At 39.7% G+C, this 57,671-nt stretch carries 55 protein-coding genes, 1 tRNA gene and 1 pseudogene (1 of these 57 running past the window's edge); 49 read left to right on the forward strand and 8 right to left on the reverse strand.

The window, feature by feature from the left end; all coding sequences use genetic code 11:
* The first annotated feature begins 196 nt into the window (after positions 1-196).
* Positions 197-267, forward strand: a tRNA-Trp gene (locus GT641_RS09455).
* Positions 268-737: 470 nt separating this feature from the next.
* On the opposite strand, the gene GT641_RS09460 is transcribed toward GT641_RS09455, so the two are convergent.
* Positions 738-1,322: a hypothetical protein gene (locus GT641_RS09460; protein ID WP_161117387.1), complete on the reverse strand. Its 585-nt coding sequence runs from the start codon at positions 1,320-1,322 to the stop codon at positions 738-740.
* Between the two features lie 259 nt (positions 1,323-1,581).
* Between GT641_RS09460 and GT641_RS09465 the strand changes: the two genes are divergently transcribed.
* From GT641_RS09465 to GT641_RS09475, 3 genes are all read left to right on the forward strand, one after another.
* Positions 1,582-1,800, forward strand: coding sequence for a hypothetical protein (locus tag GT641_RS09465; protein WP_133302403.1), 219 nt, complete (start codon positions 1,582-1,584; stop codon positions 1,798-1,800).
* Positions 1,801-2,067: 267 nt separating this feature from the next.
* A complete protein-coding gene (locus tag GT641_RS09470) occupies positions 2,068-2,328 on the forward strand; it encodes a type II toxin-antitoxin system Phd/YefM family antitoxin (RefSeq protein WP_117807451.1) in 261 nt (86 codons plus the stop codon).
* Positions 2,318-2,629: a type II toxin-antitoxin system RelE/ParE family toxin gene (locus tag GT641_RS09475; RefSeq protein WP_161117388.1), complete on the forward strand. Its 312-nt coding sequence runs from the start codon at positions 2,318-2,320 to the stop codon at positions 2,627-2,629. The genes GT641_RS09470 and GT641_RS09475 overlap by 11 nt, the downstream gene beginning before the upstream one ends.
* A 545-nt stretch (positions 2,630-3,174) precedes the next feature.
* Here the strand turns inward: GT641_RS09475 and GT641_RS09480 are convergent.
* Positions 3,175-3,342, reverse strand: a complete 168-nt coding sequence (locus tag GT641_RS09480) for a helix-turn-helix transcriptional regulator (protein ID WP_279282158.1) — start codon at positions 3,340-3,342, stop codon at positions 3,175-3,177.
* A 177-nt stretch (positions 3,343-3,519) separates the two neighbouring features.
* On the opposite strand from GT641_RS09480, the gene GT641_RS09485 reads away from it, so the two are divergent.
* From GT641_RS09485 to GT641_RS09500, 4 genes and pseudogenes are all read left to right on the forward strand, one after another.
* A complete protein-coding gene (locus tag GT641_RS09485; protein ID WP_161117390.1) occupies positions 3,520-4,428 on the forward strand; it encodes an Ig-like domain-containing protein in 909 nt (302 codons plus the stop codon).
* 209 nt (positions 4,429-4,637) lie between these two features.
* Positions 4,638-4,802: pseudogene (locus tag GT641_RS09490) on the forward strand (type II toxin-antitoxin system Phd/YefM family antitoxin); the annotation flags it as partial.
* A 258-nt stretch (positions 4,803-5,060) separates the two neighbouring features.
* Complete coding sequence (locus GT641_RS09495) at positions 5,061-5,282, forward strand: FeoA domain-containing protein (RefSeq protein ID WP_243143735.1); 222 nt, start codon at positions 5,061-5,063, stop codon at positions 5,280-5,282.
* Between the two features lie 165 nt (positions 5,283-5,447).
* Positions 5,448-6,104 carry a hypothetical protein gene (locus tag GT641_RS09500; RefSeq protein WP_161117393.1) on the forward strand — a complete coding sequence of 219 codons (657 nt, stop codon included), beginning with the start codon at positions 5,448-5,450 and terminating at the stop codon, positions 6,102-6,104.
* Between the two features lie 147 nt (positions 6,105-6,251).
* Here the strand turns inward: GT641_RS09500 and GT641_RS09505 are convergent, their stop codons facing one another.
* A complete protein-coding gene (locus GT641_RS09505) occupies positions 6,252-7,568 on the reverse strand; it encodes an aspartate kinase (protein ID WP_044944857.1) in 1,317 nt (438 codons plus the stop codon).
* 370 nt (positions 7,569-7,938) lie between these two features.
* Here GT641_RS09505 and GT641_RS09510 point away from each other — a divergent pair, with 370 nt between their 5' ends.
* The 22 genes from GT641_RS09510 to yihA all read left to right on the forward strand — a co-directional run bounded on the left by GT641_RS09510 (position 7,939) and on the right by yihA (position 30,315).
* Positions 7,939-8,379 carry a 6-carboxytetrahydropterin synthase gene (locus tag GT641_RS09510; RefSeq protein WP_119963010.1) on the forward strand — a complete coding sequence of 147 codons (441 nt, stop codon included), beginning with the start codon at positions 7,939-7,941 and terminating at the stop codon, positions 8,377-8,379.
* Between the two features lie 75 nt (positions 8,380-8,454).
* The gene (locus GT641_RS09515) at positions 8,455-9,804 is read left to right on the forward strand and encodes a Firmicu-CTERM sorting domain-containing protein (RefSeq protein WP_161117394.1); all 1,350 of its coding nucleotides are present in this window, start codon (positions 8,455-8,457) and stop codon (positions 9,802-9,804) included.
* A gap of 3 nt (positions 9,805-9,807) precedes the next feature.
* Positions 9,808-10,398 (forward strand): exosortase family protein XrtG, encoded by a 591-nt coding sequence (xrtG, locus tag GT641_RS09520; protein ID WP_161117395.1) that lies wholly within the window; start codon positions 9,808-9,810, stop codon positions 10,396-10,398.
* Complete coding sequence (locus GT641_RS09525; RefSeq protein WP_161117396.1) at positions 10,385-11,758, forward strand: TIGR03111 family XrtG-associated glycosyltransferase; 1,374 nt, start codon at positions 10,385-10,387, stop codon at positions 11,756-11,758. The genes xrtG and GT641_RS09525 overlap by 14 nt, the downstream gene beginning before the upstream one ends.
* Positions 11,751-12,884, forward strand: coding sequence for a hypothetical protein (locus GT641_RS09530; protein WP_161117397.1), 1,134 nt, complete (start codon positions 11,751-11,753; stop codon positions 12,882-12,884). The genes GT641_RS09525 and GT641_RS09530 overlap by 8 nt, the downstream gene beginning before the upstream one ends.
* A gap of 4 nt (positions 12,885-12,888) precedes the next feature.
* Positions 12,889-13,332 (forward strand): 6-carboxytetrahydropterin synthase, encoded by a 444-nt coding sequence (locus GT641_RS09535; protein ID WP_161117398.1) that lies wholly within the window; start codon positions 12,889-12,891, stop codon positions 13,330-13,332.
* Positions 13,333-13,337: 5 nt separating this feature from the next.
* Positions 13,338-15,812 (forward strand): 6-pyruvoyl-tetrahydropterin synthase-related protein, encoded by a 2,475-nt coding sequence (locus GT641_RS09540; protein WP_161117399.1) that lies wholly within the window; start codon positions 13,338-13,340, stop codon positions 15,810-15,812.
* 143 nt (positions 15,813-15,955) lie between these two features.
* The gene (locus GT641_RS09545) at positions 15,956-16,432 is read left to right on the forward strand and encodes an acyl-CoA thioesterase (RefSeq protein WP_008400583.1); all 477 of its coding nucleotides are present in this window, start codon (positions 15,956-15,958) and stop codon (positions 16,430-16,432) included.
* 20 nt (positions 16,433-16,452) lie between these two features.
* Positions 16,453-17,541: a DUF2974 domain-containing protein gene (locus GT641_RS09550; protein WP_008400585.1), complete on the forward strand. Its 1,089-nt coding sequence runs from the start codon at positions 16,453-16,455 to the stop codon at positions 17,539-17,541.
* Positions 17,542-17,648: 107 nt separating this feature from the next.
* Positions 17,649-18,302, forward strand: coding sequence for a fructose-6-phosphate aldolase (fsa, locus tag GT641_RS09555; protein ID WP_008400586.1), 654 nt, complete (start codon positions 17,649-17,651; stop codon positions 18,300-18,302).
* Between the two features lie 118 nt (positions 18,303-18,420).
* A complete protein-coding gene (locus GT641_RS09560) occupies positions 18,421-19,557 on the forward strand; it encodes a hypothetical protein (protein ID WP_161117400.1) in 1,137 nt (378 codons plus the stop codon).
* Positions 19,532-20,041, forward strand: coding sequence for an isochorismatase family cysteine hydrolase (locus GT641_RS09565; RefSeq protein WP_044944863.1), 510 nt, complete (start codon positions 19,532-19,534; stop codon positions 20,039-20,041). Before GT641_RS09560 ends, GT641_RS09565 begins: the two co-directional genes overlap by 26 nt.
* 42 nt (positions 20,042-20,083) lie before the next feature.
* The gene (locus GT641_RS09570; protein WP_119963019.1) at positions 20,084-20,782 is read left to right on the forward strand and encodes a 5'-methylthioadenosine/adenosylhomocysteine nucleosidase; all 699 of its coding nucleotides are present in this window, start codon (positions 20,084-20,086) and stop codon (positions 20,780-20,782) included.
* 78 nt (positions 20,783-20,860) lie between these two features.
* Positions 20,861-21,343, forward strand: coding sequence for an S-ribosylhomocysteine lyase (locus tag GT641_RS09575; protein WP_044944886.1), 483 nt, complete (start codon positions 20,861-20,863; stop codon positions 21,341-21,343).
* 116 nt (positions 21,344-21,459) lie between these two features.
* A complete protein-coding gene (ptb, locus tag GT641_RS09580) occupies positions 21,460-22,380 on the forward strand; it encodes a phosphate butyryltransferase (protein ID WP_161117401.1) in 921 nt (306 codons plus the stop codon).
* 51 nt (positions 22,381-22,431) lie between these two features.
* Positions 22,432-23,499, forward strand: coding sequence for a butyrate kinase (buk, locus tag GT641_RS09585; RefSeq protein WP_008400594.1), 1,068 nt, complete (start codon positions 22,432-22,434; stop codon positions 23,497-23,499).
* A 131-nt stretch (positions 23,500-23,630) separates the two neighbouring features.
* Positions 23,631-23,846 (forward strand): alpha/beta-type small acid-soluble spore protein, encoded by a 216-nt coding sequence (locus tag GT641_RS09590; protein WP_021944153.1) that lies wholly within the window; start codon positions 23,631-23,633, stop codon positions 23,844-23,846.
* A 264-nt stretch (positions 23,847-24,110) separates the two neighbouring features.
* Positions 24,111-25,397, forward strand: coding sequence for a trigger factor (gene tig / locus GT641_RS09595; RefSeq protein WP_008400597.1), 1,287 nt, complete (start codon positions 24,111-24,113; stop codon positions 25,395-25,397).
* 38 nt (positions 25,398-25,435) lie between these two features.
* Complete coding sequence (clpP, locus tag GT641_RS09600) at positions 25,436-26,017, forward strand: ATP-dependent Clp endopeptidase proteolytic subunit ClpP (protein ID WP_008400599.1); 582 nt, start codon at positions 25,436-25,438, stop codon at positions 26,015-26,017.
* A 17-nt stretch (positions 26,018-26,034) separates the two neighbouring features.
* On the forward strand, positions 26,035-27,327 hold the full coding sequence (gene clpX, locus GT641_RS09605; RefSeq protein ID WP_008400600.1) for an ATP-dependent Clp protease ATP-binding subunit ClpX: 1,293 nt from the start codon (positions 26,035-26,037) through the stop codon (positions 27,325-27,327).
* A gap of 55 nt (positions 27,328-27,382) precedes the next feature.
* On the forward strand, positions 27,383-29,713 hold the full coding sequence (gene lon, locus GT641_RS09610; RefSeq protein WP_161117402.1) for an endopeptidase La: 2,331 nt from the start codon (positions 27,383-27,385) through the stop codon (positions 29,711-29,713).
* Entirely contained in the window at positions 29,710-30,315 is a 606-nt protein-coding gene (yihA, locus tag GT641_RS09615; protein ID WP_008400603.1) for a ribosome biogenesis GTP-binding protein YihA/YsxC, read from the forward strand. Before lon ends, yihA begins: the two co-directional genes overlap by 4 nt.
* A 58-nt stretch (positions 30,316-30,373) precedes the next feature.
* Here yihA and GT641_RS09620 read toward each other — a convergent pair whose 3' ends face one another.
* Positions 30,374-30,922, reverse strand: a complete 549-nt coding sequence (locus GT641_RS09620) for a DUF4364 family protein (protein WP_044944871.1) — start codon at positions 30,920-30,922, stop codon at positions 30,374-30,376.
* 329 nt (positions 30,923-31,251) lie between these two features.
* On the opposite strand from GT641_RS09620, the gene rho reads away from it, so the two are divergent.
* From rho to GT641_RS09680, 12 genes are all read left to right on the forward strand, one after another.
* Positions 31,252-33,168, forward strand: a complete 1,917-nt coding sequence (rho, locus tag GT641_RS09625; protein ID WP_119963020.1) for a transcription termination factor Rho — start codon at positions 31,252-31,254, stop codon at positions 33,166-33,168.
* A gap of 118 nt (positions 33,169-33,286) precedes the next feature.
* Positions 33,287-33,496 carry a 50S ribosomal protein L31 gene (rpmE, locus tag GT641_RS09630; protein ID WP_008400609.1) on the forward strand — a complete coding sequence of 70 codons (210 nt, stop codon included), beginning with the start codon at positions 33,287-33,289 and terminating at the stop codon, positions 33,494-33,496.
* An 82-nt stretch (positions 33,497-33,578) separates the two neighbouring features.
* Positions 33,579-34,583, forward strand: coding sequence for a DUF1385 domain-containing protein (locus GT641_RS09635; RefSeq protein ID WP_192919831.1), 1,005 nt, complete (start codon positions 33,579-33,581; stop codon positions 34,581-34,583).
* Positions 34,584-34,592: 9 nt separating this feature from the next.
* Positions 34,593-35,471 carry a peptide chain release factor N(5)-glutamine methyltransferase gene (gene prmC / locus GT641_RS09640; RefSeq protein ID WP_161117403.1) on the forward strand — a complete coding sequence of 293 codons (879 nt, stop codon included), beginning with the start codon at positions 34,593-34,595 and terminating at the stop codon, positions 35,469-35,471.
* Positions 35,472-35,539: 68 nt separating this feature from the next.
* Positions 35,540-36,616, forward strand: a complete 1,077-nt coding sequence (gene prfA, locus GT641_RS09645; RefSeq protein ID WP_008400612.1) for a peptide chain release factor 1 — start codon at positions 35,540-35,542, stop codon at positions 36,614-36,616.
* A 202-nt stretch (positions 36,617-36,818) separates the two neighbouring features.
* Positions 36,819-38,195, forward strand: coding sequence for a Mur ligase family protein (locus GT641_RS09650; RefSeq protein WP_161117404.1), 1,377 nt, complete (start codon positions 36,819-36,821; stop codon positions 38,193-38,195).
* Positions 38,196-38,199: 4 nt separating this feature from the next.
* Positions 38,200-38,922, forward strand: a complete 723-nt coding sequence (locus GT641_RS09655; RefSeq protein WP_008400614.1) for a hypothetical protein — start codon at positions 38,200-38,202, stop codon at positions 38,920-38,922.
* 31 nt (positions 38,923-38,953) lie between these two features.
* Positions 38,954-40,201: a diaminobutyrate--2-oxoglutarate transaminase gene (gene ectB, locus GT641_RS09660; RefSeq protein ID WP_008400615.1), complete on the forward strand. Its 1,248-nt coding sequence runs from the start codon at positions 38,954-38,956 to the stop codon at positions 40,199-40,201.
* Positions 40,202-40,494: 293 nt separating this feature from the next.
* Positions 40,495-42,321 carry a DUF4153 domain-containing protein gene (locus GT641_RS09665; protein WP_161117405.1) on the forward strand — a complete coding sequence of 609 codons (1,827 nt, stop codon included), beginning with the start codon at positions 40,495-40,497 and terminating at the stop codon, positions 42,319-42,321.
* 144 nt (positions 42,322-42,465) lie between these two features.
* Positions 42,466-43,137 carry a hypothetical protein gene (locus tag GT641_RS09670; protein ID WP_161117406.1) on the forward strand — a complete coding sequence of 224 codons (672 nt, stop codon included), beginning with the start codon at positions 42,466-42,468 and terminating at the stop codon, positions 43,135-43,137.
* Between the two features lie 178 nt (positions 43,138-43,315).
* On the forward strand, positions 43,316-44,179 hold the full coding sequence (locus tag GT641_RS09675; protein ID WP_161117407.1) for a DegV family protein: 864 nt from the start codon (positions 43,316-43,318) through the stop codon (positions 44,177-44,179).
* Between the two features lie 173 nt (positions 44,180-44,352).
* Positions 44,353-44,895, forward strand: coding sequence for an NADH peroxidase (locus tag GT641_RS09680; RefSeq protein ID WP_008400622.1), 543 nt, complete (start codon positions 44,353-44,355; stop codon positions 44,893-44,895).
* A 212-nt stretch (positions 44,896-45,107) separates the two neighbouring features.
* On the opposite strand, the gene GT641_RS09685 is transcribed toward GT641_RS09680, so the two are convergent.
* Positions 45,108-46,106, reverse strand: a complete 999-nt coding sequence (locus GT641_RS09685; protein WP_161117408.1) for a DUF6709 family protein — start codon at positions 46,104-46,106, stop codon at positions 45,108-45,110.
* Positions 46,107-46,408: 302 nt separating this feature from the next.
* Between GT641_RS09685 and GT641_RS09690 the strand changes: the two genes are divergently transcribed.
* The 6 genes from GT641_RS09690 to GT641_RS09715 all read left to right on the forward strand — a co-directional run bounded on the left by GT641_RS09690 (position 46,409) and on the right by GT641_RS09715 (position 54,657).
* On the forward strand, positions 46,409-47,101 hold the full coding sequence (locus tag GT641_RS09690) for a VanZ family protein (RefSeq protein ID WP_161117409.1): 693 nt from the start codon (positions 46,409-46,411) through the stop codon (positions 47,099-47,101).
* A 104-nt stretch (positions 47,102-47,205) separates the two neighbouring features.
* Entirely contained in the window at positions 47,206-48,060 is an 855-nt protein-coding gene (locus GT641_RS09695) for a chorismate mutase (RefSeq protein ID WP_161117410.1), read from the forward strand.
* 26 nt (positions 48,061-48,086) lie between these two features.
* Positions 48,087-49,007: an orotidine-5'-phosphate decarboxylase gene (gene pyrF, locus GT641_RS09700; protein WP_008400628.1), complete on the forward strand. Its 921-nt coding sequence runs from the start codon at positions 48,087-48,089 to the stop codon at positions 49,005-49,007.
* A gap of 98 nt (positions 49,008-49,105) precedes the next feature.
* Positions 49,106-49,870, forward strand: a complete 765-nt coding sequence (locus tag GT641_RS09705) for a dihydroorotate dehydrogenase electron transfer subunit (protein WP_161117411.1) — start codon at positions 49,106-49,108, stop codon at positions 49,868-49,870.
* Positions 49,870-50,781, forward strand: coding sequence for a dihydroorotate dehydrogenase (locus GT641_RS09710; RefSeq protein ID WP_008400631.1), 912 nt, complete (start codon positions 49,870-49,872; stop codon positions 50,779-50,781). Before GT641_RS09705 ends, GT641_RS09710 begins: the two co-directional genes overlap by 1 nt.
* A gap of 54 nt (positions 50,782-50,835) precedes the next feature.
* On the forward strand, positions 50,836-54,657 hold the full coding sequence (locus tag GT641_RS09715; RefSeq protein WP_161117412.1) for an EAL domain-containing protein: 3,822 nt from the start codon (positions 50,836-50,838) through the stop codon (positions 54,655-54,657).
* Between the two features lie 219 nt (positions 54,658-54,876).
* On the opposite strand, the gene GT641_RS09720 is transcribed toward GT641_RS09715, so the two are convergent.
* From GT641_RS09720 to GT641_RS09730, 3 genes are read right to left on the reverse strand one after another with little or no spacing between them, the layout of a single operon-like run.
* Positions 54,877-55,080 (reverse strand): hypothetical protein, encoded by a 204-nt coding sequence (locus GT641_RS09720; protein ID WP_008400634.1) that lies wholly within the window; start codon positions 55,078-55,080, stop codon positions 54,877-54,879.
* A gap of 15 nt (positions 55,081-55,095) precedes the next feature.
* Positions 55,096-56,283, reverse strand: a complete 1,188-nt coding sequence (gltS, locus tag GT641_RS09725) for a sodium/glutamate symporter (protein ID WP_008400636.1) — start codon at positions 56,281-56,283, stop codon at positions 55,096-55,098.
* Between the two features lie 25 nt (positions 56,284-56,308).
* Positions 56,309-57,274: a TAXI family TRAP transporter solute-binding subunit gene (locus tag GT641_RS09730; protein ID WP_008400637.1), complete on the reverse strand. Its 966-nt coding sequence runs from the start codon at positions 57,272-57,274 to the stop codon at positions 56,309-56,311.
* Positions 57,275-57,514: 240 nt separating this feature from the next.
* On the opposite strand from GT641_RS09730, the gene pyrE reads away from it, so the two are divergent.
* Positions 57,515-57,671 carry the 5' end (the start) of an orotate phosphoribosyltransferase gene (gene pyrE / locus GT641_RS09735; protein WP_044944879.1) on the forward strand. Its footprint extends 518 nt past the window's final position, so the window shows 157 of its 675 coding nt (coding positions 1-157); it begins with the start codon at positions 57,515-57,517; its stop codon lies off the right edge, out of view.

Raw genomic sequence — 57,671 nt, forward strand, 5'->3', positions numbered from 1 at the left:
TGTAAGTGCGGTAACGCATTCAGCTGACAGATACTAATAGGTCGAAGACTTATCCTGAGAGGTTCGAAAGATAAGCGAGAAAGAGATTGGAAAAGATGAAGTCGCAAGACTTTCTGTATGAAATTCTGAAGGTACATGAAAAGTAAATATTTCATCTACCTGTTAAGTGTCCCAATTTAGGACACTTAAGCAGTATAGGGGATTGGTCAAATGGTATGATAGGGGTCTCCAAAACCTTTGGTGGGAGTTCGATTCTCTCATCCCCTGCTATTAGGAATAGCCTTAGAAGTCGCATAAATGCTGGCTTTTAGGCTATTTTTTTGTTTTGTGAAAAAAGTTGTTTCACAGTGTTTCAAAGGACTTGAAATCAAAAAAAAGTGTGGCAAAAGTCTGGTAAATATGTGGCAATTATTGGCATAGATTAAAATAGAGAATAAAGCGTATTGTAAATAAGACTTCCACACGTCACATATTATATAGATCACTTAATAGAGCAGTAGGACAATTACTCAACACCATAGAAACTGCTAATACAAAAGAAAGTATCTTACTACAATTCTTTTTCATTCTCTTGTTCCTCCTTCTTCTTCAAAAATCACCTTAAAATTTAAAAATTATTTCTTTTTCACATGACTTTTGATTCCTCCTTTGCTTAGTTTCCCTTATATACAATGAAAAGAGCCAGTTACTTTTACATAACTGACTCTCATAAAGGTTTATACTATTTAGTTGTTAACTTACTTTGTAGCACCGCATGAACATTTATATGTGTAATAACCTGGAGAAATTGTCTCTTCTGGATGATCTATATACTTTACTATATCTACATCTTTAGTAGCATAAGATGAATGACATACAGAATCGACATGATAATTATAATAATCATAGTCCCCTGCATGACCAGTTAAATAGAAGTCTTCTCCACAACCATTGCATACAACATGTTTTTCTGTTGTATGAACTTCTTCTCTCCATGCTGGCTTCACTTTAGCTTCATGCCATGTACCTACCCAATTATGCTGATGCTCTTTTTTTGTTGCTCCACATAATGAACACTTATAGCCGGTTACTTCCCAATAACCTTCTTTATCTGTTACTGTTACTTCCTGATCTTTGTATGTTGCGTCATGATGTACTGTTTTGGTTACTGGAACATCGTCAAAATAATATGAACAACCACCTTGACAAGATCTAGTGTGTACACTAATAAAATCACCCTCTTGAGTGTAACCTGCTGCGGTAAAGTCCATACCACATCCTGCACAAAACAAATGATATTCTGTATCGGTTACCTTCTCATCCCAAGCATCCTTAACAAGCACTTTCTTAGTCTCTTTATGGGTTACCGGTTTATGCCACTTCTTAACTTCTTTCCACTTATGACTGCATGTTACCTTTATATTACAAACAAATGGAAAATCATATGTATGTAATGTGAAAATAAAATGTGCTAAACATACATGGAAAAAGGTTACGAAACATCATGATGCGGTAACACATAAGGAAAGTGTTAAGATTAAGGATGCTTGGGATGAGAAGGTAACCACTGAAGTAAAGCATTGGTTTTGTGGAGGGTGCGACATGGATTTTACTGCAGCAGGTTATTCCCCATCCGATGATTATATTTCCACACATACTCTTAGTTGTCAAGGAGGGGGTTCTTCATATTATTTTCAATATGTCCCAGTAACAGAAACAGTACATCATGACGCCGTTTATGAGGATCAAACAATAATCGATAAAGAAGCATGGGATGAGTATTTATACACAGAATGTACTACATGCGGTGCAAGACAGTAAATAGGCAACAACTAAATAATATAAACCTTTATGAGAGTCAGTTATGTAAAAGTAACTGGCTCTTTTCATTGTATATAAGGGAAACTAAGCAAAGGAGGAATCAAAAGTCATGTGAAAAGAAAAACAATTTTAATTTTAAAGTGATTTTTGAAGAAGAAGGAGGAACAAGAGAATGAAAAGGAATTCAGTTTATTTTACGGTTAATTACTTTTATAAAGAATACAATTATGGTATAATAATGCCATTATAAAGCAGGAGGTGGGTATTATGCCACAGATTATACCAATTAAGGAATTAAAGAATACAGCAGAGATATCGGATATGTGTCACAAGTCTGAAGAACCAATTTATGTTACAAAAAATGGATATGGTGATATGGTTATTATGAGTATGGAGAATTACGAAAATACCATGAATCGAATAGCGATGTATCATGATATAGAAATTTCAGAACAGCAGATAAGAAAAGGTCAAGTAAGGGATGCAAGAATCTCGCTTCAAGAAACGAGGGGAAAGTATGGCTTATAATTTGAGAATAACAAAACATGCAGAGGAACTGTTAGATAGACTTGTTTATTATTTGCTTTATCGACTTAAGAATGAACAGGCTGCCAGACACTTGTTGGATAGTATCAATGATATATATGAAAGATTGGAAGAAAACCCATTGCAGTTTCCACGATGCAGAGATAACTTCCTTGATCAAAAAGGATATCATGAGGTGGTTGTGCCACAGATGAATTATGTGGTTGTATTTAGTATTGATGGAAATGTTGTGAATGTTCTAGGTTTTTTCCATCAACTTGAGAACTATTCACACAAAATATAAATAGGAGAACTTGTGAACAAAAAGGAAAGGTTTGATTATTATAAAAGATTCCATACTGAATGAGTTCTCCTTCCTTAAAATGAATAGTTAATGTGTTCAAAATATGTTCAAATGTATTCAAGCTTGAATGTAGAAAAAGTTTATTTTATGCGGGGGGTAAGAATTTCTGAGAGGGTTCGATTCTCTCATCCCCTGCTAGAAAGCCTTGAAAACATTGAGTTTTCAGGGCTTTATTTATTTGAGTGGGCAATAAAGTGGGCAAGCTATAGTCGGGTTCTTTTTCAATGGCAATGCATATAGGTCTGGAGAAACAAAATTTTCTGAGATAATTGTTGGATCATGTGAACAATTATTGGAACACAAGTCAGCATTGAATGCATTATTATCAGAAGAGTTATGTATGTTGATATCAGAAGATAATAGTCATAAATATGAATTCGCAGGAATGGAGAATAGTTGAGCCGTTAGGTTGACAGTGTCACTCATTTGACAGCGAGAGGAACTTGAATTCTAAAAAAACATATACCAATGGGGTATATGTGGGTTTATTCATCTTCATATCGAATTATTTCATTTATTTCGCAATGTAATAACTTGTATAGCTGATTTATGGTATTTGTTGATACACTATTACCTTTTCTGATTGAATAATAGGTTGCTCTTGAAAATCCCATTTTCTCTAGTCTATACGATGTTATTTCTTTTTCTTTCATGGTTTTAAAAAGTGGTTCATAACTAATCAATGTAACTAACCTCTTGATCTTATTTTCTAAATTTTATTAGAAAAAATTACATTGAATATGTATGAATATTCGAGTATATTATTAATGCAAACTACATTGTTGTAGTAGAATATAACTGAATATTATTTTTTGTAGGAGGGTAATCAAATGAACAAAAGAAAAAAGGGTTTGTGTCAGCTACTTGCCTGTGCTATGGTGCTTGTAATGCTGGTATCTTTATCACCTGTAAATGTACAGGCAGCGAGTAAGGTAAAGATTAATAAGACAAAGACAACTATGTATGTGGGTACTCCAAAGACATTAAAGATCACAGGTACAACCAAGAAAGTAACATGGAAATCCAGCAATAAGAAGATTGCTACAGTATCGGCAAAGGGAAAAGTAACACCTAAGAAAGCCGGAACAGTAGTTATCACAGCAAAGGTATCTGGTAAAAAATATAAATGCAAAGTAACAGTTAAGAAACCATGCTTGTCTGCAACGAAAAAGACTGTAAAAGCAGGTTCAACATATAAATTGGTATTGCATGGAACAAATGTAAAGAAATGTTCTTCTACAAATAAAAGCATTGTAACTGTAAAAAAGAACGGCAAGAATGCTGTTACAGTAAAAGCAGTTAAGACCAGAAATGTAAAGATAAAAGTACAGGGAACAAATGGAAAATCATATGTATGTAATGTGAAAATAAAATGTGATAAACATACATGGAAAGAGGTTACGAAACATCATGATGCCATAACACACACTGAGACAAAGCATGTTAAGATTAAGGATGCTTGGGATGAGGAGGTAATCACTTCAGAACGTCATATTTTTTGTAATGGGTGCAATATGGACTTTACTGCAGCAGGTTACTCCCCATCTGATGACTTTATTATCATACATCTTGATACTTGTAAAGAGGGAGGATGTGGTTATCATGATTATCCTGTCCCAGTAACAGAAACAGTACACCACGATGCTGTTTATAAAGATCAGACAATAACAATAGTAGACAAAGAAGAATGGGATGAGTACTTATATACAGAATGTACTACATGTGGTGCAAGAAAGTAAATAGGCAACAACTAAATAATATAAACCTTTATGAGAGTCAGTTATGTAAAAGTAACTGGCTCTTTTCATTGTATATAAGGGAAACTAAGCAAAGGAGGAGTCAAAAGTATTTATTTTACAGGGAATTTAGTTTATTTTACGGTTATTTACTTTTGTAAAGGATACAATTATGGAATAATAATACCATTATAAAGCAGGAGGTGGGTATTATGCCGCAGATTATACCAATTAAGGAATTAAAGAATACAGCAGAGATATCGGATATGTGTCACAAGTCTGAAGAACCAATTTATGTTACAAAAAATGGATATGGTGATATGGTTATTATGAGTATGGAGAATTACGAAAATACCATGAATCGAATAGCGATGTATCATGATAATTGAAGTTTTTTTCCATCGACTTGAGAACTATTCACACAAAATATAAATAGCAGAACTTGTGAACAAAAAGATTTCTAAAGCATGGTTGACCAGATAGTTAGTTTCTGATAAGAAAGATTAGATTGTTGAACAATAATTAGCATTGACTTGCACAGGGAGTGCGGAAGTATAATTTATATAAGCGGGGATATACTGAGCATATATCAGTAGATGATTGACACATATTTGTTAGAAGAAAGGGTGGTTATTATGATGTCATTATCAAATGCAGCGGATGGATTTTGTTCAACGATCGCGTGGAACTGTGCAGATAAAGCATTATTTGGAGATTGTCCGTTAGATACGGGGGATGAGATTCAGGTGGTATCATCGTTTTTCGGAAATGTCATCGTTCGGGTACACGGGAGATGTCTTGCGATTAACAAGGATGCGGCAGAACGGATCAAGATGTGCCAACCGGATGTACAGTAAGAGATAAAATTTTTATAACTGTTATTGAAGTCATGGGCAAATGTTTTATTGTGTAAACGTTAAATGAAAATGAGTTGGTTGAAATAATAAATAATATATATTATTATTTATATCTAATATATATTATTATTTATATATCAATTATTTGGAGGGAGACATTTACAAATGGAAAAAAGAAAAAGAAGTATTTTATTATTATGTGCATTATTGATCGTTGCACTTATACTGCCATGTAGTGGAAGCGAGGCAGCATCTAAGCTTACTAAAAAGCAAAAGGCAACATACAAGAAGTGTTTGGATAAATATTTTTATAAGACAAATTGGCCATCTTGGTGGACTTCGTATGTAAATGATACAAAGGAACATACGGAGATAGCATTTGCGGATATTAATAATGATGGAAAAAAAGAACTTTTGGTTTACAGTGCAGCAGGAGCTTCCTGGCAGTGGAGGGCAGCATATAAGACAAATGGGAAACCTTTAAAGTTTAAATATTATTATAAAGGAAAGCTTAGAAGCAAAAGTACAAAGAGTGACCAACATGGTATATATACACGTATAACAAAAATGTCTGATAAAGCATTTGTAGATGAATTTGGTGGACATATGGGCTTATATGTAAAAACATATTTTAAAAAGACCAAATCGGGTGGAACAGAGGTCGCGAAATATAGCACACGGATGGATCCGGTAACGTATAAAACAATAAACGAGTATTATGTAAATGGTAAGAGAACAACAAAAAAAGCTTATCAGAAAAAAGTAAAATCATTAGGAAAGTTTAAAAAAATTACATATCAGAATTATAATGATGTCTGGTAAAGTGGGAATATATTTAATATGAATACAAACGCCTGTCATTGGATTGAATAAGAACCAATGACAGGCGTTTGTATTACCTGTGCGAGGACAATAAGCTAAAGTCTGTATTTATACAATGTGCTCTGATAATTGCCCACGATATAAATATTATTTTGTAATAAAAGTGCTGTAGATTGCTTTGATGGCTGTCTCGAAGTCACGGTTTTCAACACCGATGATGATGTTAAGCTCAGAAGAACCCTGATCGATCATCTTGATATTGATGCCCTTGTTTGCGAGAGCAGTGAAAAGCTTGCCTGCTGTACCGCTGGCTGACTTCATACCACGACCTACAACCGCGATCAGTGCAAGACCGGATTCAATCTCAACAGAATCCGGTTCTGCCAGACGATGGATAGCAGATACAACGCTCTGTTCCTTATCGATGAATTCGTCTGCATGAACAACGATGGTCATAGTATCAATACCGGATGGCATATGCTCAAAGGAGATGTTGTTTTCCTCAAATGCCTGAAGAACTTTACGACCGAAGCCGATCTCTGAATTCATCATTGCTTTTGTAATGAAGATTGTACAGAAATCTTTCTTTCCGGCAATACCGGTTACGACATAATCCTGCTTCTGGCAGGTACTTTCAACGATCCATGTTCCTGCATCTTCCGGTGCATTTGTATTCTTGATATTGATAGGAATACCACAGCTTCTTACAGGGAAGATTGCATCTTCGTGGAGAACGGAAGCACCCATGTAGGATAACTCACGAAGCTCGCGGTATGTGATATATTTTATCGGCTTTGGATCCGGAACGATTCTTGGGTCAGCTACAAGGAAACCGGATACATCTGTCCAGTTCTCATATACATCTGCGCGGCTGGCTCTTGCAACGATAGAACCTGTTACATCGGAACCACCACGAGAGAAGGTCTTAACATTTCCATCTTTACCCATTCCGTAGAAGCCGGGGATAACGGCGCGTTCATTTTGAGCGAGACGCTCGGTCAGACGCTTGTATGTCTTATAATCATTCAGATTTCCTTCTTCGTTGAAGAAGATGACTTCTGCCGAATCGATAAATGGAATACCAAGGTAAGCTGCCATGACTTTACCGTTTAAGTATTCACCTCTGGATGCAGCATAATCGCTCTGAGGATTTTCGGCGAGGTTCTTTTTGATCTCCGCAAAATCGTCATCCAGACTGAAATCCTTCAGCTCAAGACCTGTGATGATCTCATCGTATCTTGCTTTGATCGCCTTTAATTCTTCGTCAACATCATTGCCTTCGCTGGCGGTCTGATATGCATGAAGTAACATATCGGTTACCTTAGTATCTCCATCAAATCTTTTTCCCGGAGCAGAAGGAACAACATATACACGGCTATCATCTGCATGGATGATTTTACCGACTTTCTTGAACTGCTCTGCACTTGCAAGGGAACTTCCACCAAATTTAACAACTTTCTTCATAATAAACTCCTGCATTTTTATTTTTATTTACAAATTATCTCTATCTTAATATTATTGTGCCGATTAGACAAGGAAAAAATGTGATTTTTTTGAATTTTGAATGATCGAATAAAAACCTCTTGTATAATGGCTTTGTTTTAGGCAAAATGTTGAACCTTTTCAGAAATAATCAGAGATTTTTGATAGATGAAATATAAGAATATGGATTTTACATGTAAATTGTGCAAAATGACTGAAACAGATGAAAAAATTCGTTATTCCAAAATGTGAAAAAACGTTGTACTTCCTTGAATTTGCTTGTTTTCTATACTAAAATGGCAGTCGAAAAGGTAGCATAATGCCCAAACGGCTAGAAGATTGAGGTGATAATGTGATTGATTATTATAAGTGTCAGTATCATTTTAACGCCAGTCATAGCTTTGATGGAAATAAAGAACAGGTACACAGTCATACATTTACGATGATACTGTATATTCGTAATCATTCCGGTCGAGATATGGATTTTAAACGGCTTGACAGAATGATTGAGATTTTTCTCGGTAGATATGAGGGCATGTATCTGAATGAACTTCCCTGTTTTGCCGGGAATGCAAGTATAGAGGCAATCGGAGATTATTTTTACGAACAATTAAAGATAAAATTATCGGAATTGAATGCGGAGCTGATGCAGCTTGATATAGGGGATACACCGCTTGGGGTGTATCAGGTATGTGATCGCATTTTGTTACCGACGGTTAATGAGAAACGGAGCAGAGAAAATCTGGAGGCAATCTTGTTCTATAAGAAACAGATGCCTGACCAGAAAAAATAGATAGGGACTCATTCGGATAAGATGGGTCTTTTTTGTGTGGAATGTCATAAAACAGACAGAAAGAAGGCATGTATGATGAGACATAAGAAAATCTGTAAAAAACTAATAACTGTAGGGATAGTGGTATTATTGATCGCTGTTTCCTGTATGCCAATGACAGGAATGAGGAGTCAGGCAGCAACGTTTGAGGATAATGGAAATACAGTGGATATATATACGGATAATAATTATTTGTGTATCCGTTATAATGGAAGCTGGTCAGGATATCTGAATGAGCGCTTTGACCTGTCGGCAGACGGAGTGTCACTGGATCGATTGAATGCGATCATATTGAATAATGAAAATAATGGAGACGGAAGTTCATTTTCAGTAAAGGATGCATGGAGTTCGGAAATCAGTGGGGCTTCCGGAACAGTTACAAATACCGGGGAAAAACAATATTACGGATATGAATTTATGACATGGAAGATTCAGGTTCCACTTGATACTTATGAGGCTTTTAATCTTGATACGCTGAAGGTAACATATAAAGGGCAGAGCACGGAAGTTACGATTGGTACAAAGAATACTACGGAAGAAGCTTCTACAGAAAATACGGAAGAAATTACATCTGCTACAGAGAAGGACTCAACGGAAGAAATTCTGACGACCGAAGATACAACTGAAACTGAAAAAAATGATACAACAGAGATATCCGGTACGGAATCAGAAGACAGCAGTGCAACAATTCCTGAGACTACATCGGAGGATAACAATAATGCAAGCACTACCGGAGAAATGACGGACGAGGCAACAACAGAAACAACAGGCGGAATCCATGTAGGCGGCAATATCCAGATCGATGGATATTATGATGATTGGGAAGGAAGACCGAAGACGGAGATTACATATTCCAGTAATAACAAACAGTGTAATCATTATGGTCAGCTTGCATTAGACGGGGATACTTTATATGGCCATTTTAAGATGAATGAATTATATACCTCCGGTATGCAGCTTCAGATCTGGTATCTGACGATCAACGGCAAGACATTTGCCATGCAGATCCAGCCGGAAAAGAACGGAAATATCGACTGGAGTACGCAGGTTCCGAGATCAGAAGGAATCCATACCAACTTGAAAGCTTTTATCGGATATGGAAATAATAATGAATGTGACAGTAAAGTAGCATATACAGTGTATGATGCAGAACATAAGGATAATACGCCGGGAGATGAGGTGGAATTCTCGCTCAGTCTGAAACGTCTGGCAGAATTAACAGGTATTCCTGCGGATGAGATGGGAACTATCACGATCCAGAATCCGAATATCGGAGGTCAGGGTGTGTCGATTGCCGGATCTTCTACAGGACCGGTCGTAGGTGTGTTGATCGCTCTGTTACTGGCAGCAGGCTATGTTGCAAAGAAAAGAAAGGATAAAAGGTAGAGGATGAACTGGCTGGTATTTGGCTGTCTTCTTGGTTGGATCTATATATTAACAGTATTATATCGGGCAAAATTGAATTTCTGGTATTATATCTGCGGAAGTGTGGGATTGTTTATTTTCAGTTTGATACTGATAGAACCGTATGTCGTAGTTCCGCTTCAAAAGGCCGTCTCTGCTGTTGCTGGTGTGATCGGTGGGCTGACGCATCTCTATGATTCTTATTTTCAGCAGGGGATTCTGTTTATCCAGAATGGCGGGACCAGCCTGTCCTTATATATTGATTTTGAGTGTTCCGGTGTGATCGAGATGCTGGCGTTTCTTGCGCTGCTCTGGTTCTTCCCGGTCTATGACAAATATGAGAGAGTGGTTGTAAGTATGATCGGAGTGATGGCGATCTTCCTTGCAAATGTGCTTCGGATCTTTTTTATCTGCCTGCTAGTTCATATATGGGGCATCGATATGTATTTCTTTGCACATACGATATTTGCCAGAATCCTTTTCTATGGATGTACAGTATTCCTGTATTTCTATGTATTTACGAAACCACAGATTGTCAGACAGAAGGTAGGTGCATTCCGTTATGACAGCAATTAAAAATATGCTTATGTCTTCCGTGATCTTCTGGGTGGCATGGATCGTCATTCCGTTGATCATGGAAGTGATTCCGACGGTCGGGAATTTTATCATCCTGTTAAAACGCAGGATCATGAAGAAGAAATATAAGCCGTTATCTCATTATCCGGAGGTATCTCTGATCGTTCCGGTCTACAATTCGGCAGAAACCCTGTATGCCTGTGTGCAGTCGATCTATCAATCGAATTACCCGAAGGATAAGATATTTGTTCTGCTTGTCAATAATATGAGTCAGGATAACAGCTTTGAGATATACAGCAAATGTCAGAAGGATTTCCCGAATCTCTCGATCAATTGGATGAATTCGAAGCAGGGAAAATCCAAAGCCCTTAATCTGGCATTGTTTAACTGCCAGGGTAAATATATTATCCATATTGACAGTGATGGAATATTAGAACCGGATGCTATCAGAAATATTGTAACAATGTTTGAGAATGAACCGGAAGTTCACAGCCTGACCGGAACAGTACTGACGAATCCGGAGTTGATCGATCAGACGAATCGGTGCGCTTTACGGTTACTGCAGAAGATGGAGTTTGGAGAATATTGTCAGGCATTTCTATCCGGCCGTAATTTCCAGTCGGAGCTGAACAGTATCTTTACTCTGTCGGGTGCTTTTTCGGCGTTCCGTAAATCTGCGATCATGAAGACGCAGTTATATAATACGGATACCCTGTGCGAGGATACTCATGTAACTTTTCAGGTACGGTTTCAGATGAAGAAGCGTGTGGCACTTTGTCCGAATGCGATCTTTTTTGTAGATCCGATCGAGAGCTTAAATAAACTATATGTTCAAAGACAACGGTGGCAGAGCGGTGAACTGGAAGTGCTTCATATGTTCCGAAAGGACAAGATGAACATTGGCAGGAGTTTCTTTAAAGATTTCGTCATGCGGATCCTTGTGTATGATCATACGTTTGCGTTTCCTCGAATGATCTGGTATTTTGCGATTATCTGTCTGGCATTTATCAATTATCCGATGAAGCTTATTGTGACATCACTCGTATTCTTATTCTTTTTATACAGTATGGCCAACTTCCTGTTGTATATCTGTATTATTCTTTTTTTAAAGGATTTTCCATATTTGAGAAAATATTATGCAAGGAAATGGTATCTGATCTTTTTACTTCCGCTGTTTAATTTTATTGTATTCTGGTTCCGGTTTGCAGGAATTATTAATTCAACCAGAAAAACAAGAACATGGCGGACAAGAGACCTGCATGAAGAATGGAATGACTTTAAACAGGTCGTGATGCATGATTTTGCAGGAGCACACCGGGTGCTGGAGAAGATCAGAGATGAGGTAAATACCAGTGAATAAAGAGAAAAAACAATCATGGATAAAAAAATTATATACATCACCGAATCATAGGATTTTTTCAATATCCGCAACCGTGATCCTGTTTATTATGATATTTATGGGATGTATCTGTTATGAGTTATTACAGAATCGGGAAGCAGTGATACAGGCATATGAGGATGATCAGGAGGACTATCTACAGTTATTAGCCTACAACATTCAGTCAGTCCAGAAGTCAGGAAAAGATGCAGAGGTTCTTGCTTTTTTACAAGAGAAGACAGTTTCCGCAGGAGAACGGTTCTTTGTATATACAAGAGGTTCGGAAGTGCTGTGGGCCAAGAATGAGAATACAACGAATGCATTAGGTAAATATTCAGAGATCACAGAATTCTGGAAGATGATACAAGAACAGGATGTTGTAGTGAATACAGTCAGATGGACGGTCGGACAGGAAGAATGTACGATCAATGTGGTGTCTGATATGGATAGTATTCTGGAACGGACATCTACAATAAAGCATGGATATTATGTTGTAATTGCAACAGGACTGGTAAGTGTCGTTCTGCTCGGTCTGTTGATTGCATTGTTGGAATCATGGAACAAGGCAGAGAAAAATCTGAAGGGTACGAAAAAAGAACTGGACAAACGTAACAGGAAGCTTGAAAAGGTGACGAGTAATGCCGGAAATATGGGGTTTGAAAAGACTTCAGATGACGAGGTAGCAAAGAATATCTATGTGCAGAATCAATATAACAGTTCGCATGAATTCTATGATAATAATTTTCTTCGTATTATGCTTCAGAAATCGGATGATGAAGCGTTAAAACCGATCCATTATATGTTTATTCATCTGGATATGCTGGATCGTTATTACAGCAGACAGGAGATCTTTCATTTTATGAGAAAGATTCGTTCCGGACTTTATCAAAATGAGATCATGGGTGAGGTGAAGAAAGGCTTTTTTGTTATTCTGATTTACAGGCTGGATGAACAGCAGGCAAAAGACAGGGCGGATGAGATTTACCGGTACTGTATCAGAAAGTCCGAGAATGCATATCGCTCGATACGATATGACTTAATTGATGTTGGAGTGAAAAAGCCGTTGGATGTGTACGATGCTTATACCAGAAAGCAGGAGGAGGCGTAGCGGAATGAGATATCAACAGTATAAATTCAAATTCTATATGGATGCCAGACATGCTATCTATATCGGTGGAAAATTAGGCGAAGTACATCCGCATACCTGGGAGATCGTTCTGCATGTGGTAAAGGGAAAGGAGAACTTTGAACCATTTCATGTACTTGAAAGGGCAGTTGAGGAATTTCTGGAACCTTTTCAGAATAATTATCTGAATGATATAAAGCCGTTTGATATATTAAATCCAACGATCGAAAACGTATGCCTTTATTTTAAAGAAAAATTGCAGGAGATATTAAATGCAATGGGATGGATTTTCCTGATGATCGAGATGAGTGAGACACCGGGAAGAACATATGTGATCAGTATGCTGGATGAGCAGGAGATGGAGCAGAATCAGACGGTGCAGACGCTTACAGACCTGATTTTAGATGAGATAAAACATATTGGAGAGTAAGAGATATGACAGACAGTCACAAGAGAATCCGGAAAAACTGCATATGTATAAGCATCCTGTTACTTGCAGGTGCAGGGCTTGCACTGTATCTTGTGCTGTCAGGATATGAGCCGTCCGGTGGTGATATCTGGGGACATCTCTATAAGTCGCAGGAAATGTATGAGAGCCTGAAAAAAGGAAACGTCTTTCCGTTGTTCTCCCCATACTGGTATAACGGAATCCAGCTTTTCAGATATTGGGGACCGCTCTCTTATTATATTATGGCGGGACTGATGTTTCTTACAGGGGGCGATCTTCTTCTGGCTTACAGGCTGCTTGCCTTTGTTATATTCGTAGTCGGTGGACTTCCGTGGATTCTCTGGGGGATCCATGAGAACCGCAGAGTGATTGGAACCTTCTTCGGACTGCTCTGGTTCTTTATGCCGGAGCATATCAGGATTTATTTTACAGCGGGAAATCTGCCACAGATGGTGACGACGATGCTTGTACCATATGTGATCTGGTTCTTATGGCTCTATGTAAGAAAAAAGAACAATCGTGCAGCTGTCGGATTGTTTGTCTGTATGACATTGATGAGTTTTACGCATCTGATGGTTACTGCGATCATGGGTGTATCTGCATTTTTATATTTGCTGATCGATCAGATATGGAATAAGGATACTAGAAGAAAAATATTTGCTCTTATCTATATGATCTGTGGAATCCTGGCAGCGGGTATATGGGTGATTCCTTCTTTAAAAGGCGGGCTTGTGACGTCGGAGAGTGGAGACGGAAGTGTTATGTCAACCTTGATCTATCCCCTTGCGACTTCATTAAATCCATTTAAACGTCTGAGTGCAGGAAATGACAGCTTTTATTTCGGACTGGCAGCAGTACTGATCGCGATAGCCGGGATCCTGCTTGCAACAGGCGGAAAGAAAGCCGGTTTTGTATTTTTACTGGTTATGCTTGCCTGTACAACGCCTGCTGCATATAAGATATTGGTAAAGCTTCCGTTCAGCCAGTTGTTCTGGATGACCCGGTTTGCGCCGATGACCTATGGTTTTTTCTTCAGTGCATGTCTGGAATGGGTTCGTCTGAAGAAAAAATATTGTGTGCTTCTGGCTGCGCTTTTGTGTGTAGACAGCATATCATGTATGAATCTGGATTTTTACAGCGTTGCTACATCAGATGAAACGAAAATGGAGATGCAGCAGCTCGCGGAACTGACAGACCAGCGGACGGCTGTCATTGATAAGAGTTCTTACGGTTCTTATCCATCCTATGGAATCAGTGGCAGCAGTCATACGATGTACACGTATGGCTGGGCATGGCAGGGTGCTGAGACAGGAGATAATATTGTTCTGTTAAATGAAGCACTTGACCGAAAATACTATCGTTTTCTGTTTGATCGGGCAGTAGAGCTTGGAGCTGATACGGTTCTGATACGGAAGATTGATCTTGAGAAACAGGACATTACAATCTCTGATATTGAGCAGGATGCTGCAGCTAGCGGTTATTCTATGGTGCTGGAAACGACGACAGCGTATATTTATAAACGGGAGACACCGGAGAACTTTGGAACGGTCACCGGATACTATGGGCTTGCAATCGGAAAATATGCAAATGAAATGACCCTGCTTTATCCGGCCTTTGTGGCAGGAAACTCGGATGTGATCGAGGATTATTCAGTGGAAGAACTGAGCAGGTATGATACTTTGTTCTTAACCGGATTTGAATACAGGAATCAGAGTAAGGCAGAAGCGATACTTACGGACGTGGCGGCAGCAGGTACCAGAGTTGTGATCGACAGTACTCATGTTCCGGCTGATAAGAGCAATAAGCAGGAAATGTTTCTCGGAGTATTTGCACAGCAGATCCATTTTGATGAACGATATCCGGTCCTTTCTTATCAGAACAGCGAGATCCGAAGTGATGACTTTGCGGAGAAAGACAGGGATTTTAGTACAGCTTATATAACCGGAACCGATATCGATATCGGAACGTTTCAGATGGGTGAACAGAAGCTGACGTTTTTAGGTATGAAAGATGATCTGCCAAATGTATATTTCCTCGGACTGAATCTGATGTATGAAGCTGTTAATAGGAAGGATGCGGCACTGACCGATATCTTAAATGATGTGCTCGGGATATCAAATGAACAGCTTCCGGACAGAGAACTTGTACCGATCACGATATCATACACAGAAGATGGACTATCGATCGATGTTGATGCGGATTTTGATCAGGAAACAGGCGTCAATACGTCGATTGCGGCACAGGATATATTTACATCTGATCAGGAGATTTCCGAGCAGATGAATCTTCTTGTTGTGCATGAGAAGCACACAGAGATTTCCTTTGTATATCCTTTGTTTATACCGGGAATTATTATCACGATATCGGGATTTATATGCTTTATACTGTGTATAAGTATGGATGTACGCGACAGAAGAAAACCTGTTGTTAAACAGATCGGACAAGAGAGCATTGCAGGATAGACGGAATAAAAGAGTATTGTCGGACAGACTGACTGCTGATTGTGTATTTGCGTCTGTTATGGTAAAATGGGCGGAACAGGAATAATAACGGATGAATACTCCAATTATAAACAGGATGAAAATACAGAAAGGGAACGGTGTGTATGGAGCGAAATACGAAAAAAGTCAGTGATTCAATGGTAGAGCAGGTCTTTCAGGTACGGCCGGAACATTTAAATGGTGCCGGACGATTATTTGGCGGACAGTTAATGGCATGGATCGATGAGGTTGCAGGGCTTGTAGGGATCCGTCATTCAAATGGAGATGTGATCACAGCTTCGGTTGATAATCTGAAATTTATGCGAGGTGCTTATTTGAAGGATCTGATCGTATTAGTAGGCCGTATTACCTATGTCGGACATACCTCGATGGATGTCCGTGTGGATACTTATATCGAGGATCACAGAGGAATCCGGCGTTCGATCAATCGGGCGTATCTGACATTGGTGGCTGTCGATGAAAATGACAAACCAAGACCGGTTCCGGGGCTGACACTTGAGAACGAAAGTGAACAAGCAGAATGGCTGGCAGGAGAGAAACGGAGAGAACTCAGAGGACAGAGACGTAAAGAAGGTTTTTAGATAAAGCCGGGGGTGTGAATATGGCAAATATATTAGACTATCTGGAATGGCGGGGTGATCTGCCGTTTGAGGCATCGGCTTTTAATGAGGTGGATGCAGTTGTATTTTCAAGATTTTCATATATACCGTTTGAGGGGATCGTGCCGGATGATTTTAGTCATACGGTCACGGTAGCGGAGGCTGCAGAGCGTTTCTTAGGGGATACGGAACGCATGACACAGGTGATTTATGAAGATGATCTGAAGCTGCTTGCTGCAATGGGAGCGAGCAGACGATTTGGTGATCTGCTCTTATGCGGTTATGAGAATCAGTTGGATGAAGAGATACAGAAGCAGTTTTCAGCAGTCACAGTAAAATTATTTGACGATGTAAGCTGCGTGGTATATCGAGGAACCGATAAAACAGTTGTCGGTTGGCGGGAGGATTGTAATATGGCATTTCTTTCACCGGTTCCGTCTCAGCGGGCAGCAGTCGAGTATCTGCGGCAGGCAGCAGAACAGATACCCGGAACATTCCTGCTGTGCGGACATTCCAAAGGCGGAAATCTTGCGATCTATGCAGCAGCAACCTGTGAACGTACTCTGCAGGATAGGATTCTGAAGGTATGCAGTATGGATGGCCCGGGATTTGAACCAAATGTGTTAGAGCTTGCCGGTTACAACCGAATGCTATCACGGATGATCACATACATACCACAGAATTCCGTAGTGGGAATGCTGCTTGAGCACAGAGAGAAATATGTTGTGATCCGAAGTATGCAGGAGGGCTTGATGCAGCATGATGTATATAGTTGGGAGGTTCTTGGACCATCCCTGATCCATGAGGATGGAATCACAGATGAATGCCGTGTATTAAATGCTTCTTTAAAAGAATGGATCGACAATATGGACTACGACCAGCGCAGACAGTTTGTAAATTCTCTGTTCGACCTGTTAGATGAATGCGATGCGAAGACCACGGATGATCTGCAAAATAACTGGTATAAGGATATCGGAAGAATCCTGACTTCAATCAAGAAGATGGACGAAGCCAGCCGAAAAGTTGTCAGCCAGACAATCCTGTCGCTATTAAAGATAACCAAGAAAAATGTCACAAATAAAGAAAACTAGAAAAGGTTATATAAAACAGACAAAAACTGAGAGAGAATAAGCAGAGACGGTAATATCAGCAGAAAGATACAGTGGATGAAAAGGAAAACAAAGAGAGGTAAAGAAATATGAAATTTTTTATTGATACTGCAAATGTAGATGACATCAGAAAAGCAAACGACATGGGAGTTATCTGTGGTGTAACAACCAACCCATCCCTGATCGCAAAAGAAGGCAGAGATTTTAATGAAGTTATCAAAGAGATCACAACGATCGTAGATGGCCCTATCAGTGGAGAAGTTAAGGCAACAACTGTAGATGCAGAAGGCATGATCAAAGAAGGCAGAGAGATCGCAGCGATCCATCCAAACATGGTTGTTAAGATCCCTATGACAGTAGAAGGCTTAAAGGCAGTTAAAGTATTATCAGCAGAAGGAATCAAGACAAATGTAACTCTGATCTTTACAGCAAATCAGGCACTTCTTGCAGCAAGAGCAGGCGCATCTTATGTATCTCCATTCCTTGGAAGACTGGATGATATCAGCACAACAGGTATCAACCTGATCGAAGATATCGTAACAATATTTGATAATTATGATTTAGACACAGAGATTATTGCAGCTTCTGTAAGAAATCCAATCCACGTTACAGACTGTGCTCTGGCAGGCGCACATATCGCAACTGTACCATACAAAGTAATCGAGCAGATGACAAAGCACCCATTAACAGATCAGGGTATTGCAAAATTTCAGGCAGATTATAAGGCAGTATTTGGCGAATAAGAGTTTTTTAGATTTATTGTAGATGTTTGAATAAAATGTTACAATAAGCTCGATTTTTACTTTACGGTACATTTGTCCTATAAAGTAAAAACGATAGGGAAGGTGGTGAGAGAGAAACTTGGCAGAGTATAGGAATAATTACCGCCAGAGAGAGAACAAATCTGTATATGGGGAACGAAATACTTATGAAAAAAAGAAAAATTACCGAAATGGAAATAACAGACAACAGAACTTGAGGCAGAAAATGTATTATGATAAGAGACAGCAGGGAAATTCCGGCAGACAGATGAATGATTCGAAGCTCAGACGTAAGATTATGGCGGATGATAATGTGAAGTTTATCTGTTCCAGAAATGAAGATGTGATCCATGATAAAAGCTGTATTCTTACAAGGAATATTAAAGACAATGATCTGAAGTATCTGGTAAATTATCCGAAGTGGATGAAACAGTGCCCAAAGTGTGCGATAGAAGCGTATCTCAGATATGGGGCAGAGGATTATGACAAATTGGCAGAATATGATGCGTTATTCCGACTTATGATGATGCCTGTAGAGATGATCCGGCATATGTATATTGATTGTGATATGAAGACAAGGATAAATGGGGATACGCTTACAATCCATCACAAAGAAGATACATGGAAGATCGTATATTTAGACAGTCCGGGAAATGTCAGACTTCTGCATAATAATTATCACATAGTGGATGAACACAGGGAATTTGAAAAAGGTTTTCATATCCAGAGCGAATTTACTTCTAATACAAAGATTAAATATGCTATCGAAAATATTGAAACATATTCGTGGAGCATGCATCGGGTGCATGAACGGGAAGCGATGTTGGAACAGAAAAAGAATGAAACAGGGAAAATGGGATTCTGGTCACGGGTAGCACGAGCATTTCGTTATGTGTTTCATAAGCAGGAAGATGATGAATCTAAAAATCAGACAGATGATAACAGAAAAGATGATCCAATCGATTTTCAGTTGGATTTTTCGGATTTTAATTTTGTAAATAAGTTCGGTTACCCGGATAATGGTACCAGATGCATCTATATCTGGAAAACAAAAAACGGGATATATCAATGGCAGATCGGAGAATATATATCAAAGAAACGACAGTTTGTGATCAAATTTTCAGATCAGACTTTTATAACGGACTGGCGAAAAGTAATCGCATGGAAATATGTATGGAAAGGTGACCTGAACTGGTCATATGGTGAAAAGAATGAGACGAACCCTGATCGTAATTGATATGCAGAATGATTTTATTGATGGTTCACTTGGGACAAAAGAAGCAAAAGTAATCGTAGAACCGGTCAAGAAGTTGATACAGGAATATAAAAACAGGGGAGATGAGGTGCTTTATACCAGAGATACCCATGGGGCAGATTATCTGCAGACGAATGAGGGGAAACATCTGCCGGTGGAACACTGTATAAAAGGAACAAACGGATGGGAGATCGCAGATGGAATATATGCAGCCGGCTGCGAGATCATAGATAAGCCATCCTTTGGATATACAGGTTGGGATCGGTATGAATTTGAAGATGTCTGTCTGATCGGGCTTTGTACCGATATCTGTGTAGTTTCAAATGCTCTTATCATAAAGGCGTTATATCCGGAGATTCGCGTGGCAGTCGATGTCAGATGTACGGCAGGAGTTACGCCTGAATCAAAGGCGGCGGCATTCGAAACGATGAAGATGTGTCAGATCGAGCTGATCGGTGAAGAATAAGCAGGATAAAAAGATCAAAAGCAGTAAGAAAGGAATTAAGACATGCTTGGAATTATAGGGGCAATGGATGAAGAAGTTGCAAAGTTAAAAGAAAAAATGGAACAGGTGCATATTGTTGAGAAAGCCGGTATGCAGTTTTACAGAGGATCCTTGTGTGATCGCGAAGTAGTTATAGTAAAATGTGGTGTCGGTAAGGTTCATGCGGCGATGTGTACACAGGCAATGATCGATCTGTTTCCGGTAGATGGAATTGTAAATACCGGAATCGCAGGTTCATTAAATGCAGAGATCAATATCGGCGATATTGTATTAGCAAAGGATGCGTTAGAGCATGATATGGATGTCTCGGCACTGGGATATGGACCGGGAATCAATCCGGATTTAAAAGAAGATGAGAATATCTTCAAGACAGATGTCAAAATGCTGGAGATTGCTCTTGCCGCAGCAAAGCAGGCAGAGCTTTCCGTCAATATCTTTACCGGACGAGTAGTCAGTGGAGATCAGTTTATATCGAGTAAGGACAAGAAGAAATGGCTGGTTGATACATTTGACGGAACCTGTACGGAGATGGAGGGAGCATCAATCGGACATGTCGCAACCATGAATAAGGTTCCATATCTGGTTATTCGTGCGATCTCAGATAAAGCAGACGACAGTGCGGAAATGGATTATCCGTCTTTTGCGGCTATGGCAATCAATAATAGCGTAGCGCTTATGACCGAATTTATAAAATTATGCTAAAACCGACAGCAGAAAGCTTGAAGTAAAAATAAATAAGTGATGAATTATCATATAAAACAGGAGGAGACTGAAGAAACCATGGAAAAGATTAAAAGTTTTCAGATTAATCATTTATTATTAAATCCCGGAATTTATGTATCCAGAAAGGATAAGGCAGGGGATTCTGTTATTACCACATTTGACATCCGAATGACAAAGCCAAACTTTGAACCGGTCATGAATACGGCGGAGATTCATACGATCGAGCATCTCGCAGCTACTTATCTCAGAAATCATGAGGATTATAAGGATAAAGTAATTTATTTTGGGCCGATGGGATGCAGAACCGGATTCTATCTGATTCTTGCAGGTGATTATAAGTCAGAGGATATCGTAGATTTGATGATTTCAATGTTTGAATTTATACGTCATTATCATGATCCGATTCCGGGTGCAAATCCGAGAGAATGTGGAAATTATCAGGACATGAATCTGAACATGGCAAATTACCTTGCAGAGAAGTTCTTAAAAGAGGTTCTTTATAATATAGGCGAAGATCGCCTGAACTATCCGGAGGGTTGACCTTTTTTTTTCAAAGTGATACGATAACAGATAAAGATTGCCGGAAGAGAGCGGCAACCCATAATAAGTTCATGCGTTATGGGAAAAAGAATAAAAATCGCGAGAGGTGTAAACGAATGAGTAAGAGTTTTGAAGATTTATTAGCCAAGGTTGCAAAATGCAGCAAGAAGACAGTTTCAGTAGCATGTGCTCAGGACAAGCCTGTTCTGGAAGCCGTTAAGGCAGCAAAGGAAAAGGGTATTGCAGATGCGATCCTCGTCGGTGATGAAGCTGAGATCAGAAAGATCGCTGCTGAACTTGATATGAATCTGGATGAGTATAAGATCATAAACGAACCGGATAGTATTCAGGCTGCACATAAGGCTGTTGAGCTGGTACATAATAATAAAGCAGATATGTATATGAAGGGTATCATTGATACAAAAAACTTCTTAAAGAGCGTTCTGGATAAGGAGGTAGGTTTAAGAACCGGTAAGCCTTTATCACATGTAGCAGTTTTTGAGGTTCCGGGTGTTGACAGATTATTATATCTTTCAGACGTAGCATTCATGACATATCCATCTCTTGAGGATAAAAAAGCAATTATTGAAAATACAGTAAAAGTTGTTCATGCTTGTGGTATTCCATGTCCAAAGGTTGCTCCGCTTGCGGCAGTTGAAGTTGTAAATCCTAAGATGCCTGTAACTGTAGATGCAGCAGAGCTTACAAAGATGAACGAGAATGGCGAGATAACAGGCTGTATCGTTGACGGGCCATTATCACTTGACCTTGCAATCGATCCGGAAGCAGCTAAGCATAAAGGAGCAGAAGGCCGTAAGATCGTTGGTGATGCAGATATCCTCTTATTCCCGGATATCCATGCAGGAAACCTCGTATATAAGTGCCTGACACATACAACAGCAAGTAAGAACGGTTGTATCCTGACAGGAACAAAGGCTCCTGTTATCCTGACATCCAGATCAGACAGCTTTGAAGTAAAGATGAATTCTATCGCTCTTGCAGCAGTTGTTGCAGAGGCGATCAAGAACGAGCAGTAATCAGACCGTTATGGTTACGGAATAAATATATAAGAATTTTGGAGGAAGAACATGTCATACAAAATTTTGATCATCAATCCGGGTTCAACATCTACAAAGATAGGTGTATTTGAAGACGAGAATTTATTATTTGAAGAAACATTAAGACATACAACAGAGGAACTTGCAGGCTTTAACCTTATCGTTGAGCAGAAGGACTTCAGAAAGAAAGTTATCCTTGACATTCTTGCAGAGAAGAACTTTGACATCAAGACGTTAGATGTATGTGTAGGCCGTGGTGGTATGTTAAAGCCGATTCCGGGCGGTACATATCCTGTAAGTGATGAATTGTTAGAGGACTTAAAGATCGGTAAGCAGGGACAGCATGCATCCAACCTTGGTGGTATCCTTGCAAGAGAGATCGGCGATGAGTTGGGAATTCCATCTTACATTGTAGACCCGGTTGTTGTAGATGAGCTGATGCCATCCTCCCGTTTATCCGGTGTACCTGAGCTCCCAAGAAGAAGTGTATTCCATGCATTAAACCAGAAGGCAGTTGCAAAGAGATATGCAAAAGAGCATGGTAAGAAATATGAAGATCTGAATCTGATAGTTGTACACATGGGTGGTGGTGTATCTGTCGGTGCTCACTTAAACGGACGTATCGTTGATGTTAACAATGCATTGGATGGTGAAGGTGCATTTTCACCGGAGAGAGCAGGTGGAGTTCCATCAGGTGATCTTGTTAAGATGTGCTTTTCAGGAAAATATACACAGCAGGAAGTTACAAAGAAGCTTGTCGGTAACGGCGGATTTAATGCATATATCGGCAGCAATGATGCAAGAGATCTCGAGAAGCTCGTTCAGGAAGGTGATGAGCATGCAAAGCTTGTTCAGGACGCATTCCATCAGCAGGTAGCAAAGGATATCGGTGCTATGTCAACCGTACTTTGCGGCAAAGTAGATCAGATCATCTTAACAGGTGGTATCGCATACTCCAAGCATACATGTGCAGAACTGGAAAAGAGAGCCGGATTTATCGCTCCGTTTACAGTATATCCTGGTGAGGATGAACTTCTTGCACTTGCACAGGGCGCATTAAGAGTTATGAATGGCGAAGAAGAGCCGATGACATATTAATTTGATGCTTGATTGACATTTTGCCTGTGAACTGTAAAAATACAAAAATTGGCATAATAGTTTTTCTTATAATACACATAATAGAATCAAGACAACAAAGTCTTAAATAAATGTATTGGAGGAAATGTATTATGGCAAGTTCAAATTCAACAGGAACAAGCAAGATGAGTGTTCCGGAAGCTAAGGACGCTATGAACAAGTTCAAAATGGAGGTTGCTAAGGAAATTGGTGTAAACCTCAAGGATGGTTACAACGGTGACTTAACATCTGCTCAGAGCGGATCAATCGGTGGCGAGATGGTTCGTCAGATGATCAAGAGACAGGAAGAACAGATGTCAGGCAGATAAGCAGTAAAATAAGAGGAATCTTATAGCTTTTGCTTAGCAGGAAGGGGTTATTGTCGAAAAGACAATAACCTTTTTCTGCGTTATTATAGAAAATGGACTGGACATATATCCGGTATATATGGTATAATCGGATGATTGATGCGGGTATTTTTATGCCCACAATAAAAACGAAATGATAAATGGATGCTAAATAATGCCTTATATATTATTAAAAGATGATGGCATAAGGCATCATTTGCATAATTTTAAGGAGGAAATAAAAAAATGAGTTTAGCAGTAGAAAATCTGGAACACAGTATGGCAAAACTTACAATCACAGTACCGGCAGAGGAGTTTGGTAAGGCAATGACAACTGCCTACAATAAGCAGAAAGGTAAATTCAATGTACCTGGTTTCAGAAAGGGTCATGTACCACAGGCATTTATTGAGAAGATGTATGGACCTGCAGTATTTTATGAAGAGGCAGCTAATTCATTAATTAATGAGTATTATCCAAAGGAAGTAAGCGCATCAGATGTTGATGTTGTATCAAGACCAGTTATCGATGTAACTCAGATCGAAAAGGGCAAGGATTTCATCTTTACAGCAGAAGTAGCTGTTAAGCCTGAAGTTGAACTTGGAGATTATAAGGGACTCGAAGTAGAAAAGGCTGACGTAGAAGTAACAGATGATGAAGTTATGGCAGAGCTTTTAAAAGTTCAGAAAGAGAACTCAAGATATAACCCTGTAACAGACAGAGCTGCACAGATGGATGATGAAGTTACACTTGACTTCGAAGGATCTGTTGATGGTGTTCCTTTCGAAGGCGGTAAGGCTGAGAACTACAAGCTCGTTCTTGGTTCTCATTCATTCATTGATACATTCGAAGATCAGCTTGTTGGTAAGAACATCGATGAGGATGTAGAAGTAAATGTTACATTCCCGGAAGATTATCAGGCAGAAGATTTAGCAGGTAAGCCGGCAGTATTCAAATGCAAGATCAAAGAGATCAAGGCTGTAGAATTACCAGAGTTAGATGATGAATTTGCAAGTGAAGTTTCAGATTTTGAGACATTAGATGAATACAAAGAAGATATCAAGAGTAAGGCTGCTGAGAAGAAGCAGAAGGATGCTGAGAACGAGAAAGAAAACAAGCTGATCGAGAAAGTAATCGAGAATGCAAAGATGGACGTTGCAGATGCACAGGTTGCAGATGTACAGGAAAGAATCAAAGATGAGTTCGCTCAGAATCTTCAGTATCAGGGAATCAACCTTGAGCAGTATATGCAGATCTGCAATATCACAGAGGAAGCATTAATGGAGAGAATCAAACCGGACGCAGAGAAGAGAATCAAATCCCGTCTTGTTCTGGAAGCAATTGCTGCTGCTGAAAACATTGAGGTATCAGACGATGAAGTACACGAAGAACTGGAAGCTATGGCAAAACAGTATCAGATGAATGTAGAAGATATCGAAGGCTTCATGGGTGATGCAGAAAAGGATAGCATTAAAAAGGATCTTGCTGTTAAAAAGGCAGTTAAGGTTGTTGTAGATAACGCAAAGGAAGTTTAATCCATAATTTCTGATTGCGATATTTTGGAGGTGTAAATATGAGTTTAGTACCTTATGTCATTGAACAGACCAGCCGCGGTGAACGTTCATATGATATTTATTCAAGACTTCTGAAAGACAGAATTATCTTTCTGGGAGAAGAAGTAAATGATACATCAGCAAGTATAGTGATCGCACAGCTCCTGTTTCTGGAGTCCGAAGATCCATCCAAGGATATTTCATTGTATATCAACAGTCCGGGAGGTTCTGTAACAGCAGGACTTGGAATCTATGATACAATGCAGTACATCAAATGTGATGTATCTACAATCTGCTGTGGAATGGCAGCAAGTATGGGTGCATTCCTGCTTGCAGGTGGTGCAAAAGGTAAGAGATTTGCACTTCCAAATGCCGAGATCATGATCCATCAGCCATCCGGCGGATCACAGGGTCAAGCTACAGAGATTGAAATTGCTGCAAAGCATATTTTAAAGACAAAAGAGAAATTAAATAGAATGTTAAGCGAGAATACCGGAAAACCATATGAGACAATTGCTGCTGATACAGAGAGAGATAACTGGATGTCAGCAGAAGAAGCATGTGCATATGGTCTGATCGACAGTGTGATCGCAAAAAGATAGTATAAAGAGGTATTGGAATGGCAAATCGTAGTGAAGATAGAAAACTACTTAGATGTTCCTTCTGTAATAAGACGCAGGATCAGGTCAGAAAACTTATAGCAGGACCAAACGCTTACATTTGCGATGAGTGCGTACAGATATGTGCAGAGATCGTTGACGAAGAGCTGGAAGAAACAGGTGCTGAAGATTCCATTAATTTACTGAAACCAAAGGAGATCCGTGAATTTCTGGATCAGTATGTAATTGGTCAGGAAGAAGCGAAGAAGGTTTTATCCGTTGCAGTATACAATCATTATAAGCGTATCATGGCGGATAAGGACTTTGATGTAGAGCTTCAGAAGAGTAATATTCTTATGGTCGGACCAACCGGTTCCGGTAAGACATATCTGGCACAGACGCTTGCGAAGATTTTGAATGTTCCGTTTGCCATTGCCGATGCAACTGCATTGACAGAGGCCGGATATGTTGGTGAAGATGTAGAAAATATTCTTCTGAAGCTGATCCAGGCGGCCGATTATGATGTAGAACGTGCAGAGCATGGAATTATTTATATTGATGAGATCGATAAGATCACGAAGAAGAGTGAGAATGTATCTATTACCAGAGATGTGTCCGGTGAAGGGGTACAGCAGGCTTTGTTAAAGATCGTGGAGGGTACGGTTGCATCAGTACCACCTCAGGGCGGCAGAAAACATCCACATCAGGAATTTATACAGATTGATACATCGAATATTTTATTTATATGCGGTGGAGCATTTGATGGTCTGGAAAAGATCATTGATAACAGAATCGGTAAGAAAGCTATCGGCTTCAATGCTGAGGTTGTAGATAAGACAGAGCAGGATATCGGAGAACTTTTAAAGCAGGTAACTCCTCAAGACTTTGTAAAATATGGATTGATACCTGAATTTGTCGGACGTCTGCCAATCACGGTTACGCTGGATCTGTTGAATAAGGATGCACTTGTAAGAATCCTGACAGATACAAAGAGTGCGATCTGCAAGCAGTATAAAAAGTTATTTGAATTAGATGGCGTGGAATTGGAATTTGATAAAGATGCGCTCTACGCTATAGCAGAAGAGGCGATGGAGAGAAAGACCGGAGCCAGAGGACTTCGTTCCATCATAGAGAAAGCAACGCTTGATCTTATGTATGAGATTCCGTCGGATGACAAAGTTGCAAAGTGCGTGATCACAAAAGAGGTTATAACGGATGGAGCACAACCAGAAATCACTTATTCTGATAATCCGGCTGAGAAAAAGCAGATAAAGAAGAAGCGTTCAGTAAAAAACAGTGATGAAATAGCTTAAGCAGGGAGCCGGGATGTTATACATCCCGGTTTTTTGATATAAAGGAGATAAAAGTATGGATAATATCGTCTGGAACAGACCGATGATCGTTTTGAACAATATTGTTATTATGCCGGATACTTCCTCACATCTGGATGTGATCAGTAAGGAGTCCTGTGAAGCAGTTGCTAATGCGATGAAGAGTGATTGCAGTATCCTGTTGGTTACAGCGAAGGAAGTGAAGGAGAATGCCAAAGCTCCTGATCTGTATCCGATCGGTGTTACAGCAAAGATCAAGCAATATCTGAAGATGCCGAACAAAACAGTCCGAATTCTTATCGAGGCAGAAAAACGTGCCAGGATCGTATCATTTTACAAGGAAGACGGAGCATATAATGCGGATTTTGAATATATAGATACAGAAGAAACAAACCATCTGGATGCTGCAGAGGAAGAAACATTGAGCCGTATGCTCACGGATAAGCTCAGACAGGCATTTGCAAATGGCATGGGAACAAATAAGCTGTTATATAAAAGACTGCTTACGATCGATGATCTTGCAAAATTTGCCGATGGAGTGACAGAATTCATTCCTGCGCCATATACGAAGAAGCAGGAGATACTGGAAACCCTCGATGTAAAAGAACGTGTAATGAAGATTCTTCAGACGATGGATGAGGAGATGGAGATCTTAGCTATCCGCCAGGAGATTCAGGAGAAATTACAGGATTGTGTAAATAAGCACCAGAGAGAATATGTTCTCAGGGAACAGATGAAGGTTATAAAGAAAGAGCTTGGTGAGGATGATAATACAGAAAAAGCGGCAGATGAATACATGGAGCGTTTGCAGGAACTGACGGCTCCGGATGAGGTCAAAGAGAAGCTTACGAAAGAGATATCCAGACTTCGTGCATTACCACCGATGGCTGCGGAATCAGGCATTCTTATAAATTATATCGAGACTTTGCTCGACTATCCATGGGGTAAATCCTCAAAGGAGAACAATAATCTCGAAGAGGCAATTAAGATTCTGGAACGGGATCATTATGGATTGGAAGAAGTCAAGGAACGGATCATAGATTATCTGGCGGTTCATATTTTAAATGAAAAAGGGAATATGCCGATTCTGTGTCTGGTTGGACCACCGGGAACCGGTAAGACTTCGATCGCAAGATCGATTGCTACCGCGACAGGAAAAGAATATATACGTATGTCACTTGGCGGCGTTCGGGATGAAGCAGAGATCCGTGGGCACAGAAGAACTTATATCGGTGCTATGCCGGGCAGGATCGCACAGTCTATCGCAAAAACAAAGACAGAGAATCCTTTGGTATTGCTTGATGAGGTAGATAAGGTAAGCAGCGACTACAAGGGAGATGTATCATCTGCCCTGTTAGAAGTTCTGGACAGTGAACAGAATAATAAATTTTACGATCATTATTTTGAAGTACCGATCGATCTGAGCAAGGTATTATTTATCGCAACAGCAAATGATGCATCCCTGATCCCCGGACCGTTAGCCGATCGTATGGAGATGATCGAGATTAGCGGATACACGGAAAATGAGAAGTTCAACATTGCGAAGCTGTATTTGGTCAATAAGGCGATCGAGAGAAACGGACTGACCAAGAAGCAGTTCAAGATCAATGGATCAGCGATCAAATACATCATCCGTCATTACACCAGAGAAGCAGGTGTGCGTGATCTGGAGCGGAATATCGACAAGATATGCAGAAAAGCCTGCAGAATGATCCTTACAGAACAGGTGGAGACTGTAAAGGTAACAAAGGACATGATACCGCAGCTTCTCGGAACCGAGAAGTATATGGATGACAGCTACGATTTGACCAATAAGGTAGGCTCTGTGCGAGGTCTTGCATGGACAGCTGTAGGTGGTGTAACACTTAATATAGAAGTGAATATTATGCCCGGAAATGGCAGTATACAACTTACCGGTAAATTAGGTGATGTTATGAAAGAGTCGGCTGTTACAGGTTTATCGTATATCCGTACGATGAAGGAATCAGAGACACTTGGTGAAGATTATTTTGAAAAGCATGATATTCACATTCATATTCCGGAAGGAGCAGTTCCAAAGGATGGCCCTTCGGCGGGAATCACGATGGCAACCGCCATTTATTCTGCGATATTTAATAAGCCGGTAAGGGGAGATCTTGCGATGACAGGAGAGATCACCCTGAGAGGAAGCGTACTTCCGATCGGTGGTTTAAAAGAAAAGCTTTTGGCAGCAAAAACGATCGGTATTAAGAAGGTGTTGATCCCTGAGATGAACCGCAGAGATCTTAACGATATCAGTACAGAGATCACAGACGGACTGGATATTACCTGTGTGAAAACAATGGAACAGGTGCTGAACCTCGCACTTGCAAAAGGAGAAAAGAAATGATAATTAAGAGTGCTGAACTTGAAACAGTATGTGGAATTACAAGTACACTTCCGGAGACAGAGATGCCGGAGATTGCATTTGCCGGTAAGTCCAATGTAGGGAAATCCTCACTGATCAACGGTTTATTAAATCGTAAGTCACTTGCCAGAACATCGTCACAGCCCGGTAAGACACAGACGATCAATTATTATAATATTAATCATGATCTGTATTTTGTCGATCTTCCCGGATATGGCTATGCACAGGTATCCGTAGAGATCCGTGCAAAATGGGGTAAGATGGTAGAACGGTATCTGCATACCTCAAAGCAACTGAGACTGGTTTTTCTGTTGATCGATATTCGACATGAGCCATCGGAAAATGATTGTATCATGTATGACTGGATCGTAAAAAACGGATACGAACCGGTAATTATTGCGACAAAGCTTGATAAGATCAAGAGAAGCCAGATTCAGAAGAATTTAAAGATCATCAGACAGAAGATCCAGCCTGTAGAGGGAACAATTATAATTCCGTTTTCGGCACAGACCAAGCAGGGGAAAGAAGAGATTCTGCAGTTGATCGAAGACCGGATCGCAGAATCAGAACCTGAATTTGAATAATATATGATCAGAGAAATAAAAAATCATTTATATGTATTACAGAAATACATATAAATGATCAGGATTGTTTTTCATCCTTATTATCAGAATACAGCCAGAGAGTATTGATGAGATAGTCATATACTTCGGCACTTTTCGCACGCCAGTTATCGCAGATAGCTATGGCGTGCGTTTTTGTCGGTACGTTGAATTTCAGGTCGACAAGGGTTTCCTTGCGATCTTTTATAATGCATTTAACGGAATATTCGCCATAGTCATTCAGAGAGTAATCTGCATAGATTTCGGATTCGTTTTTCAGATTGATCTTCTGATTATCAAAATAGTCGAGAATGTCCTGCTTGATCGCATACGGGATACGATTTTCGAACATACTTAAGGCTTCTTCCCCTTTATCTGTAATCTTGTAGTGGGAAGATGACCGTATCATGGATACACAGACAAAATCACACTCGATCAGCCCGTTGATAGCTTCCTGAAGTGTGAAGTAGTTCGTATATCCTTTTGTCAGAACAAAATCTGAAATCTGAGAATTAGTCAGAGTGAAATCCACCCGATCCAGCATGTATAATATAATTAATTTGTATAAGACGATAGAATCTGTATTCATATAATATCCTTTGTATATTTTGTAAGAATAAATGTACCACAAGAAAAGCATAAAATCAATGAAGTAATATTTCTATATAAGAATATTCTACAAAAGAAATGTAGTAATATTCCTGTAAAAGAAAAAGATTTACAAAATTGTTTTTTATGCTATACTAAGTCTATCAATTTAAACGATCACATGGCATCCGGATATCGACATGACAGGATGCACAGGTAATCATATATAGTATTTGATATGCCTGTTTCGAAGAGAATTCATTACGATAACAATATTTCCCAAATAATATTTGAATTGAATAGAATGGATAAAATCGGAAGGAGTAGAAGATGGATTTTAAAAATGCATCATTAGATGAATTGAAGCAATTCGTAAAGGAACATAAGATAAAGGGTGTATCAGCACTCCGCAAATCTGCCCTGATCGAATTCCTTGAGAAGAATTATAATGGTGAAACAGATCATACAGCAGAAATAAACGAAGCTAAACCACAAAAAGCCGATGCAGAAAAGAAAAAAAGGCCGGGAAAAACACAGAAAAAAGGGAAAACAGAGCATACGGATAAATCCGCAAGCTCAGACCAAACTGTGCAGGTAAAGAATGCGGAAGCGACAGAACAGCAGGAAAAGTCAGAGGCAGATGTAGTAAAAAAACCAGACAGAAACAAATCTGAGAATAGTCAGAAATCCGGAGAAGCCGGTAGAAGACAGCACAGAAATAATGCCGGACGACAGACCAATCGGAACGGTAAAAGGCAGGAACGTGATCATCGGTCACAGGGAAATAATAACAGAAATAATAATTCGAATCGTGCAAGTAATATATCAAATACGAATAACGCAAGAAAAGACACTGATCAGGAGAACAAGCAGGTTGTAGCTGAACAGACAAAGCAGGAAGTTAATACGGAAAAGACGGCTGTTGAAAAATCTGTGATGGCAGACAAGAAGACAGCTTATGAAAAAACTGCAATAACGGATAAGAAAGAGACTTATGAAAAGCCGGTTATGGAAGAAAAAAATCCGGGCTTTGATACAGAGGTAAGAACGGAGATAAAATCTGAGAACAGACAGGAGAACTCGCTTTCTCAGCAGGAATCAAACGGACCGGAGCTTGACAGTGGCAAGATGGCACATGGAATTCTGGAGGTAATGCAGGAAGGCTATGGTTTTATAAGAAGTGCAAATTATCTGCCGGGAGATCAGGATATCTATGTGTCACCGGCGCAGATCCGTAGATTTGGACTTAAGACCGGAGATATCATAACCGGAAATATCCGTGTAAAGACGCAGGGGGAGAAGTTTGGTGCATTATTATATGTGGCTTCTGTAAATGGAGAAAGCCCTGCAAGTATAGCAGGAAGAAAAGCATTTGAAGATCTGACACCAATCTTTCCAAATGAACGCATCAATATGGATGGAGAAGACAGTCCGATTCCGATCCGTATGATCGATCTGTTATCACCGATCGGTAAAGGACAGCGTGGAATGATCGTTTCCCCACCAAAGACAGGTAAGACGACATTAATCAAACAGATTGCAAAATGCATCAGTACCAGATATAGTGAGATCCATCTGCTTGTACTTCTGATCGATGAAAGACCGGAGGAAGTAACGGATATCAGGGAATCCATAGAGGGACCAAATGTAGAAGTTATTTATTCGACATTTGATGAGCTGCCGGAGCATCATAAGCGTGTATCGGAAATGGTGATCGAACGTGCAAAACGACTGGTAGAGCAGAAGAAAGATGTCGTGATCTTATTAGACAGTATTACAAGACTTGCAAGAGCGTACAACCTTACAGTTCCACCAAGTGGAAGAACCTTATCCGGTGGTCTTGATCCTGCGGCGTTACATATGCCGAAGAAATTCTTTGGTGCTGCCCGTAATATGCGTGAGGGTGGAAGTCTTACGATCCTTGCGACAGCGCTGGTTGAGACAGGAAGTAAGATGGATGATGTCGTATTCGAGGAATTCAAAGGAACCGGTAATATGGAACTGGTGCTTGACCGGAAGCTCGCAGAAAAGAGAATCTTCCCTGCAATCGACATTGCAAAATCCAGTACCAGACGGGATGATCTGTTATTATCACCGGAAGAACAGGAAGTTGTATATGCACTTCATAAGATCTTATCCGGTAATAAGGCAGAGGATATGCTGGAGGATGTACTGAAATTATTCGTCCGAACCAAGAATAATAAAGAGTTTATCTATTATGTTAAAAAATCATTGTTAAGAAAATAAAAAAACACTTGCATTTCTATGTCGGTTTGTGTTAGAATACAAAAGCTGTGTTTTATGAAGAAGTGAGGCTGATGGCCTATTCTCATATATCAATAATATAATAAAGAGGTGAGATTAAATGAGAGAAGGAATACATCCAAATTATTATCAGGCAAAGGTTGTATGTAACTGCGGAAACGAATTTGTTACAGGTTCTACAAAAGAAGAAATTCATGTAGAAATTTGCTCAAAGTGTCATTCATTCTATACAGGCCAGCAGAAGGCAGCTAAGGCTCGTGGTAGAATTGATATGTTCAACCGTAAGTACGGTGTTTCACAGTCAAACTAATAAAAAGGATGATAGGTTGAGGTTAAAGCTTTTAATCTCAGCCTATTTTTGTTTTAGGAAACAATTTAACGAGGTATAGAATTTGAAAAGAGCCAGAATAGGTGGTCAGGCGGTGATCGAAGGCGTAATGATGAAATACGAGGATCAGTACGCAGTAGCAGTCAGAAAGCCGGATCAGGAAATTGAAGTTAAAGTTGAAAGCTATACACCGATAGGTGAAAAATATAAAATCCTGAAATTGCCGATCCTTCGTGGAGTGGTTAATTTCTTTGAGTCGCTGGTAATTGGAGTTAAAACGCTGACATATTCAGCCGATTTTTATGAAGAGGAAGAACTGGCTGGAAAGAGTGAAAATAAAGATGATTCCAGGTTGTCAGATACAGAAAGTAATAATGGAAGCGGTTCAGGTGAGAACAGCAGTAAAAACAATAAAAAAGAAAGCAGTACAGGAGATGATCTGATGATGATCGGAACCGTTATTGTATCACTTGCCATTGCGATCGCATTATTCATGCTGCTTCCGGCATTTATTGCAGGACTGCTTGAGCATGTGACAAAAAGCAATGCATTGATAGCGGTAGCGGAAGGTGTGCTTCGCCTGGTGATCTTTCTTGCATATGTAGTATTAATATCATTGATGAAGGATATCAAACGTGTATTTATGTATCACGGTGCAGAGCATAAGACGATCAACTGTTTTGAAGCAGGCGATCCGCTGACTCCGGAAAATGTAAAGAAACATTCCAGATACCATAAACGCTGTGGAACCAGTTTTTTGGTAGTCGTTATGATCATAAGCATTATTGTATTTATGTTTATAAATGTGAAGTCTATGTGGCTGCGATTGCTGTCGCGTGTACTTCTGGTTCCGCTTATTGCGGGAATCTCGTATGAATTTATCATGTTTGCAGGCAGAAGTGACTCAAAGCTTGCGAATATATTAAGTGTACCCGGTATGTGGGTACAGCGTCTCACGACGAAGGAACCGGATCTTGAGATGTGTGAGGTGGCAATTCGTTCGGTAGAAGCGGTGATCGACTGGCGTGCTTATCAGGACGCTATGAAGCGTGGAGAGATCGAAGATTAAGAAGTTGAAATGATGCCAGTGAATGTAAAAGGGAATAGACGTATGACTCAGTATCAGCTTGTAACAGCAGGAAAAGAAAAACTGAACGAACATAATGTGCCGGATGCAGATATCGATGCAGAGTTATTATGGCTCTTTGTATCAAAGCAGGATAAGATGGCATATATTATGAACCGGCAGGAAGATGTTACCGAAACGATCCGTTCTTCCTATGAAGCGTTGATCGATAAAAGGTCAAAACGTATTCCGTTACAATATATAACAGGCATACAGTGCTTTATGGGGTATGATTTTGAGACTGCACCGGATGTACTGATTCCAAGATTTGACACAGAAGTTCTGGTGGAACAGGCAAACCGCTTGATTCAGGACATACATTCTGATAAGATGTCTGTGCTGGATATGTGCTGTGGTTCCGGGTGCATCGGATTGTCGGTAGCACTTATGAATCAGGATATTCATATAGATCTGTGTGATATCTCAGATTCCGCGATCGCACTTACGACAAAAAATGCGAAACGATTAGAAGTATCTGATTATACTGTTATAAAATCAGATTTATTTGATAAGATAGATAAAAGATATGATATGATCCTGTCCAACCCACCATATATAGAGAGCAAAGTGATTGACGGATTGATGCCGGAGGTTCGGGATTATGAGCCGAGGCTGGCATTGGACGGCGATGCGGACGGATTGAAGTTTTACAGAGCAATTATAGAGAATGCGGAGAGTTATTTAAATGAAAAAGGATATATTTTATTTGAAATTGGTAATCATCAGGCACATGATGTGCAGCAGCTCCTTGTAGATAAGCATTTTGAAGATGTACGCGTAGTGAAAGACCTCGCAGGAAATGACAGAGTTGTAATTGGAAGAAAAGCTTAGAAACAAGGTTGAACAGCAGAAAAGACATATCGGCAAAGAACGCCCCTATGTGTTACAGGAGGATTATTATGTTTGATAAATTAGAAGATTTGGTAGACAGACTTGATACATTAAATAACCAGTTGACGGATCCGGACATCGTATCTGATCAGAACAAGTTCCGTAAATTAATGAAGGAGCAGAGCGAACTGACTCCTATCGTCGAGAAATATAAAGAATATAAGGATGCAAAGCAGACGATCGAAGACAGTCTGCTTATGCTTGAAGAAGAAAATGATGAAGAGCTTCGTGAAATGGCGAAGGAAGAATTAAATGAAGCAAAGGCAACAGTAGAAAAGACGGAAAATGAATTAAAGATTCTGCTTCTTCCAAAAGATCCGAACGATTCCAAGAATGTTATCGTCGAGATCCGTGCAGGTGCAGGCGGAGATGAAGCCGCATTATTTGCATATGAGATCTACAGAATGTATCAGAAATACGTTGATCAGTTCAAATGGAAAGTAGAACTGATGAGTGTAAATGAGAATGGAATCGGTGGTTTCAAGGAAGCGGTATTCATGATCACAGGTGATGGTGCATATTCCAAGATGAAATATGAGAGTGGAGTTCACCGTGTACAGAGAATCCCGAAGACAGAGTCTGGCGGAAGAATCCATACCTCAACTGTAACAGTTGCAGTTATGCCAGAAGCAGAGGAAGTTGATGTAGAGATCAATGAAAATGATATCCGTATCGATGTTATGCGAGCATCCGGTAACGGTGGTCAGTGTGTCAATACAACAGATTCAGCCGTTCGTCTGACACATATACCAACCGGTATCGTAATTTACAGCCAGACCGAGAAGTCCCAGCTTCAGAATAAGGCAAAGGCATTTGCGCTGCTCCGTTCCAAACTGTATGATATGGAGCTTCAGAAGCAGCATGATGCAGAAGCTGCAGACCGTAAGAGCCAGATCGGAACCGGAGATCGTTCAGAGAAGATTCGTACTTATAACTTCCCGGAAGGCCGTGTAACCGATCACAGAATCAAACTCACCTTGTATAAGCTGGAACAGATCTTAAACGGTGATCTGAATGAGATTATCGACAGTCTGATCGCAGCAGACCAGGCAGCCAAGCTTTCTCAGGTAAATGAGGAAGAATAAAAGAAACCCTCGATATTGAAAAAAACAAGTTGGCATCTGCCTGATCCGGCAGATGCCATTTTTAAGTAAAAGAGGGTGTTGGCGAAATAAACCGAATAAATAGTTCAAATTGATTGACATATTTTTGAATAAGTGGTTATATTATATGTGGCTTAAATGGACATACTAATGATAATTTACAGATACGAAACGAGGTAGCTAGATGTATAAAAAGAATGTAAGGTTCTTCTTTGCTTTGTTCATGAGTAAGCTGGCAAGAACCATGCAGAGAATGTTGAAGATGAACGCAAGTTATTTTCCGGGAAAGCTGGCGATCAAGCTTTGTCCTGATTTCCTTGGAAGAATAGAAAAGCCGGAGACGATCATCAGTGTTACAGGTACAAATGGTAAGACTACAGTATGTAATATGATCATTGATGCACTGGAAAAAAATGGTTACGATGTCTTAAGTAATCGTGCCGGATCAAATATTAATGCCGGAGTTGCAAGTGCCCTGATCGCTGAAAGCAAGCTTTCAGGAAAAACAAAGAAAAAGATTGCAGTATTTGAAATCGATGAGAGAAGCTCAAAACTGATATATCCATATATAAAGCCGACATTTGCAGTATGTACGAATCTGTTCCGTGATTCCATTCACAGAAATGCTAATCCGGAATTTATATTCAATATTATAAACAGCAGTCTGCCGGAAGAATCTCATTTGATATTAAATGCAGATGATCTGATCAGTTGTAACCTTGGAGAGAAAAATAAAAAAACATATTTTTCAATCAACAGACTGCCTTCGGACAGGGAAGAGAGCATTAATCTGATCAATGATATGAGAATCTGTCCAAAATGTCATCACAAATTGAAATATAACTACGTCAGATATCATCACATCGGAAATGCAAAGTGTGAATTTTGTGGCTATGCATCACCGGTTGGAGATTATAAGGCAGAGCTTGATTTTGATAAAAATGTTATGGCTGTTGCACATGGAGATAATACAGAAAATTACCATATGGTAAGCAACAGCATCTTTAATCTGTATAACCAGTTAACAGCGATTACGACACTTCGGGAAGCCGGACTTACAGAAGAACAGGTTCAGAAATCATTTGACAATCTGAATATTGTAGAGTCTCGTTACTCAAAGGAATCTGTAAAGGGCATTAATGTAATTACCCATATGGCGAAAGGTCAGAATCCGATCGCATGCTCCTGTGTATTTGAGTATGTAGCAAAGGAACCGGGTAAGAAAGAGATCATCTTGTTATTGGATGATATCTTTGACAGACGGGGTTCATCCGAAAACATGACATGGATTTTTGACTGCGATTTTGAATTCTTAAATCAGCCGAATATTACAAATATTGTTATTGCGGGTGTCCGTACAACAGATTATAAACTTCGTCTGATGATGGCAGGTGTGCCTGAAGAGAAGTTAAAAGAGACTTCTGATGAAGAAGGTGCTTATAAACTTCTGGAATTAAATGATACAGACAGTATCTATATACTTCATGAGTTATATGCAGCAGATACGGCTATGAAACTCAGAGACAGTGTTAAGCAGTATATAAACGAAAAGGAGGCATAGAAAAATGGGAACAGGTATTAAGATCGAAGTTCTTTATGGTGAATTTGCCAATCTTTTTGGAGAGCTGCAGAATGTTAATTATCTGAAATCATGCATTCCTGATGCAGAGGTGATCTACACTGGACTGCATGACAAACCGGCGTTTGCGGATGGCGGAGCGGATTTTGTATATATGGGTTCCATGACAGAGAACCAGCAGGAGCTGGCGATAGAAGCATTAATGCCGTATAAGGAAGAGCTTGCAGCACAGATTGATGCAGGAACAGTATTTTTATTCACGGGTAATGCCATGGAAATCATGGAAATGTACATTGAGAATGAAGATGGAAGTAAGATAACCGGACTGGGCTTCTTTGATACTTATGCGAAGAGAGATATGATGCATCGTTATAATTCATTGATCCTCGGGAAATATGAAGATATCAAACTGGTAGGATTTAAAGCACAGTTCAGTCATTCCTATGGAGATAATTCAAACAGTTATTTTTATGATGTGATCCGTGGTGATGGACTTCATCCGGGTGTACAGACAGAAGGATTAAAGAGAAACAATTTCTTCGGTACTTATACGGTAGGACCGTTTCTTGTATTAAATCCGTTATTTGTTAAATATCTGATGACACTTCTTGGAATCAAGGAACCAAAGCTTGCATATGAAGAAGTCATTATGAAGGCGTACAGACAGAGGCTTTCAGAATTTGAAGATGAAAAGTTGAGATACGAATAAGAGTCTTAACAGCTAAGGAGGCACAAAGACAATGAATGGTAAAGAGGTATTTGAAACATACGAATCAGAGGTAAGATCATATTGCAGAAGTTTTCCTGCAATCTTTACAAAAGCAAAGGGATCGATCATTACCAGTACGGATGGTACAGATTATATTGATTTCTTTTGTGGAGCGGGAGCGGTAAATTATGGTCATAACAATGATTTTATTAAAGGAAAGCTGATCGATTATCTTGCAAATGATGGCATTATCCATTCTCTTGATATGATGACAGAGCCAAAGGAAGAATTTATCCGTTATTTTGAGGAAGAAGTTCTTCAGAAGCGAGGCTTGAATTATAAGATCATGTTCCCCGGCCCGACAGGAACAAATGCAGTTGAAGCAGCATTAAAACTTGCAAGAAAAGTTAAAAAGACAAATCAGATCTGGGCACTTATGGGTTGCTTCCATGGAATGACACTCGGAGCTCTGGCTCTTACCAGTGATTCCGGAAGCAGAAAAGGAGGCGGTGTATGTTTAAACGATGTTACACATATTCCTGCACCATATATGTTTCCTGAATTTGATACGATCAAATATATGGAGACGTTACTGACAGATGACCATTCAGGCGTTGAGAAGCCGGCGGCTTTATTTATTGAGACCGTTCAGGCAGAGGGCGGTGTTCAGGTATTCTCGGTTGAATACTTAAAGGCTGTCAGAGAATTATGTGATAAATATGGTATCCTTCTGATCGTTGACGATATTCAGGTTGGCTGTGCAAGAACCGGCACTTTCTTCTCATTTGAACGTGCAGGAATCGTACCGGATATGGTCGTAATGTCCAAATCAATCGGTGGATATGGTATGCCATTTGCGCTTACAATGTTCAAACCGGAACTGGATATATGGGCACCGGGCGAGCATAATGGAACCTTCCGTGGAAATCAGCTCTCTATGGTTGCTGCCAGATACGGTCTTCAGTATATGCTTGAAAATAATGTAGAAGCAGAAGTAAAACGTAAAGAGGAAATTGTCAGAACATACTTTAATGATAATTTGCAGGGGGATGCGGTTCAGATTCGCGGAATCGGTCTTATCTGGGGTATTCAGGTTGCTGATGGAAAGACGGCACTTGCGATCGCTAACAGATGCTTTGAGAAGGGACTTATCATTGAACGCGCAGGTCGCGATAATGATGTAGTGAAATTAATGCCTGCACTTACGATTCCAGATGATCAGTTGGTAAAGGGTCTGGATATTCTTGTATCAAGTGTAAAGGAAATCTGCAATTTGTAAAAGTATAGATAACAGATGTGAGTTATGCTCATAATATTATAATATACCCCCGGGTGATGATACGTTCAAAATTTATGCTTCATTACTCGGGGATATTTTATTATTTCGATTAATGATCTGTATCTTTTTATTGTTTGGTATGTACACAGATCTCAGACAGTAGGATTGGCGAAGAGAGTTGGTTATTAAAAAGAGAATCGGTTGTTAAGAAATATTTACTTGACAAAAAACAGGTAACATGAAACTATGGATGTAGGTTTTTTGTTACAGGATGGAATGGGAGGTAACTTAATATGGATATAAATAGAACACCACCGAATTATGACGGACAGCCAAATTATAATAACGTGCCACCAAACTTCGGAGGACAACAGAATTATAATAACGTGCCGCCAAACTTCGGTGAACAACAGAATTATAATAACGTGCCGCCAAACTTTGGAGGACAGCAGAATTTTAACACACCGCCAAATTTTGGATGGCAGTCAAATTACGATTATAAGCCGAGAAGATCAAGACCGGGGGTATCGCCCGAACGGTTTGAGATTTTTGGCGGTTTTGCGTTTGGTTATGCCATGATCTACAGTGTGCTGATGTATCGAAATTATGCAAGTATCTGTGCTGTATTCATGGCGGTTATGACCGTTTTGTTTATGAGCTTCAGTATCATGCGCCATGAGAAGAATCTGCCGGTAAATGACGGAGAATCGTTATCTTTTGGGAAACTTTTGGGAAAGCAGACGAAGCTGATTCCGCATTATGCAGGTATCCTTTTGCTTGGGGTATCAGTTTGCAGGACCGATGATTCATTTTTGATAGTTTTGGATCATCTTTGCATTTTATTCCTTGTGTGTGCAGGGCTTCTCCGGTATTTTGATGATCTTAAAAACATGGGATTTGTCGAATATGGGCTTACGGTTATCGAGAAGATGGCGGAGCCGTTTACCTGTTTTGACCGTTTTTTCTCAGACTACAGACAATATAACAGAGAACATGAAAATGCAAGAAAACGTGCGAAATTTGTCTATATTCTGATCGGTGTTGTCGTTGCGATTCCGTTGTTGTTCGTAATGATCAGCCTGCTTTCCAGTGCAGATCAGATCTTTGGAGATGCAGTTGAAACATTACTTGGAAATATTTTCCTGTCATGGGATGCAATCTGGTTTCTTGTATTTGCATTTGCGGCGTTATTATTTACATATGGTATCATTGTGTCAGCACCGTTTGGAAGCAGACATCACAGACAGACAAAAGAAGGAACACATGAACCTATCATTGCGATCACGGCAATGGGGCTTCTTACCCTGGTATATCTGTTATTCTCAGTGATCCAGATCCTATATCTGTTTACAAATAATATGTCACTGCCGGATGATATGACTTATGCGGAATATGCCAGACAGGGATTCTTCCAGCTTATGTTCGTATCGGTGCTGAATGTGATACTGGTATTGATCTGTCATGCAATTTTCAGTAAAAGTACGGTGCTTAATATCGTACTGACTATTATGTCGGCTTGTACCTACGTGATGATCGCATCTTCGGCACTTCGTATGACAATGTATATCAAAGCATATGATCTTACTTATATGAGGATTCTGGTATTTGCAGCACTGGCTGTTCTTGCTGTGGTGCTTGCAGGCGTGATCGTCAGAATCTATGCTGACCGTTTTCCACTGGTGCGTTATTCGATGTTTGTGATCGTTACTGTATATATCATCGTATCATTCCTTCGCCCGGCTTATCTGGTTGCCAGATATAATCTGGAAAATCAGGATCCAAAGGAAGTGGATTTCCGATATGTGACATCACTCGGTGCAGACGGAGCGGAAGAAGTATATGAGTTCATCGTAGATAACTATATGACGGGACAGGATGATGATTACTACGAGTACGATAACTACTACGACTACGATAACTACCAATACGACGATTATTATAACAAATATAATAATTATAAGGATATCAAGGGCTTCTCGTATGACAGAATGGAATGGTATTTTAATGGAATCCGGGATACCTATAAAGAAAAAGGTGCGATCCGTGGATTTAATTTCTCAAGGAACAAGGCAGAGAAGTATGCAAAACGTTTCTTTAAATGGTATGGAGAAGATGAATAGGGTACATTAATTTAGGATTAAAATGCGTTGATCCTATTGCAAAAAAATGGAAAATAGTATAAGATAAAACTAAATTTGGGGCATACAGACGAGAGGTCAGAATGCCGCCGGATAAAAGATGATTTTATGGAGGTAGTAGAAAAAATGAAAAAAGCAACAAAAAGATTATTAGCTGCATTTTTAGCTCTTGCAATGGTATTCACATTATTAGCAGTACCTGCAACAAGCATGAAGGATGTAAGTGCCGCAACCAGTAAGACTGTGTATATTAACCCGTATAGTGACAGAGTTGTTTCCTATAAGCCGGATCGTGTAACTCAGGTAGCTGGTGTTATCAGTATTATGGGATGTACAAAGGCATCTCAGATCAAAAAGTTAAAATGTTCAAACAAAGATATGAAGGTATCGGCAAAAGACGGATATATTCGTGTAGACTATGGAAAGAAGGCAGGTAAGGCAACTATTACATGTACAGTAAAGGGTGTTAAGCTGAAAACTACATTTACTGTAAAGAAATATACCAATCCTGTAAGTTCAATCAAGATTGGAAGCAAGAAATATACTTCGAAATTTGCGAAAAATGATTATATCTACATTTCAAAAAAAGTATCAAAGAAGGCACTGAACATAAAGGCTAAAAAGGGTTGGACGATTAAATCAGTAAGTGTATATAATGGTAAGAGTAAACATTACGATGTAAATAAATCCAGTTTTTCCAAGAAAATCACATTGAACAAGAAATATGCAGATGTGTTCGTTACTATGTATCAGAAGAGTACAGGACTTACAGAGTCTTTAATGGTAACATACAGATAATTAAAATATAGAATTAATGAAAAGGTGTTGATATATATATCAGAAGAGATTATATGTCAGCACCTTTTTGTTGTGCCTGTTTATAAGGTGTGGTATACTTTACATAGCGATTTGGTAAAATATATCATGTGGTTTTAAAAACCATATTTGCCATAAAAAGGTAATGGAGGATGTTAAAATGAATGATTATGTTATATTGACAGATTCATCCTGTGATCTGCCGGATGATATCGTGAAGAAATATCAACTGGAGATCTTACAGCTTGATTTTATTGTTGAGGGGGAGGGAAGCTTTCATAATGATCAGGCAGATATTGGGAAAGTATATAGCAAATTAAGGAATGGGGCAAATATCAAGACTTCTGCAGCGAATATCTCGCAGGCATCGGAGACGATAGAAGCTTTATTTAATCAGAAGAAAGATATCTTATATCTGGGCTTTTCATCCGGACTTAGTTCTACTTATCAGACCGTGTATATGGCCGGTCAGGAATTAATGGAGGAGTATCCGGAACGAAAGATGATCAGTGTTGATACCCTTGCGGCATCTATGGGACAGGGACTTTTGGTATACAAAGCATGTCAGGCAAAAGATGCAGGAAAAAGTCTGGAGGAGAATGCACAGTATATAGAAGATATCAAGTTAAAGCTATGCCATTGGTTTACAGTAGACGATCTTTTCTTTTTAAAAAGAGGAGGCCGTATATCAGGTGTGACAGCAACGGTTGGAACGATGCTGTCGATCAAGCCGATCCTGCATGTGGACGACGAGGGACATCTGATCAATGTAAGTAAGGTCAGAGGACGGAAATCAGCAATCACAGAACTTGTAAATCGGATGGAGAAGCTGGCGGTACATCCGGAAGACCAGGATATTTTTATCAGTCATGGTGATTGTATAGAAGATGCAGAGAAACTTGCTTCTATTATTAAAGAGAGATTCGGCAATGACAGGATCACGATATCCTATGTCGGTCCGGTGATCGGAGCACATTCGGGTCCGGGAACACTGGCATTGTTCTTCCTTGGAGAACACAGATAAACAGCATCTTACAGAATAAGAATAGCCGGAACAAAGGTTGATAAAAAAATAATTGAGAATCATTCCTAATAACTATTGACATTTATCAAAAAGTGTGTAAAATAGAATTATAGAAATTGATAACGTTTCTCAATAAGAACAAATAATAGAAAAAAGCAAAGGAGATTTTAATTATGGCAAAGTTTGTATGTAGTGTATGTGGATATGTATATGAAGGAGAAGAAGCTCCTGCACAGTGCCCTGTATGTAAGGCACCTGCTGAGAAGTTCATCAAACAGAGTGATGATAAGACATGGGCATCTGAGCATGTTGTAGGTGTAGCACAGGGTGCACCGGAAGATATCATGGAAGATTTAAGAGCAAACTTCCAGGGCGAATGTTCAGAAGTTGGTATGTACCTTGCAATGGCTCGTGTAGCATTCAGAGAAGGCTATCCTGAGATTGGTAATTACTGGGAGAAAGCAGCTTATGAAGAAGCAGAGCATGCAGCTAAGTTTGCAGAGCTTCTTGGTGAAGTAGTTACAGATTCAACAAAGAAGAACCTTGAGATGAGAGTAGAAGCAGAGCATGGTGCAACTGCCGGTAAGACAGATCTTGCAAAACGTGCAAAGGCACTGAATCTGGATGCAATCCATGACACTGTTCATGAGATGGCAAGAGATGAGGCAAGACATGGAAAGGCATTTGAAGGTCTCTTAAAGAGATACTTCGGTTAATCATTCTATGAATGAGCGTGCATGAGAAATGGCACGGCAAAATAATTATGAAGTAAATATATAATACACTCTAATAAAAAAATCCGGTTGTCAGAATTTTTTGACAGTCGGATTTTTTATTATACGGAATCAACCTCTTTTAGAAGTTCGTTCGATATTAATTTTCTATTGAATTTTTCTTTTAAATATAGAGATTATATTTATAATATTGATTAATCTTTTAATTTAAAAGATGAATTACCATTGCCGTTGAAGGTGTTAGGATCTAAGCCACTTGCAGTATCTGTATTTGTGCCATCTGTGTTTGAGAATGGAGTGGTTGGCTCAGAGGTTTCAGGATTTGTATTTGCATATGCCTGATCATCGTACTGCATTGTTCCATTATAAGGGCTGTATGTATCATTCATACCCGGATTCTGTGCGCCTGAACCAGTATAGTTCATACCCGGATTTTGTACGCCGGAATCTGTATAGTTTATACCGGTATTCATATTAGGAGTATTTGGATCACCATATGCATCCGGATAAGGTGCTGATGGAATTTCTGGTGTATAGACCATATTTTTATGTCTGATGAAAGCAAATACGGCGAGCAGGATTCCGATGACCAAGAATACAAGTCCTATGATAATAGACGTGCGGCATCTTTCTTTTGTCATGACCTTGATGTAGTATGGCTGAATATAGGAATCCAATAGTGTTTTGTCTTCAGAGGTAAGGGTGATGTCATAAGAGGATGCATACATATCATAGACAAAATCTCTCATATAACCCATGATTTCATTGTTTGATTTGCATAGCTTTCCGGTATAGTGCAATGGTCCCGGATTGGTATCTGAATGATACCAGGTATAGTCCGATAATTTTTCGAGATCATCTTTCTTCGATTCTGCGACATTCAGTCCGAGATAGTAATCATTATTTTCAAGTGCATTGATCAGATAATATTGTTCTGTAGTTCTTTTGAATACGTAATTGGTAGTTTCGACATTTTCACAGAATGAATAATTGGCATATTCAACATTGATCTCTACGTATTTGCCATCAGCCAGATCGCTTACTGATGCAGTATTTAGATTGAGAAGATCGCCGTTCAGATTGTTGTAATCACGAATCCCCTGAAAGGCAAATACAGCACCAATGACTGCGAATATAATGCCGGGAATAAGGAGATCTGAAAGTCTCTTTCTTTTTGAATTGTTTTTAAACATGTAATGTCCTCCCATTTTTGTTTTTGTGAGCAAAAATCTTCTTTTTGTAGTACAATAGAATACAAGTTACGCTCTTTTGAAATTTTATCAAATCCGCCAGTTTTTGACAATGTGAAATCTGCTGAAAAAAAGCAGCTATTATAAAGGTATGCGAGATGTCTGAATATTATTTTTTGGATAATTTGACCAGAGTAAATTATTTTGGAAAAACACGGGAGAAGAAATGGCAAGATGAAAGAACAGTAAGGTAAAAGAATAAAGAATGAGTCGAATGAACATATCAGAAAAGGATTTAGACAGAGATGCAGAAGAATAATTCAACAAATAAAGTAAAATCCACAAATATAAATAAAGCTAAAAATTCAGGCGGATCAAGAACAACAAATAGAAAAGCAAATAAAAATACAGACAAATCTGCAAACAGCAAGGCATCATCAGGAAAAAGAAAGCAGAATACAGCAGACAGTAAAAAACGTTTCCTGTATCTGATTCCGGTTATCATATGGATGATATTTATATTCTATATGTCAGGAAAGACAGGACAGGAATCTTCCGGACAGAGTGGGAAGATAAGTTTGTTTATAACAAATCTCTTGGAAAAGGTACGGCAGGATCCGGCACAGGAGATGCAGAATCTACAGGATATTCTGGAGCTTGTTATAAGAAAGGCTGCACATATGACAGAATATGCGATCCTGTTCTTACTTTCATATCTGGCAACGGTGAAGATATCCATGAGCCAGAGCAGATTCTATAACAGAAGTATAGCGGTCTTAATTTCGTTATTATATGCATGTTCGGATGAGATGCATCAGTTATTGGTTCCGGGCAGGAGCGGAAGAATGATCGATGTCGGGATCGATATGGCAGGAGTGTTGATTGTTCTAATATGTATGATTTTGTCTAAGAATACGAAATGGAAGATCATTTGTGGAGTACTTTTGGGAGTGCTGTTGGTTGCAGCATTTGTCGCCCTGCTATTTGTTCCGTTTTGAAAAACTGACGCAGGACTTCGATCATTTCCGTGTGCAGTGGTTTACTTCATGCTGAAAAAATGCTATATTATTGAATATATGTTATGCCAAAAGGAGCCGGAGAAATGACATTAGAGGAAGTTAGAAAGCAGATCGACATGGTTGATAAACAGATCAAGTCGCTGTTTAAGGAACGAATGATGCTTGCAGATCAGGTCGCAAGGGTAAAGACAGAATCAGAGGATGCTATATATAAGCCGGATCGGGAAGAAGCAATCATAACGAAGCTGACCGGGGATGTAGACGACAGCATCAAGAAAGAATATACGGCACTGATCAAGCGTATTATGGAGGTCAGCAGAAAGTATCAGTATGGGAGAACATTAGAACTTCGTAATTGTCTGGATGTATCGTTTGTGACTGAGGAGCCTGAGGTAAAGAAGCTTGCCATGCTGAAGCACGAACTTTACATATGTCAGGGTTATTCCAGAGATCTGGTAAATACGGTCAGTGATTATGAACAGGTCATGGAGCTGATCCGGAAGGATGAAGCAGATGCCGGAATGGGTATATTTGAGGATATCAGCTATGGTGTGTCGGATTCGCTGCATGAGGCACTTACCATGAATGATTTCTATATTTACAGGTGCGATGAGGTATTGGACGAGGGACACCGGAAGAAGGTCGTTACATTCGGAAAACAACTGGTAGTTCTGCCGGAGCATAACCGGTTAAAGATCGTCTTTGTCTGTAAGAATAAGAGCGGAAGTCTGGCGAGTGTGTTATCGATGATATCCGATTATGGCGTGAATCTGACCGAGATCCATTCGGTGCCGTTCCGTGGAGGAGAATGGAATTATCGGTTTTATATCGAGTTAAACGGAAACCTGCTTCAGAAAGAGATCCAGGCACTTGTATTCCAGTTGATAAATGAAACAGAGACATTTAAGATACTTGGAAGCTATTTTTGTGAACAATAAATTTTTATATATAAGGGAGAAAAGACATGATAGACAAATTAGTAAAAAAAATCAAAGAGACAAAGGCACCGATCGTTGTTGGACTGGATCCGATGCTTTCCTATGTGCCGGAATATATAAAGAAGACAGCATTTGATGAATATGGTGAGACTTTAGAGGGTGCAGCGGAAGCCATCTGGCAGTACAATAAGGGTATTGTGGACGCAGTTCATGATCTGATCCCTGCTGTTAAGCCGCAGATTGCTATGTATGAGCAGTTTGGTATCGAGGGTTTAAAGGTATTCCAGAAGACGGTTGATTATTGTAAGTCAAAGGATCTGGTTGTGATCGCAGATATTAAAAGAGGCGATATCGGATCAACATCTGCAGCATATGCAGTCGGACATCTTGGAAAGGTTGCGGTCGGAAGTAAGACATATTCCGTATTTGGTGAAGATTTTGCAACTGTAAATCCATATCTTGGTACCGATGGAATCAAGCCTTTTGTAGATGTATGTAAGGAAGAGAAGAAGGGAATCTTTGTACTGGTCAAGACATCAAATCCTTCATCCGGTGAATTCCAGGATCGTCTGATCGATGGCAAGCCGTTATATGAGCTGGTTGGCGCTATGGTTAATGAATGGGGCAAAGATACGATCGGTGAGAGCGGTTACAGCAGTGTCGGTGCTGTTGTAGGAGCAACGTATCCAGAGATGGGTAAGGTACTTCGTAAGATCATGCCGAAGTCATTTATTCTTGTTCCGGGCTACGGAGCACAGGGCGGTAAGGCTGCTGATCTGGTACATTATTTCAATGAAGACGGACTTGGTGCGATCGTAAATTCATCCAGAGGAATCATTGCAGCATACAAGCAGGAGAAATATGCTTCATTTGGCGAAGCAAATTATGCAGATGCTTCCCGTCAGGCAGTTGTTGATATGATCGAAGATATCAACAGCGTATTATAAATATCGGATTTATCAAAAAACAGTATGCAGTACACGATGTGTGGTGATAGTGGAGGCGTACAGATCATATGGAAGAGATCACGGGAGGACATAGATACATGGGAAAAGTAAAGATAACAGCAGAGGTTGTGAGCCAGACCTGTATAGCAACAGATATATACAGTCTGATCCTGAAAGCAGGAGAGATTGCATCGCAGGCGGTTGCAGGCCAGTTTGTTTCTGTATATTCAAAGGATGGAAGCCGTATGCTTCCAAGACCGATCAGTTTATGTGGAATTGATAAAGAAGCAGGTACGCTTCGTCTGGTATATCGTATCGCAGGAAAGGGAACAAATGAGTTCTCAAAATTACAGGCAGGAGATACGGTTGATATTCTTGGTCCGCTTGGAAATGGCTTTATGAAGGAGTCTGGAAAAGCAATTCTGATCGGTGGAGGAATCGGTATTCCGCCGATGCTGCAGCTTGCAAAGGAGCTGGACTGTGAGAAGTCCATCGTACTTGGATACCGGGATGAGCTTTTCTTAAATGAAGAATTTGAACCATATGGTACCGTGTATCTGTCTTCCGAAGATGGAATGCATGGAACAAAGGGAAACGTAATAGATGCGATCAAAGCATGCGCGGTAACCGGTGATATCATATATGCCTGTGGTCCGACTCCGATGCTTCGCGGAATCAAACAGTATGCGGCAGAGCAGAATATCCGTTGTGAGATTTCATTGGAAGAAAAGATGGCATGTGGTGTAGGTGCCTGTCTTGCCTGTGTCTGTCAGACAAAGAATGTGGACGAGCATTCAAAGGTACACAATGCAAGGATCTGTGCAGATGGTCCTGTATTTTATGCAGAGGAGGTGGAACTGTAATGAGTAAAGTAAATATGGCGGTAAACATCGCAGGAGTAGAATGGAAGAATCCAATTACAGTTGCATCCGGTACATTTGGTTCAGGTATGGAGTATTCGGAATTTGTCGATCTGAACCGTCTGGGAGCAGTTACGACAAAGGGTGTGGCAAATGTTCCGTGGCCGGGCAATCCGACACCCAGAATTGCAGAGACATATGGCGGAATGATGAATGCCATCGGACTTCAAAATCCGGGTATTGATACTTTTATAAAAAGAGATCTTCCGTTCCTTGCAAAATATGATACAAAAGTGATCGTAAATGTATGCGGAAAGTCAAAGGAAGATTATATAGATGTCGTAGAACGGCTGGCAGATACAGATATTGATATGCTTGAGATGAATGTATCCTGCCCGAATGTAAAAGAGGGAGGAATTGCATTTGGTCAGAAGCCGGAAGCTCTTTATGATATAACACAGGCAGTAAAGAAGGTTGCAAAGCAGCCGGTGATCATGAAGCTCAGTCCGAATGTTACAGATATTACAGAGATGGCAAGAGCTGCGGAAGCAGGCGGAGCAGATGCGCTGTCACTTATTAATACACTTACAGGCATGAAGATTGATGTTAAGCGTCGTACATTTGCTGTAAAGAATAAGACTGCCGGTGTATCAGGTCCCGCGATCCATCCGATCGCAGTACGGATGGTGTATCAGGTCGCAAATGCTGTCAAGCTTCCGATCATAGGCATGGGCGGTATCGCTACGACTGAGGATGCTCTCGAAATGATCATGGCAGGTGCATCGGCAATTGCAGTTGGCACAGCAAACTTCAATAATCCATATGCAACAGTGGAGATTACAGATGGAATTGAGAAGTATCTGATCGAGAATCAGATTGATGATATAAATGAGTTGATTGGGTGTGTAAAATAAAAGATATTGGGTTGTCTGCTTTATAGGATGTATTGGGGAGGCAGTTAGTTGGTTATGGAAAAACAATTTGAAGAAATTTTATATTCCAGATATCAGGCACGTATCAGAGATATGAAGATTCTAAAGGTAGATGAGGGATTTGAACAGATCCTTGGTTATTCCGCGGAAGATGTAGAGCGCTTACAGCTTTATGTAAAGGATATTATGCTGGATGAAGATTGGGAGGATTATACAAAGATCATCTATGCAAAGATGTCGAGCCGGGGAGAAGCATATCTGGGACATCGGTTGAAAAAGAAAAATGGTGAAATTATATATGTATTTTGTTTTGGGAGGGCATTTCAGTCGGAAAAAGGAGAAATGTGCGGGGAGATCCTTATTACAGATATAACAAATACCAAGAAGTTGTCGAAGCAGCTTGAAAATCTGACCGATATCAATTCTGAACTAAATATGGAATTAGCGGATAAGAACCGTATGCTGGAGTCTATTCTCAATAATCTGGCGGGCGGTGTCGGAGTATTTGATATCGGAAATAAGAAGATCACAGTAGAATATATCAGTGAGAGCTTTTATAAGATGTTCGACCTGAAAAAAGGTCAGCTTGGTACAGAAGGAAATGAATATATCAATCTGGCATTTGAAGAAGATCGGAAAGAACTGAAACGACAGATTAAGGAGACCTTGTTGTCAAATAAGATGACAATTGGTGAATATCGCTTTATTAATAAAAATAATCCGGAATCATATTATTGGGTGCAGGTATGCCTGTCGCTTCTTGCGGCAAGAAAAAGCGTTTTTTCCATATGCGCTGTCTGTGTAGATATTACGGATAAAAAGAAAGAAGAACTGGAAAAGAGTGCACAGACCGAGATGCTGAAGTTAGTGGCGCAGGGAAGTGATGAACTCTTGTTTTCCTATACGGTAGAAGATGACAGCATGGTTATATCTAAGTATATGGACGGCAGAACCATAACTGTTTTTGATGATAAAGATTTTGCTGCAAACCTTGCTCAGTGTCAGTTGATCTATTCGGAAGACAAAAAAACGGTATCAGATGTATTGGCTGAATTGACAGCTGTTAAGGATACCGAAACCGTTGAAATCAGGGTCGATTTTATCGGTAATGGTATGTATCTCTGGCATCGTGCAACGCTTGTCAGCGTTGCTGATACAAATGGTGTGGTAAAAAAGATTGTAGGTAAATTGTATTCGATTCATGAAGAGAAGCTGCAGAGTCAGGAATTGATTCTACGTGCGGAACGAGATTCTCTTACAGGGGTTTATAATCATAGCACCTTTGTGTCTAAAGTATCCAGGTTCCTTGCGGAATTTGATGAGACGCTGTGTGCACTCTATATGATCGATCTGGATGATTTTAAATTAGTAAATGATGCACTGGGACATTATGCCGGGGATGATTTGTTGTGTGACACAGCAGTTGTTCTGGAAAGTGTTGCAAATACATATGGTGGATTTAGTGGTCGTCTCGGCGGAGATGAATTTTCTATGTTTATTCCGGATGTAGTCGATGAAGATACGGCATACATGGTTGCGAAGACACTTAATAAAGGAATTCGTGCGATTAAATGTAAGGCGGAGCACTCGGCATCGATCGGTATTGCAGTTGATACTATATCAAAGTCGTTGAAATTCGATTCTTTATATTATAAAGCGGATCAGGCGTTATATTATTCCAAACGGCAGGGCAAAGACCGCTGTATGCTTTTTTGTGAGAAGATGGATGAAGCTAAACCGGTATTAAATTCCAAGTTCAGCAGTTATTCGGATGAAGAGGATTATCTGTTGGATGATATCTCGGATGTTGTATATGTAACGGAGATGAATTCTTATAAGCTGCAATATATGAATAAGGCAGCCAAGCTTGGTGTCGGTCTGGCTGAAGATGATACTTCTTATATTGACAAGCATTGTTATAAGGTGCTTCAGGGTATGGATCTTCCGTGCAGCTTCTGTACGAATAAGCTATTATCAACGGAGAAGAGTTTTATCTCGCATCATAAGAATCTCAATAACGGAAAAGAATATGTTTTAAAAGACAGGATTGTAAACTGGCATGGAAGAAAGTGTCGTATGGAGATGGCTGTTGATATTTCTGATGCCGATAAAGTAACACAGGTTCTTTCTAACCGTTATGATATTGAGGATGCGTTGGTATCCAGTATTACACAGATTTCTACAGGAGGAGAGCATTCCTTAAATTACAGCAAACTGTTAGAAACACTTGGAGAATACTATGGCGCAAAACATGCTTGCCTGGTGGAATGTGATTCCAATAAGTTATGTGAATATCATGAATGGAAATCAGCAAATAGTAATTCGTTTGGGAAAAAACTGGAGATCTTTTATAAAGAAACTGTCCGGAGGGAACTGCAGAGTATATCGAGCAAAAAAGGTGCACTGATCATTAATCATATTCCGGACTACCCATACAAAACTTCGGATCTGTATTCGTTTTTTTTGGAAAACAGGATATGGTCAATGTATTCTGTCCCGATCAAAGACAATAAGTCTGAGATTATTGGAAGGATCATTATCTTTAATCCGCAGCTTCACAGTGGCGACCTGAAGCTTATGAATCTTTTATCCTTGTATATTGGAAATGATATTGTCAGCCGGGCACTTGCAGAAGAACGAAATTATGAAGTAACGCATGATCGTATAACGGGAGCATATAATCGTATCTGCTATATGGATTACATAAACCGCAGACAGAATCTGGAATCAGTGGGTATAGTGATTATTGATATCAATGAAGTGCGTAACATATTTGATGAATTTGGACAGTTCTTTGTTGATAATCTGATGATCGATTATTACCGACTGTTAGATAAGGTATTTCCGAAATCCTGTATTTATCGGATTGGAGATGATGATTTTGCTGTAATTTGTGAGAATATTTCACAGTGTGATTTTCTGGATCAGGTTCGTGCATTGAAAGGTCAGATTAAGATTGGCGATTTTACGGCATGTATCGGATATGTATGGGATGATTATGAGAAAGATATCAAGCGGATGGAAAACCATGCGTATGATATGCTCTATATGGAGAAACAGAAGTGGTACGATCAGAAGGATGAACATTCTTATAAATGGAGTACATTAACGAGAGAGCTTGTAAAAAAAGACATTGAAGACGGAATGTTCTTTGTGTATTTACAGCCGAAGGTGGATTATTCGAATGATCATTGTTATGGTGCGGAAGCACTGGTGAGATATGCCAAACCGGATAACCTCGCAAATGTGATCGATCGCTTGGAAAAAAGCAGAAATATAAAGTATATGGATCTCTTTGTGCTTGAAAATGTATGTAAAATGCTTATACGTTGGAAAAAAGAAGGGTATAATCTGATCCCGATCTCCTGTAATTTTTCCAGAATATCTCTGTTGGAAGAAGATATGCCGGAGCGTATCAATGCGATTGTTGAATCTTATGGAGTCCCAAAGGATATGATCGAGATCGAGATTACAGAGTCTGTTGGTGAGATGGAACATGAGATGGTTACCAGAATTGCAAATAAACTGCATACTGCAGGCTTCAGGATTGCCATGGATGACTTTGGAACAAAATATTCCAATGTATCGATTCTTTCTTCTATGAAGTTTGATGTGATCAAGCTGGATCGGAGTATGGTTTATAATATAGACAAGAATATAGCTAGCAGAACGATTTTAAGACATCTGGTTGAGATGTGCACAGATCTTGGAGTGGAATGTATTGCGGAAGGAGTAGAGACCAAGAAACAGGCAGAATACCTGAAGGAAATGGGATGCAACCATATTCAGGGCTATCTGTACAGCAAGCCTGTGAATATCGAATCCTTCGAGCAGGTCTATATGAAAAGAGAAGAATAAATAAAAGACTCCCTGTAGACGACATATATATCTTTATTTCGCAGAACACTTTCGTTCTATCTTACTCTGTATAACTTCGAACTAACCCCGGCTAAGCCTCGGTAAGGTCTCAGTTATCACGTAGCGGTGCTAAACTCATCACTTTACAGTGATTCGTTAAGAACCGACGTTCAGATAGGTCTGCTACATAAAATATATATGCTGTCTGTAGGGAGTTTTTTATTTTTTCTTCCTGATATGAACTTCCGGGATGGCCACATCATAGGAGATGTTCGCTTCCTCCTCGAAAGATTTTGTATGTACAGGATTCGAAGCGTCAGCGTCATTCGAATCCGAGTCTGACTGCGTATGAATTTCAGGAATTGCGAGATTGTCGTAAGTCAGATTATAATCTTTTTTCTTATCTTTTCTATGTCCGAACATGAGAATATCCTCCTTTTATAACAGGTTGATGAAGAATGTAATAACAAGGCTGTTGATAAAGTCTGCAAATAAACTGCCAACAAGCGGAATCAGGAGATAGGCTTTTACGGATGGCGAATATTTATCACAGATCGCCTGCATATTTGCCATGGCATTTGGTGTTGCCCCCATTCCAAAACCACAGGTTCCGGCAACCAGAACAGCAGCATCGTAGTCACGTCCCATGATGTTGAATTCAACAAAGTATGTGAACAGACAGATCAGAATAACCTGACTGGTCAGCAGGATAAATAATGGAAGAGCGAGAGATGCAAGCTGCCATAGTTTTAATGTAATCATTGCAATACCGAGGAACAGGGAGAGAGCAATACCGCCAAGGTCGTTGATCTCACCCATATGAATCGTGAACTTACCGGAATATTCACCGATATTTCGAATCAGTGCGGCTGCGATCATAGCACCGATGTAGATTGGAAAAGTTAACCCGGTTTTTGTCAGTAACCATGAGAATATCGTTCCGAGTCCTATTGCAAGGATCAATTGAAAAACAGCGGCTGCATACATATTTGTATGACGTTCATGTTTCTTTTCTTCTTCGATCAAAAGGCTGTCATCTTCAGGCACAACCGTTTCTAACAGATTCTTCTTCTCAATCAATCGTTTTCCGAGTGGACCGCCGATCAGACTTCCGGCGATCAAACCAAAGGTTGCAGCTGCAGTACAGATTGTGGTTGCACCGGATATGTCAAAGTCTTCCAGAACCGGACCGAAGGCACCTGCGGTTCCGTGTCCGCCGACCATTGGGATTGATCCGGTACACATACCGATCAGAGGGTCAAGTCCAAGGATCCTGGACATGCCGACAGCGAGTAGGTTTTGAAGTACGATCAGAGCAATAACAAGTCCCAGAAAGACCGCCAGTGATTTGCCACCGCTCTTTAAGACCTTCAGATTTGCCTGAAAACCTACAGAGGTAAAGAAGAATACCATACAGACTTCCCGTAGGGTATCATCAAAGGAAAATTCTGCCAATCCCGTACTGTAACAGATGCAGGTGAAAATTGCAAATAAGAGTCCGCCTATAACAGGAGAAGGTATACAGAATTTTTCCAGAAAGAAGATTCTTTTTTTCAAAAATGTTCCAAGCATCAACACAAGGACGGCAATCGCAAGTGTCTGATACATATCTAATTGAATTTTCATAATTACCCTTTCTTATGTTCAGAAATTATCGTACATCAACGGTAATCCCTTTTTCTTTGTAGTAAGCAGCAGCCCCTTTGTGAAATGGGATCGTGATGCCCTTTGTTGCTGCCTGTTCATTTAACTGCATATCGATCGAAAGTGAATATTGCAGATCATTTGCATGTTCAAACAGCAGCCTCGTAAGATCTTCTACAGTATCCTTCGATAAGTCGTTATCTGCAAGCATGACAGCCTGCACACAGACCGTTGATACATCCTCGGTCTGACCGGAATAGGTATTTGCGGGAATGGTAAAATCGGAGTAATACGAATAAGCAGACAATAGCTTATTTTTACAACTGGCGTTAAGTCCGATCAAACGGATATCACAGGTTCTTGTCAGCTCTTCAATGACCGTGGTCTGAATGCCTGCTGTAACAAAGAAAGCATCAATTTCACCGGAAACCAGGCTTTCGGCAGCATCGATATAGTCAAGGTTTGTGGTTTTGACCAGATCGTTATTCAGACCGGCAACCTCAAGGATCTGTTTTGCATTTCGTTCCGTACCGGAATCGGATGCTCCGATGCTTATGGTTTTTCCGGTCAGGTCATCGAGAGACTTGATGTTTGAATCTTTTTTTACAATGATCTGGCAGGCTTCCGGATACAGAGAGGCGATAGCGGAATATCCACTGATCGATTTCCCCGCAAATGTGCCTGTTCCATTTACTGCGTCGTCAATCATATCATTTTGTGCAATACAGAGATCAATGTAACCGTCGGCAAGCAGTCGTAGATTTGCCGCAGATCCGGCAGTCTTCTTTGCTTCAATGCTGTAATCAGGGGCATCGTTGTTGACCAGACCGGCATAAGCATTTGCAAAGGTATAATAGATACCGCCGATATCCGCCGCGCCGAATCGGATGGCGTCTTTTTTGCTGCTGCATCCTGTTCCGATAGTGGAAATAAGCAGGATCAGACAGAGAAAAAGTGCTGTTTTTTTCTTCATATTGATAAAATTTCCTTTCTAATGTATATATTTTTTCGTAAATATGGTAATATAGGACGGAATTGTTCTAAAGGTATGTCGAAAAATATAGACCTTTGGCTATTGTACAACAATTAGATACAAAATGGAACAGAAAAAATTAACCATTTGTGTTTCGAAACCATTTGTGCTAGAATGAGTTCGAAATGCCTAACTAAAGGGTACATAAATGGTCTGAAATCAAGGAGGAATGAAAGAAAAATGGAACAGTACAAACAGGAATTCATTGAATTTATGATCGATTGTAATGTATTAAAATTTGGAGATTTTACAACAAAGAGTGGAAGAAAAACACCTTTCTTTGTAAATACCGGATTTTACAGAACAGGGGCACAGTTAAAGAGACTGGGTGAGTTCT

The organism is Clostridium sp. BIOML-A1 (assembly GCF_009874105.1).
Classification (GTDB): Bacteria; Bacillota; Clostridia; order Lachnospirales; family Lachnospiraceae; genus Coprococcus.

Coding starts and splice junctions, on each gene's coding strand:
- buk (WP_008400594.1), top strand. CDS start 22,432: ATGTCATACAAAATTTTGATCATCAATCCGGGTTCAACATCTACAAAG.
- GT641_RS09680 (WP_008400622.1), top strand. CDS start 44,353: ATGGCAAAGTTTGTATGTAGTGTATGTGGATATGTATATGAAGGAGAA.
- GT641_RS09500 (WP_161117393.1), top strand. CDS start 5,448: ATGGAAAAAAGAAAAAGAAGTATTTTATTATTATGTGCATTATTGATC.
- GT641_RS09505 (WP_044944857.1), bottom strand. CDS start 7,568: ATGAAGAAAGTTGTTAAATTTGGTGGAAGTTCCCTTGCAAGTGCAGAG.
- prmC (WP_161117403.1), top strand. CDS start 34,593: ATGATGCCAGTGAATGTAAAAGGGAATAGACGTATGACTCAGTATCAG.
- GT641_RS09710 (WP_008400631.1), top strand. CDS start 49,870: ATGAGTAAAGTAAATATGGCGGTAAACATCGCAGGAGTAGAATGGAAG.
- GT641_RS09495 (WP_243143735.1), top strand. CDS start 5,061: ATGATGTCATTATCAAATGCAGCGGATGGATTTTGTTCAACGATCGCG.
- tig (WP_008400597.1), top strand. CDS start 24,111: ATGAGTTTAGCAGTAGAAAATCTGGAACACAGTATGGCAAAACTTACA.
- GT641_RS09485 (WP_161117390.1), top strand. CDS start 3,520: ATGAACAAAAGAAAAAAGGGTTTGTGTCAGCTACTTGCCTGTGCTATG.
- GT641_RS09540 (WP_161117399.1), top strand. CDS start 13,338: ATGACAGACAGTCACAAGAGAATCCGGAAAAACTGCATATGTATAAGC.
- GT641_RS09545 (WP_008400583.1), top strand. CDS start 15,956: ATGGAGCGAAATACGAAAAAAGTCAGTGATTCAATGGTAGAGCAGGTC.
- GT641_RS09590 (WP_021944153.1), top strand. CDS start 23,631: ATGGCAAGTTCAAATTCAACAGGAACAAGCAAGATGAGTGTTCCGGAA.
- ectB (WP_008400615.1), top strand. CDS start 38,954: ATGAATGGTAAAGAGGTATTTGAAACATACGAATCAGAGGTAAGATCA.
- GT641_RS09715 (WP_161117412.1), top strand. CDS start 50,836: ATGGAAAAACAATTTGAAGAAATTTTATATTCCAGATATCAGGCACGT.
- GT641_RS09650 (WP_161117404.1), top strand. CDS start 36,819: ATGTATAAAAAGAATGTAAGGTTCTTCTTTGCTTTGTTCATGAGTAAG.
- GT641_RS09690 (WP_161117409.1), top strand. CDS start 46,409: ATGCAGAAGAATAATTCAACAAATAAAGTAAAATCCACAAATATAAAT.
- GT641_RS09565 (WP_044944863.1), top strand. CDS start 19,532: ATGAGACGAACCCTGATCGTAATTGATATGCAGAATGATTTTATTGAT.
- ptb (WP_161117401.1), top strand. CDS start 21,460: ATGAGTAAGAGTTTTGAAGATTTATTAGCCAAGGTTGCAAAATGCAGC.
- clpP (WP_008400599.1), top strand. CDS start 25,436: ATGAGTTTAGTACCTTATGTCATTGAACAGACCAGCCGCGGTGAACGT.
- lon (WP_161117402.1), top strand. CDS start 27,383: ATGGATAATATCGTCTGGAACAGACCGATGATCGTTTTGAACAATATT.
- pyrF (WP_008400628.1), top strand. CDS start 48,087: ATGATAGACAAATTAGTAAAAAAAATCAAAGAGACAAAGGCACCGATC.
- yihA (WP_008400603.1), top strand. CDS start 29,710: ATGATAATTAAGAGTGCTGAACTTGAAACAGTATGTGGAATTACAAGT.
- GT641_RS09730 (WP_008400637.1), bottom strand. CDS start 57,274: ATGAAGAAAAAAACAGCACTTTTTCTCTGTCTGATCCTGCTTATTTCC.
- xrtG (WP_161117395.1), top strand. CDS start 9,808: ATGAACTGGCTGGTATTTGGCTGTCTTCTTGGTTGGATCTATATATTA.
- GT641_RS09655 (WP_008400614.1), top strand. CDS start 38,200: ATGGGAACAGGTATTAAGATCGAAGTTCTTTATGGTGAATTTGCCAAT.
- GT641_RS09665 (WP_161117405.1), top strand. CDS start 40,495: ATGGATATAAATAGAACACCACCGAATTATGACGGACAGCCAAATTAT.
- gltS (WP_008400636.1), bottom strand. CDS start 56,283: ATGAAAATTCAATTAGATATGTATCAGACACTTGCGATTGCCGTCCTT.
- GT641_RS09525 (WP_161117396.1), top strand. CDS start 10,385: ATGACAGCAATTAAAAATATGCTTATGTCTTCCGTGATCTTCTGGGTG.
- GT641_RS09620 (WP_044944871.1), bottom strand. CDS start 30,922: ATGAATACAGATTCTATCGTCTTATACAAATTAATTATATTATACATG.
- GT641_RS09470 (WP_117807451.1), top strand. CDS start 2,068: ATGCCACAGATTATACCAATTAAGGAATTAAAGAATACAGCAGAGATA.
- GT641_RS09695 (WP_161117410.1), top strand. CDS start 47,206: ATGACATTAGAGGAAGTTAGAAAGCAGATCGACATGGTTGATAAACAG.
- GT641_RS09670 (WP_161117406.1), top strand. CDS start 42,466: ATGAAAAAAGCAACAAAAAGATTATTAGCTGCATTTTTAGCTCTTGCA.
- rpmE (WP_008400609.1), top strand. CDS start 33,287: ATGAGAGAAGGAATACATCCAAATTATTATCAGGCAAAGGTTGTATGT.
- GT641_RS09685 (WP_161117408.1), bottom strand. CDS start 46,106: ATGTTTAAAAACAATTCAAAAAGAAAGAGACTTTCAGATCTCCTTATT.
- GT641_RS09535 (WP_161117398.1), top strand. CDS start 12,889: ATGAGATATCAACAGTATAAATTCAAATTCTATATGGATGCCAGACAT.
- GT641_RS09675 (WP_161117407.1), top strand. CDS start 43,316: ATGAATGATTATGTTATATTGACAGATTCATCCTGTGATCTGCCGGAT.
- prfA (WP_008400612.1), top strand. CDS start 35,540: ATGTTTGATAAATTAGAAGATTTGGTAGACAGACTTGATACATTAAAT.
- fsa (WP_008400586.1), top strand. CDS start 17,649: ATGAAATTTTTTATTGATACTGCAAATGTAGATGACATCAGAAAAGCA.
- GT641_RS09480 (WP_279282158.1), bottom strand. CDS start 3,342: ATGAAAGAAAAAGAAATAACATCGTATAGACTAGAGAAAATGGGATTT.
- GT641_RS09550 (WP_008400585.1), top strand. CDS start 16,453: ATGGCAAATATATTAGACTATCTGGAATGGCGGGGTGATCTGCCGTTT.
- GT641_RS09570 (WP_119963019.1), top strand. CDS start 20,084: ATGCTTGGAATTATAGGGGCAATGGATGAAGAAGTTGCAAAGTTAAAA.
- GT641_RS09705 (WP_161117411.1), top strand. CDS start 49,106: ATGGGAAAAGTAAAGATAACAGCAGAGGTTGTGAGCCAGACCTGTATA.
- clpX (WP_008400600.1), top strand. CDS start 26,035: ATGGCAAATCGTAGTGAAGATAGAAAACTACTTAGATGTTCCTTCTGT.
- GT641_RS09515 (WP_161117394.1), top strand. CDS start 8,455: ATGAGACATAAGAAAATCTGTAAAAAACTAATAACTGTAGGGATAGTG.
- GT641_RS09475 (WP_161117388.1), top strand. CDS start 2,318: ATGGCTTATAATTTGAGAATAACAAAACATGCAGAGGAACTGTTAGAT.
- GT641_RS09575 (WP_044944886.1), top strand. CDS start 20,861: ATGGAAAAGATTAAAAGTTTTCAGATTAATCATTTATTATTAAATCCC.
- rho (WP_119963020.1), top strand. CDS start 31,252: ATGGATTTTAAAAATGCATCATTAGATGAATTGAAGCAATTCGTAAAG.
- GT641_RS09465 (WP_133302403.1), top strand. CDS start 1,582: ATGGATTTTACTGCAGCAGGTTATTCCCCATCCGATGATTATATTTCC.
- GT641_RS09720 (WP_008400634.1), bottom strand. CDS start 55,080: ATGTTCGGACATAGAAAAGATAAGAAAAAAGATTATAATCTGACTTAC.